Origin of the sequence: Marilutibacter chinensis, assembly GCF_021725675.1 — a bacterium.
GTDB classification, from domain to species: domain Bacteria; phylum Pseudomonadota; class Gammaproteobacteria; order Xanthomonadales; family Xanthomonadaceae; genus Marilutibacter; species Marilutibacter chinensis.
In genome coordinates this window covers 111,360-162,644 of record NZ_JAKJPO010000010.1, presented here as the reverse complement: position 1 = coordinate 162,644, position 51,285 = coordinate 111,360, and the positions used below count along the sequence as shown (strand labels likewise).

The following is a 51,285-nucleotide window of genomic DNA, read 5'->3' as shown; positions in this document are numbered from 1 at the left end:
CTGCGGCCCATTGGGCCGCGCGCCGGCGAGCGCCCGGTGCGCTTGCACCGGGCCGGGGATCCGCTCCCGGACGGAGCCCGATGGCGTTCAGCGTCTCGGCAGGTATTGAAGCGGATCGACCGGCTTGCCGTTGTAGCGGATCTCGAAGTGCAGCATGTCGCGGGCGGCGCCGCTGCGACCCATCTCGGCGATCTGCTGGCCGGACTTGACCACCGCTCCCTCGGCGACCAGCCGGTTGCGATTGTGACCGTAGGCCGACAGCCACTGGTCGTTGTGCTTGATGATGATCAGCTCACCATAGCCGACCAGCCCGGCGCCCGAGTAGACCACCACGCCGTCGCCGGCAGCGCGCACCGGCGCGCCGCTGCGTCCGGCGATGTCGACGCCCTGCCGGGTCGGGTCGCCATTGGCGAACCGGCTGACCAGTTCGCCGTCGGCCGGCCAGCGCCAGGACAACCCGCTGTCGACCGGCGCCGCGGCCGGAGCCGCCGGAGGGGCGGCGGCAGCCGTGCGGCCGCCGCTGCCGGACGAAGCCTGCTCGGGCCGGCGGGTCGACTGTCCAGATGCGGCGACCGATGCGCTGCCGGTGCCCGACGGGTACAGTCGCAGCCGCTGTCCGGGATGGATGGTGTACGGGGGCGAGATGCCGTTCCACGCCGCAAGGTCGTGCAGGGTGATGCCGTTGTCGGTGGCGATGCGGTAGAGATTGTCGCCACGGCGGACCACGACGGTCGCACCCGGTCTGGGCTTGGACACCGCAACGGGGCCGGAGCGGCCGGAGCCGCTCTCGCGGACAACGGTGCTGGAACAGGCCACCGCGCCGATCGCGAACAATGCGCACAGCACCGCCTGACGGAAAATGGAGTTTGGGGTCATGGTCATGCGTCGGATCCTTGGCCTCCGGTTGCTTGTCATCGTCTTCGCGGCAACCGGACGCTGGCCCCGGTCCCGCTTGGACACGCGCTCAGCCGCGCAGTTCCAGCCAGACCACCGCGCCGATCACCAGCACGGCCACGGCCCAGCCCAGTACCTCGATATAGCGGCGCAGGCCTTCCTCCAGCCGCTTGCCGCCGAATGCGACCAGTCCGGCAACGAGAAAGAAACGCGTGCCACGCCCGATGGCAGAGCCCAGCAGGAAAGGTATCAGCCCGATGCCGGTCGCACCCGACGCGATCGTGAACACCTTGTAGGGAATCGGCGTGAATGCCGCGACGAACACGATCCAGAAGCCGTATCGCTCGAACAGCGCCTGCACCTTGAGGAACGGCGTGTCCCAGCCGAGCTTGAGCATCCATGGCCAGATCGCTTCCAGCGCGAAGTGTCCAAGCATATAGCCGAGCACGCCGCCGACGACCGAGGCGATCGTGCAGATCGCGGCCAGGCGCATCCAGCGCTGCGGAGTCGACAGCGCCATGGGCGCCAGCATCACGTCGGGCGGCACCGGGAAGAACACCGATTCGGCGACGCTCAGCGCAGCGAGGTAGCGCGGCGCGCGATGGTGCGCCGCCCATACCAGGCAGCGGTCGTAGATCGGACCGAAGAGCTTCATGCGACCGGCCTCATGCGATCTGTTCCCCAGGGCGGGCTCCACGCAACAGGCGGCGGGCATCCTCGTGCGGACCCGCGAACCGGCGGCCGCGGAGCGCGCCACATGCGGGCGGCATCAGTCGATCATTCCGGACAGCAGCGGCACGAACACGACCGGCGCCAGCGCCTGCTGGCTGAGCGTGCCGTCGGCCTGCTTGCGCAGCATCACCAGCGACTGCGAGGCCGCGGCTCCGACCGGCGCGACCAGCGTGCCGCCTGGCGCGAGCTGGGCGCTCAGCGCATCGACCAGGGCCGGAGCGGCCGCGGTCACCATGATCGCGTCGAACGGCCCGTTTTCCGGCCAGCCGATGCGGCCGTCGTCGTGCTTGCTGCGGATGTTCATGCCGAGCGAACGGAACCGCTTGCGCGCGACCCGCAGCAGCTCGCCGATACGCTCGACCGTATGCACTTCCAGTCCGAGCGCGGCCAGCACGGCCGCCTGGTAGCCGGAGCCGGTACCGATCTCGAGCACCTTCTCCGGTGCGACCGACAGCACCGCCTCGGTCATCCGGGCCACCACCCACGGCTGCGAGATGGTCTGGCCGTGGCCGATCGGCAGCGCGGTGTCCTCGTAGGCGCGGGTCGCCAGCGCCTCGTCGACGAACAGGTGGCGCGGCACCGTGCGGATCGCGTTGAGCACGCGCTCGTCGCGGATGCCCTCCTCGCGCAGGCGTTCGACCAGGCGGTCGCGGACGCGCTGAGAGGTCATGCCGGTGCCCAGCGCCTCCGGCTGCAGGCGCATGCGCAGGCTCATGGCTGCACCTCGGCCGCCGGATGCAGCGCGACGGACAGGCCATCGACCCAACTGGCGACCTGGTCGAGCGCCTGGTAGCGGGTCAGGTCGACCAGGATCGGCGTGATCGCGATATGGCCGGTGCGCAGCGCATGGAAGTCGGTGCCCGGGCCGGCGTCCTGTTCGGGACCGGCCGCACCGATCCACCACCAGGAACGGCCGCGCGGGTCCTGCTGCGGGATGCAGTCCTCGGCACGATGGCGGTTGCCCAGGCGGGTGACCTCGAAACCGCGCACCTGCTCCCACGGCACGTCCGGGACATTCACGTTCAGGATTGTGTCGGCCGGCAGCGGATCGACGCTGAGCCGGGCGATGATCTCGACGGCGGCACGGGCGGCGGTTTCGTAGTGCCTGCCAACGTGATCGGCGGTGTTCAGCGAGACGGCGATCGCCGGCAGGCCGAGGAAGCGGCCTTCCATCGCCGCGGCGACGGTGCCGGAGTAGATCACATCGTCGCCCATGTTGGCGGTGTTGTTGATGCCGGACACGACGATGTCGGGCTCGGCTTCCAGCATCCCGGTGATCGCCACATGGACGCAGTCGGTGGGCGTGCCGTGGACGCGCCAGGTGCTGTCGTCGAGCTGGACGACCCGCACCGGCGCGTCGAGGGTCAGTGAATTGCTGGCGCCGGAGCGGTCGCGATCCGGGGCGACCATCAGGACCTCGTGGCCGGCGGCGCGCAGGCCTTCGGCAAGGAAACGGATGCCCGGGGCGTCGACACCGTCGTCGTTGCTGACCAGAACTCGCATGGACTCCCTATGGACGTGAAGCGCTACGGCGTTGCTGCGGACGGAACGATCGGGGGCGCCTGTCCGCGCTCCCGTCGGCCAAGCCCACATGATAGCCGATGGACCGCCGGCCTTCGTTCCCTGGACGATGCCATCGCGCCTTGCGAACGCGCCCGGCCACGCTACGCTGGCCGCATGACGAAACGCCGCATGCCTTCGACACCGCCCGGCGCCGACGATGCGGCGCTGTTCCGCCAGGCGATCGGTCCAGTCCGCGAACTCAAGGCCTCGCCTCCTGCCCCGGCGGCGCCGAAGCCGAAACCGCGGGCCCGGATGGCGGAACTGGACGAAAGCGACGCCCGCCAGGCATTCCGGCGCGGCCACGACACTCCGCCGCTGGAATCCGGCGACCTGCTGGCGTACCGGCGCGACAGCGTTTCCGTGCGCAGCTGGCAACGGCTGCGGCGGGGCGAGATCTCGGCTCAGGAAGAATTGGACCTGCACGGCGCGGACGCGCGCACCGCCGAGGCGCTGCTACGTGCATTCATCAGCGATGCGCACCGCCATGGACTGGGCTGCGTGCGCGTGATTCACGGAAAAGGGCTGCACGGCGACGGTGCGCCGGTGCTGAAGAATCTGGTCGACCGCCTGCTCCGCCACCGCGCGGACGTGATCGCTTTCCACTCGGCGCCACCCGCGCAGGGGGGCGCCGGGGCGGTCCTGGTGCTGTTGGCACCAACCAGGCGGCGCTAGTCCTGCCGCGGTCGGTCGCGAGGACTCCGGTCGACGGATCAGTTGTCCCGGTCCTCGGTGGGTACCTTGGCGCGCGGGACGTTAACCCACACCACCTCGATGCCGCGCCGACGGGCAACGCGTTCAACGTAGGCGACATAGGCTTCGTCGGCGTCCATGATCGTGGGTGCGCGCTCGGCCTGCGCGGACTTCTCCGGCATGCTGGCGCAGGCGGCGAGGCCGACGGCGGCGAGGGACAACACGAGTGCACGGAGACTGGCGTTCATGACGATACCTCCGGATAGTCGGCGCGGCGGGCCATTGCCGTTGCACGGTGCCGTCGCGCCAGGGCCCGACCCCTTGCCGGGCCTGCCCCTTCTGCATATACCTGCCTCCGGTCAGGGGCCAGTGCCAATTGCCACGCTTCCGACGGACGGTCGCCGCGCCGGTGCGCGTGCTCAGACAGGGTCGAACGAGGCGTCGCGGAGATCGCCGAGCTCGGCCAGCACCGTCGTCGCGTAGGTGCCCGGCGGCAGGTCGAAACGCAGTTGCAACACGTCGCTGGCCTGCCACGACCACTCGAATCCACCCGGCCGCAGCCGCAATGCACGCCGTTCCTGCTTCAGCCCGGCCCGCTCCAGTCCCGCACGCAGCGCATCGCCGGGCGGCTCGGAAAGGGCCTTGAGCTCGATCGTGGCTGCGTCGCCGCGGCTGCGCAGCTCGCCGCGGCCCCACAACGGGCCGCTGGGGTGGATGTCGAACAGCGCCAGGCGCCGGGCCAGCTCATCCGAATGCGGCTCCGGACCGAACACGCTGCGACTGCCGTCGAGCATCCAGACCTCGCCGTCCAGCGGCGTGTCCCAGCAGTGGGTGGCGACCCGCGCGGCCAGCACCCGGTTGAACAGCGCCGAACGGGCCGCCGACAGCAGATGGGTGCGCTGCTCGCGGCCGACCCGCCGGCCCGCGAACATCGAAAGCGCCGCGTGCAGGTTGTCGCCACCGCGACCGAAACGCTGTTCGCCGAAGTAGTTGGGCACGCCGCGCGCGGCGATCGCCTGCAGGCGCGCGTCGAGGACGCCACGCTCGCCGGTGACTCCACGCAGCACCAGCACGAAACGGTTGCCGGCGAGAGCACCGCGCGGCAGCTTCTTCGCGTGCCAGTCGTGCGCGAGCACGCGCAATGCCTCGCCGCCCTCGCCCCGGTACTCGAGGGACTCCACCGCGGGCGCGTTGCGTCTGGGCAGGTGCACGCTGAAGCGCTGACGGGTCACCGCATGACGATCCTTCAAGCCGGCGTAACCGATCGCGGCCACCTCCACGCCGGCCCATTGCGCGATCCGCTGTGCGGTCCAGGCCGTGTTCATTCCGCGTTTCTCGACCGTCAGCAGCAGGTGCTCGCCGCTGCCGGTGGGCTCGAAGCCGGCCAGTTCCTCGACGAAGAAATCCTCCGGCGTGCTGCGCAGGCGGGCGGCCAGCACGGGCTTGCCATGCGCGCGCGGCAACGCAGCGGGACGTGGATCGGACATCCTGGCGGCTCCGCGATGGCGCTCAGACGGACTGCAGCAACACCGCGGCCTGGGCGGCGATGCCTTCGCCGCGGCCGGTGAAGCCGAGCCTTTCCGAGGTGGTCGCCTTGACGCTGACCGCGTCGATGTCGACCCCGAGCGTCGCGGCAAGGGTCTCGCGCATCGCCTGCGCGTGCGGGCCGATCTTCGGCCGTTCACAGATCACGGTGAGATCGGCGTTGCCGAGCGTCCAGCCGCGCTCGCGCGCCAGCGCGTTGCAGTGCCGGAGAAAGGCGCTGCTGTCGACGCCCTTCCAGCGCGGATCGCTGGGCGGGAAGTGCTGGCCGATGTCGCCGAGCGCGAGCGCACCGAGGATCGCGTCGCACAGCGCATGAATGACCACGTCGCCGTCCGAATGCGCGACCACGCCCTGCGCATGCGGCACCCGTACACCGCCGAGCATCACGTGGTCACCCTCGCCGAACGCGTGGACGTCGAAGCCCTGGCCGATGCGGATGTTCAGATTGCCTTGCATGGTCTTTTCCTCGTTGCGGATCCTTCGCAGGAGCGGTGCAAGCCGCGATCGGGCCTTCCCGCGGAAGCCTCATTGCGGCTTGCGCCGTGCCTACGGGTTCTGCGCGAAGCCCGCGTGCCGCTGCGAAAGTATGAAGCGAAAGCGCTCGAGATCGGCCGGCGTGGTGACCTTGAAGTTGTCTTCCCTGCCTTCGACCAGCCGCGGGTGTCGTCCTTGCCGCTCCATCGCCATCGCCTCGTCGGTCACGGACACGCCGTCGTCGCGGGCGCGCTGCAGCGCGTCGATCAGCGGCTTGCGGCGGAACGCCTGCGGAGTCAGCGCGCGCCACAGCCGCTCGCGCGGTTCGGTGGAAACGATGCGACCGGCATCGTCGGCCCGCTTGAGGGTGTCGCGCACCGGTGCGGCCAGGATCGCGCCGTCGGATCCCGCCTCGGCCACGCTGATCAGGCGGTCGAGATCGTCGTGGGCGAGGTTCGGCCGCGCCGCGTCGTGTACCAGCACCAGCGAATCCGCGCCTGCCACCTGTGGCAGCACGCGCAACGCGGCCAGCACCGAATCGGCCCGCTCGCCCCCGCCCGTGCAGCACAGGACCGGCTTGCCCTGCCGTTCGCTCCAGCCCGGCCAGCTGGCGTCCACCGCGGCGAGCGCGACCGTTGCACCGGCGACGCGCGGATGCGCGAGCAGCGCATCGAGTGCATACGCCAGCAGCGGCTGGCCGTCGACCTGCAGATATTGCTTGGGGGTATCCCCGCCGAAGCGCGTGCCCCGCCCGGCTGCCGGCACCACTGCCCAGATGTCGGCACCGCTCATTGCACTGGTTCGTCCCGTTGCGGCGTCGCGGGGTCGGCCATCCGCGCCGGCACACCGTCCGGCTCGACGACCCGATAGAACACTTCGCCAGGCTTGATCATGCCCAGTTCGCTGCGGGCCCGCTCCTCGACCGCGGCGCCGCCGGAGGACAGGTTCTTGAGGTCGGCCACCTCCGCCACCAGCGCATCGTTGCGCTGCTGGCGCGAGGCGTTGTCCTGGACCTGCTGTTCGACCTGCGCCTCCAGTTCGGCGACCGCATGACGGCCGCCCTCGCCGATCCACAACCGGAACTGCAGATAGATCATCATGGCGAGCAGGAACAGCAGCACGGCGGGCAATACCCACCATCTCCCGTTCCTGTCCGCCGGCTGGCCCATCGCTTACCGGTTCAGCGACACGAACGCGTCGCGGCCGGCGTACTTCGCCGATGCGCCCAGCTGCTCCTCGATCCGCAGCAGCTGGTTGTACTTGGCGACGCGGTCGCTGCGGCACAGCGAACCGGTCTTGATCTGGGTCGCGGTGGTCGCCACCGCGATGTCGGCGATCGTCGTGTCCTCGGTCTCACCGGAGCGGTGCGAGACGATCGCGGCGTAGCGGTTGGCGTCGGCCATCGCAATCGCCTCCAGCGTCTCGGTCAGGGTGCCGATCTGGTTGACCTTGATCAGGATCGCGTTGCCGACGCCCTGCTCGATGCCTTCCCTGAAGATCTTCGGATTGGTCACGAACAGGTCGTCGCCGACCAGCTGGACCTTGTTGCCGAGCGCGGCGGTCAGCTGCTTCCAGCCGTCCCAGTCGTCCTCGGCCATGCCGTCCTCGATGGTGACGATCGGGTACTGCGCGCACCAGTTGCCGAGGAAGTCGACGAACTGGTCCGGGGTCAGGCGCTTGCCCTCGCCGGTGAGGTTGTACTTGCCGTTGTCGAAGAACTCGCTGGAAGCGACGTCCAGGCCGAGCAGGATGTCCTCACCCGCCCTGTAGCCGGCCTTGCCGATCGCCTCGAGGATGGTCTCCAGCGCTTCCTCGTTGCTGCGCAGGTCGGGAGCGAAGCCGCCCTCGTCGCCGACCGCGGTGCTCAGGCCATGGCCCTTGAGCACCGACTTCAGCGCGTGGAACACCTCGGTGCCGGCGCGCAGCGCCTCGGAGAAGCTGTCCGCTCCGACCGGCAGGATCATGAACTCCTGGAGGTCGACGTTGTTGTCGGCGTGCGCACCGCCGTTGATGATGTTCATCATCGGCACCGGCAACACCGGTGCACGGCCCGCATTCGACGAGATGCCGGCCAGGTACTGCCACAGCGGCAGCTTCTTCGACGCGGCGACCGCGTGCGCGTTGGCCAGCGAGACGCCGAGCAGGGCGTTGGCGCCGAGGCGCCCCTTGTTCTCGGTGCCATCGAGATCGATCAGGCGGCGGTCGAGCCCGGCCTGGTCGGCGGCGGCGAAGCCCTCCAGTGCCTTGGCGATAGCGCCGTTGACGTTCTCCACCGCCTGGCGGACGCCTTTGCCGAGGTAGCGGGTCTTGTCGCCATCGCGCAGCTCGACCGCCTCCTTGGTGCCGGTCGAGGCGCCGGACGGGACCATCGCGCGGCCGAAGCTGCCGTCGGCGAGGGTCACTTCGGCTTCAAGGGTCGGGTTGCCCCGGCTGTCGAGGATTTCGCGGGCGTGGACTTTGGCGATCTGGGTCATGGTCGAGTCGAGTCAGGAAGGAGAGGTTGTTGGCCACGGAGTTACGCGGATGAACGCGGATAGAACCTACTTCCCTGATGCTTCATCCGTGTCGATCCGCGCGAACCCGTGGCGGAAAATCACAGCCCGGCTTCGAGAAAGCCGTTCTTCTTGGTGACGCGGTCGATCTCAAGCAGCGTCTCCAGCAGCGCACGCATCTTCGGCAGCGGCCAGGCGTTCGGGCCGTCGGACAGGGCCTTGTCCGGATCCGGGTGGGTTTCCATGAAGATGCCGCTGATGCCCACCGCCATCGCCGCACGCGACAGCACCGGCACGAACTCGCGCTGGCCGCCGCTCTTGCCGCCGGCGCCGCCGGGCAGCTGCACCGAATGGGTGGCGTCGAACACGACCGGGCAGCCGGTGTCGCGCATCACGCTCAGCGAGCGCATGTCGCTGACCAGGTTGTTGTAGCCGAAGCTGGCGCCACGCTCGCAGACCATGATGTCGGTGTTGCCGGTGGCCAGCGCCTTCTCGGCGACATGCTTCATCTCCCACGGCGACAGGAACTGGCCTTTCTTGATGTTCACCGGCTTGCCGGCGCGGGCGACGTTCTGGATGAAGTCGGTCTGCCGGCACAGGAACGCGGGGGTCTGCAGCACGTCGACGACCGAGGCGACCTCGTCGAGCGGAGTGTACTCGTGGACGTCGGTCAGTACCGGCACGCCGAGCTGCTTCTTCACCTCGGCCAGCACTTTCAGGCCCTCTTCCATGCCAGGACCGCGGAAGCCCGAAACCGAGGTGCGGTTGGCCTTGTCGAAGCTGGACTTGAAGATGAAGGGGATGCCGAGTTCGGCGGTGATCTCCTTCAGCGTGCCGGCGGTGTCGAGCTGCAGTTGCATCGACTCGATCACGCACGGACCGGCGATCAGGAAGAAGGGTCGGTCCAGGCCGATCTCAAAACCGCAGAGTTTCACTTGGCACTCCTCGAGACATTCGTTTTTGCCGCGGATTTACACGGATAGACACGGATAAAGCGCTTTATTCCTGCCTTATCCGCGTGCATCCGCGCCAATCCGTGGCCTATCCCGGCTTTCAAGCCCGCGCTTCCTTCAGCAACTGGCCGCCCGCCTTGTTCTCGCGCGCGGCGCGGATGAAGCCGACGAACAGCGGATGACCGTCGCGCGGCGTCGACAGGAATTCCGGATGCGCCTGGCAGGCCAGGAACCAGGGGTGGCGGTCCTGCGGCAGCTCGACCATTTCGACCAGGGTCTCGTCCAGCGACTTGGCGCTGAACACCAGGCCGGCGTTCTCCAGCTGGTTGAGATAGCGGTTGTTGAACTCGTAGCGGTGGCGATGGCGCTCGCCGACGACGTCCTTGCCGTACATCCTGTGCGCCAGCGTACCGGGCTTGATCCGCTGCTCCTGCAGGCCCAGGCGCATGGTGCCGCCGAGGTCGCTGTCCTCGCTGCGCTTCTCGACCTCGCCGCTGGCGGTACGCCATTCGGTGATCAGGCCGATCACCGGATGCGGACAGGTCTTGTCGTTCTCGGTGCTGTTGGCGCCCTCCAGCCCGACCACGTGGCGGGCGTAGTCGACCACCGCCGCCTGCATGCCGTAGCAGATGCCGAAATACGGGATCCCGTGCTCGCGCGCATGGCGGGCGGTCATCACCTTGCCCTCGAAGCCGCGGTCACCGAACCCGCCGGGCACCAGGATGCCGTGCACGCCTTCCAGCGCCCTGGCGCCTTCGCGCTCGACGTCGGTGGACTCGATCCACTTGAGGTTGACCCGGGTGCGCTGGCGCAGGCCGCCGTGCTTGAGCGCCTCGCCGACCGATTTGTAGGCGTCCTGGTGGTCGACATACTTGCCGACCACGCCGATGGTGACCTCGTCGACCGGGTGTTCGCTGGCGTCGAGCACCGCCTCCCACTCGGACAGATCGGGCTCGCCGCAGTTCAGGCGCAGGCGTTCGACGATCAGCCCGTCCAGGCCCTGCTCGTGGAAGCGCGACGGCATCCGGTAGATGTTGTCGAGGTCGACCGCGGAGATCACGGCGCGCTCGGAGACGTTGGTGAACAGCGCGATCTTGCGGCGCTCGCTGTCCGGCAGCGGCTGCTCGGAGCGGCACAGCAGGATGTCGGGCTGGATGCCGATCGAGCGCAGTTCCTTGACCGAGTGCTGGGTCGGCTTGGTCTTGAGTTCGCCGGCGGCGGCGATCCAAGGCACCAGGGTCAGGTGCATGAACAAGGCCTTGTCCGGGCCGCGCTCGGTGCGGATCTGGCGGATCGCCTCAAGGAAGGGCAGCGATTCGATGTCGCCCACGGTGCCGCCGATCTCGACCAGGCCGACGTCGTAGCCCTCGGTCGCCTCGCCTATGCAGCGCTTGATCTCGTCGGTGATGTGCGGGATCACCTGCACGGTGCCGCCGAGGTAGTCGCCACGGCGCTCCTTGCGGATCACGTTCTCGTAGATGCGGCCGGTGGTGACCGAGTTCTTCCGGCTCAGACGGGTACGGACGTAGCGCTCGTAGTGGCCCAGGTCCAGGTCGGTCTCGGCGCCGTCGTCGGTGACGTAGACCTCGCCGTGCTGGAACGGGCTCATCGTGCCCGGGTCGACGTTGATGTAGGGGTCGAGCTTCATCATCGTCACGCGCAGGCCGCGCGCTTCGAGGATGGCCGCCAGCGAGGCCGCCGCGATGCCCTTGCCGAGGGAGGACACCACGCCGCCGGTGACGAAGATCAGGGGAGTCATGCGTTTTGCTGTCGCCGGAAAGCCATAGTCTACAGGGTGGGCGTGACGACCGCGACCGCTTGACGGCCGCGCCCCGGGCGTGCCGCCCCCGGCCGGAGCACGACGGGACCGACGCCCCGGACCACCGGGGCGCCGCGCGGGCCGAGCCGAGGGCGATCAGGCGCGATAGTCGTCCTCTTCCTCGGGCTCGACCGGCTGTTCCTCCTCGTCCGAGGCGCTGTCGGCCGCGGATTCGGCCCGGTCGGCACCGGCCTCGTCCCGCTCGTCGTCCTCCTTCCCGGCCCGGGCCTGTTCGGCGGCCTTCTGGCGGGCGTCCTCCGAGCGATCGGTCTGGGCCTTCTGCGCGAACGCCGGAGACGCGGCCGCCAACGCGAAGGTCACCAGGGGAATGGTGAGGATCCGGATCTTCATCGTGGGCTCTCCTGTCGGGTGGAAATGCTTCTCGGTGGCCGGCGCCACCGGCCGTCTTCCCCAAGGCCGGCCCCATCACGCTAGTCCCCGGCGCCCTGCCCCTGCGTGAACGCCGGCGATGGGCACTCAATAGTGGTGCGTGAAGAACTCGCATACGCGTTGCATCGCCGCCCGCCACCGCGCCAGCAGCGTCTCGTCGGCGTCCTCGTCGAATTCCGCCACCGCCACGAGCAGGCTGTCGATCCAGTACGGGTACAGCGCCGGCGGCACCGGCGCCCGGCCCTGCCGGCCATGGACCTCGGCCATCTGCGCGCAGGTCCGGGTGACGATCGCGCTGCCGCCAGCATGCAGGATCGCGACGCTGATCCCGCGTCGCAGCGCCAGCCGCTGCTTCTGGAAGTCGGTGCGGGCGAACATCGGCTCGATGTCCGGATGGCTGGCCATGAATATCTGGTAGAAGCGCTCGATGAACCCGCGCCGGGCGAGACAGCGGCCATAGCTCTGCTGGAGGTCGTTGAAGGTATCGGTCATGACAGGCTCCGTGTCGGTCGCCGCACAGGGTGCCCGCGACGGCCGGCACCGCGTTTGACCCCGGTCAAGTCCGCCCGCGCCCCGCGCCGGCGCCCTAGCACAGCCGGAACGGTTTGGCGCGGTTGAATTTCCTGCCGAGCCCCCCGACCATCGCTGCACGCATCACCGCAGTCCGACGCCTTCCCCGATGAGTTCGCCCCGATGAGTTCCCGCTACAACGCCGCCGATATCGAAGTCCTGTCCGGCCTGGACCCCGTCAAGCGCCGTCCGGGCATGTACACCGACACAACGCGGCCGAACCATCTGGCCCAGGAGGTGATCGACAACGCGGTCGACGAGGCCCTGGCCGGACATGCCAGATCGATCGAGGTCACCCTGCATGCCGACGGCAGCTGCGAGGTCGCCGACGATGGCCGCGGCATGCCGGTCGACATCCACCCCGAGGAAGGCATTCCCGGCGTCGAGCTGATCCTCACCCGCCTGCACGCGGGCGGCAAGTTCAGCAACAAGAACTACACCTTCTCCGGCGGCCTGCACGGCGTCGGCGTCAGCGTGGTCAACGCGCTGTCGAAGCACGTCGACGTGTTCATCAAGCGCGACGGCAACGAGTACCGGATGTCGTTCAAGGACGGCGACCGCCACAGCCCGCTGGAAGTGGTCGGCAGCGTCGGCAGGAAGAACACCGGCACCCGCGTGCAGTTCTGGCCCGACCCGAAGTACTTCGATACCGCGAAGTTCAATCTGCGCTCGCTGAAGCACCTGCTGCGCGCCAAGGCCGTGCTGTGTCCGGGCCTGACGGTGAAACTGCACGACGTCGCCAGCGGCGAGAAGCTGGAATGGCATTACGAGGACGGCCTGCGCGACTATCTCCGCGGCGAACTGGTCGAACGCGAGCTGCTGCCGCCGGAGCTGTTCGTCGGCAATCTCAGCAAGGACACGGAGACCGTCGACTGGGCGGTCGCCTGGGTGATCGAAGGCGAACTCGTGCAGGAGAGCTACGTCAACCTGATCCCGACCGCCCAGCACGGCACCCACGTCAATGGCCTGCGCACAGGCTTCACCGATGCACTGAGGGAGTTCTGCGACTTCCGCAACCTGTTGCCGCGCGGGGTCAAGCTGGCGCCGGAAGACGTCTGGGACAGGGTTTCGTTCGTGCTGTCGGTGAAGATGACCGACCCGCAGTTCAGCGGCCAGACCAAGGAACGCCTGTCGTCCCGCCAGGCTGCCGGGTTCGTCGAGGGCGCCGCGCACGACGCCTTCAGCCTCTGGTTGAACCAGCATGTCGAACTCGGCGAGAAGATCGCCCAACTGGCGATCGAGCGCGCATCGGCGCGCCTGAAGACCGAAAAGCAGGTGACCCGCAAGAAAGTCACCCAGGGCCCCGCCCTGCCCGGCAAGCTGGCCGACTGCACCAGCCAGGACCTGTCGCGCACCGAGCTGTTCCTGGTCGAGGGTGACTCCGCCGGCGGCAGCGCCAAGCAGGCGCGCGACAAGGAGTTCCAGGCGATCATGCCGCTGCGCGGCAAGATCCTGAACACCTGGGAGGTCGCTTCCGGCAGCGTGCTGGCCTCGCAGGAAGTGCACGATCTCGCCGTGGCGATCGGCTGCGACCCGGGCAAGGATGACATCAGCGGCCTGCGCTACGGCAAGGTGATCATCCTCGCCGACGCCGACTCCGACGGCCTGCACATCGCGACCCTGCTGTCGGCGCTGTTCCTGAAGCACTTCCCCGCGCTGGTCGCGACCGGCCACGTGTTCGTGGCGATGCCGCCGCTGTTCCGCGTCGATCTGGGCAAGCAGGTGTTCTACGCCCTCGACGAGGAGGAGAAGCGGATCCTGCTGGAGAAGATCGAGCGCGAGAAGGCCGAGAAGAAGAAGGGCTCCGCGGGTGCGGTCAGCGTGACCCGCTTCAAGGGCCTGGGCGAGATGAACCCCTCGCAGCTTCGCGAGTCGACCATCCATCCCGACACCCGCCGGCTGGTCCAGCTGACCGTGGAGGACGCCGAGGGCACCCGCTCGCTGATGGACATGCTGCTGGGCAAGAAACGCGCTTCGGACCGGAAGGCGTGGCTGGAGACCAAGGGCGACCTGGCGACCCTGGAGGTCTGAACATCCGCCTCCCCGTGCAAGCTACGGTCGCAGCGGCATGAGCCGCGATGAAGCTTTCCCGTGAAAACCCGATCGCAGCCTACGACGCTTCTACGTGCCGCTTGCGTGCGCAGCCGGTCAGGTCCCGGGGCGCAGGCAGGTCTCCAGCAGCGTGCGCAACAGTGGCTGCAGGCGCGCGGCACGGTCGGGAAGGTATTCGAAGCTGTCCTCGTCCATGTAGTTGAGCTGGGCGAGTTCAAGCTGCACGGCGTCGATGCCGTCGTCGGGGCGGCCGTAGTGGCGGGTGATGTAGCCGCCCTTGAAGCGGCCGTTGACCACGTGGCTGTAGCCGGTCTGCGATGCCAGCACCGCCTCCAGCATCGCGATCAGTGAAGGCCGGCAGCTCGCGCCGCCGGCGGTGCCGAGGTTGAGGTCGGGCAACCGGCCGTCGAACAGGAACGGTACCACGCTGCGGATCGAATGCCCTTCCCACAGCACCGCGCGGCCGTGTTCGGCACGCAGACGGTCGAGCTCGCCGAGCAGGGCGTCGTGGTAGGGGCGCCAGAAGGTTTCGACGCGTGCGCCGATCTCGGCCTCGTCCGGGGCCTCGCCGTCGAGATAGACGGGCTCGCCACTGAACCGCACGGCCGGGCACAACCCGGTGGTGTTCTGGCCCGGATACAGCGACACGTCGTCCGGAGGCCGATTGAGGTCGACTACGTAGCGCGAATAGACCGGCACGATGATCGACGCGCCCAGTTCGCGCGCGAACGCATACAGCCGCGCGACGTGCCAGTCGGTGTCGGGCGCGCGTCGCGCCTGCGGCACCATGCGAGCGGCGATGTCGTCGGGAATCAGGCTGCCGTCGTGCGGCAGGCTGACCAGCAGCGGAGCGTGGCCGCGGTGAAGGGTGAAGACGCTGTCGGAATGCATGGAAGCATTCTAGCCGGGCCCTCCGGAACGGGACGCATTGCAGATGGCGCCCGCGCCGCTCCCCCGGTTGCGGTGCGCTCATGGTGCGGACACGCCTGCTCCGGAGGACGGGCCCCTGCACGCCCTCGCCGAGCGAACGGGGAGCGCGGCGGGACGTCATCTCAGCAGCACGATCTCCTCGGCACTGGTCGGATGGATCGCGATCGTGTCGTGCAGGTCCTGCAGGGTAATGCCCTTCTTCAGCGCGACCGCGAAACCCTGCAGGATCTCGTCGGCTGCCTCGCCGAGCAGGTGCAGCCCGACCACGCGGCGCTCCTCTCCGATGCAGACCAGCTTGAACAGGCTTCGCTGCGGGGTGTCTGTCAATGCTTCCAGCATCGGCCGGAACCCGGTCGTGTAGACCCGTACCGCGGCATCGCCATGCCGTTCGCGGGCCTGCGCCTCGGTCAGCCCGACGGCGCCAACGGGCGGGTGGGAGAACACCACCGTCGGCACGTTGGTCTGGTCCAGCGCCGGGTCCGCGGCGCCGCCGAACACGTGGCTCATCAACCTGCGCGCGGCGGCGATCGCGACCGGAGTCAATGCCATGTCCGCGGTCACGTCGCCGACTGCATGGATGCCCGGCGCCGAGGTCGCGTGGCCGGCGTCGACCCGGACATGGCCGTCCGCATCGGTTTCGACGCCGACCTCCGGCAGCCCGAGGCCATGGGTATTGGGGCCGCGCCCGGTCGCGAACAGCACCTGGTCGTAGGGGCCATGCCAGGTGCCGGCGCCGTCGCGTACCCGCAGCTGGCCGTCGTCGTCGCGCTGGAGCTCCGCAACCGGGCACCCCAGGCTCAGGCGGATGCCGGCCTGGCAGTAGTCGTCCGCCAGTTGCTCTGCGATTGCGGCATCGAAACCATGCAGCAGGCGTTCGCCGCGCACCAGCATCTCGACGCGGCTGCCGAGCTGCTGCAGCACGCCGGCCAGTTCGACCGCGATGTAGCCGCCACCGACGACCGCGATCCGCTCCGGGGCGGCGGTCCACCGGAAGAAATCGTCCGAAACCGCGCCGAGCCCGGCACCGGGAATGTCGGGCCGCAGCGCGTGCCCGCCGGTGGCGATCAGGATCCGCTGCGCCTGCAGGCGCAGGCCGTCGTCGCATTCGACCACGCCGCCACCGGACCGCATCCGTTCGACCAGTCGTCCGTGTCGCGGCAGATGCACGATGCCGGCGGCGTCGATGCGTCGCCGATAGCTCTGGTGGATGTTGTGGATGTAGCGCTCGCGATGGGCGATGAAGGTCGGCCAGTCCAGTGCCCGGGCCTGCACCGGGAAGCCGAGCGGCCCGGCCATCGCCAGCCGGCGGCCGACCTCGGCCGCCAGCCACATCGCCTTCTTCGGCACGCAGCCGACGTTGACGCAGGTGCCACCCAGCGCCGAGGGCTCCATCAGGGCGACCCGGGCCCCGTGTTCGGCGGCACGGAACGCGCCGGCCAGACCGCCGGATCCGCCACCGATCACGATCAGGTCGAACTCGCCGGCGGCGCGGGCTCCGTTTGCATCGGACTCGGACACGAGGACCTCGCGGTTGCGCGGAAGGGACGACATTTCTACCAGCCGCGTGCAGCCGCGTGCACCCCTGCTCAGCGGACGAAGCGTTCCATCCGGAACGGTGCCGGATCGACCGCCGGTGTCCGCTGCATCATCAGGTCGGCGAGCAGCTGACCGGTGCCGGCGCTCATGCTCACGCCCATCATGCCGTGACCGGTGGCCAGCCAGAGTCCGTCCCGCCCGGGCACCGCCCCGATCACCGGCACGTCGTCGCGGCTCATCGGACGCCATCCGTACCAGCGCTCGATCACCTCGGGGCCGACCGGCTCGTGCAGGTACTCCGCCGCGCCTCGCTCCAGCGCGGCCAGGCGGCGCGGGTTGAGCGCGGTGTCATAGCCGGAGAACTCCATCGTGCTGCCGAGGCGGAAGCCGCCGCTCCAGACCGTCACGCAGACCGAGCGCTCGTGCAGCACCAGCGGGCGGCGTGGCACCAGGTCCGGGCGACTGTAGGTGATCGAGTAACCCTTGCCCGGCTGCAGCACGCGCTTGAGCACCGGCACGCCGAACGCATCGGCGAGCCGCGGCGACCAGGCGCCGGTCGCCAGCACCACGTCGCGGGCCTGCAGCCGGCCCTGGGCTGTATCCACGTGCGGAGGTCCCGACGCGGTCCCGACCGCCTTCACTTGGCAATGCTCGAGGATCGTGCCGCCACGCTCGCGCACCGCCCTTGCCAGCTCGGCCACGTAGCGGTCCGGCCGCAGCGATGCGTCGCCGTCGAAGCGGATCGCACCGGCAATCCCGGGCTTGAGTGCCGGCTCCATCGCCTCGTAGGCGGCGCCGTCGACCACCTCGACCGGCACGCCCAGCTCGCGCAGCAGCGCGACTTCCTTCAGGCCGTGCTCGAGTTCGCGCGGATCGCGGAACACGTAATCCTCGCCCGAGGCCCTGAACTCGCACTGCAGCCCGAAGCGCGACACCCATTGCTCCAGGCGCTCGCGCGAGTCGTTCAGCAACGCCCCTTTCGCCACCGCGCTCGCGCGCCAGTCGCGCTCGTTGCAACGTGCGGCGAAATGCAGCAACCAGCGCCACAGCGCCGGGTCGAAACCGGGCTTGATGTACAGCGGCGCATCCGGGGTGAACATCCACTTCAACGCGGTCGCGACCATTCCCGGTGCGGCCAGCGGCGGCGCATGGCTGGGGGTGATCGTGCCGCAGTTGCCGTGCGAGGTGCCGCCGCCGATGCGGCCGGCATCGACCACCTTCACCTCGCGTCCGGACTCGAGCAATGCCAGTGCGGTCGCCAGGCCGATCACGCCCGCGCCCACGATCACGACGTCTTCGTGTTGTGTCATCGACAGATTCAGGAAGCTGCTTCAGGGGAGGAGCCGGACGACCGCCGCAGCGGCGGCAGCGCCCGATAGGTCAGGCCCCGCCACAGCCATTCGACGGGTCCGAAGCGGAAGCGTGCCATCCATGCATGGGCGATGACCAGTTGCAGGACGAACACCACCAGCACGCCGGCGACCTGGGCGCTGCGGCCGACCTGCCCCCACAGCCCGAAACCGTAGCCGTAGAACACCAGCGTGCCGACCGCCGACTGCATCAGGTACAGGGTCAGCGCCATCCGCCCGGCCGGGGCGAGCAGACGCAGCCAGCGCCCGCCGCGCTGCAGCGCGAGCACGACCCAGCCCAGGTAGCCCAGGCTCAGCAGCGGCGCTCCGGCCAGCTGGAACGCCGCGGCGGCCATCGGCCGCGCACCGGCCCCGCTGACGAGATCCGGTGCCGGATCGATCGCCACGCCCACCAGCGTCAGCGCCAGGCCGAGCGGCGCGGCGCCCCATGAGAAGCTCCGGAACAGGCGGCGATGACCATCGGCGTCGGCCACCGCACCACTGCGCACCAGCCAGGCGCCGAACACGAACACACCCAGCGCCATCGGCAGGAAGAACAGCGTGTCGCCGAGACTGACGAGCAGGAAGCGGATCCGGAATGCGGTCGCCGCCAGGTAGCTGTCACCGGTGTAGGCCACGACCTCGTCGCGCTGCAGCGCCAGCTGGCGGGCGACTTCGGCCTGATCGCCGGCCCCGTCGACCGTACCGCCGAACAGCGCCAGCAACAGCGCGAACAGCGCCACCACGCCTGCGATCGCGTAATACAGCGCGCCCCCCCAGGCCCAGAGGCCGCGCACCGGCGCACGGCTGAAGCAGGCCAGCATCAACAATGCCGCCAGCGCATAGGCGACCAGGATATCGCCGGACCAGATCAGGCAGGCGTGAACCACGCCGATCGCCAGCAGGGCGAACGTGCGCCGCAGATAGAACGGCGCGAACGCGCGGCCGGCCTCCTGCGCACGCGCCTGCATCACCGCGAAGCCCATTCCGAACAGCAGCGCGAACAGCACCCAGAACTTGCCGCTGACCAGGACGTAGCTCGCCGCGTCCAGCCACAGGTCGAGGCCGCTGGCGGCGGGATCGATGCCGTCCACGCGCGCGACCAGCGGTGCGCTGAACCATTCCACGTTCATCAGGGCGATGCCGAGCAAGGCCAGCCCCCGCAGCACGTCCAGCGCCGCGATCCGCTCCCGTCCCGCCAACGGCACCCAGTCCTGCCGTGTCCTAGGGCCTGCGCCCATCTGTCCTGCTCTGTCTCGCCCCGGAGCCGGCGAGTGTAGACGCCGCGGCGCCATGGCGGCGATACCGGTCGTGCCGGAAACGCGAACGGCCCGCGCAAGGCGGGCCGTCGGTAGCTGGCGATCGCGCCGGCGACGATGTCCGGCGAACGTCCGGAACCTTCGCGATGCGGCTCAGTGCTCCACGCCGCCGTCGCCGTGCACGTGACCGTGCTCGATCTCCTCGGCGCTGGCCTCGCGGACCTCGACGATATCGATCGCGAAATGCAGGTCCTTGCCCGCCATCGGGTGGTTGAGGTCGACATCGACCACGCTCATGCCGATCTTGGAAATGGTCACAGCGCGCGGGCCGAAGTTGGTCTGCAGGACCGCCTGCATGCCCGGGGCGATCTTCTGGCCCTTGAAGTACTTCTTCGGCACCCGCTGGGTCAGGCCTTCCTTGATCTCGCCGTACGCATCGGCCGCCTTCACGTCGACCTCGAACTTCTCGCCGGCCTCGCGTCCGTCCATCGCCTGTTCCAGGCCCGGGATGATGTTGTTGTGGCCGATCAGGATCGCCAGCGGATCGCGTCCCTCGGAGCTTTCCAGCGGCTCCTGGCCCTCGGACACGGGGCTTTCGGAAACTGTGTAATGAAAACGGACGACGCGATCTTTCTCGATCTTCATGGACTTGGCGACTCGGCTGCTGTGCCGCGACACGGGCGGCAGGATGGAGGACGGAGCCGGCCGGGGCCACTTGGCGATGCCCGGCCGGAAATGGGCGGTTCGACGGCGGAACTTGTCGCCATCGCGTCCAACGGACAAGCTACGGCCCATGGACAGGACCGCGCATTATCCCGGCAAGCCCGCGTCCGCGCCAGAGACGCGGCACATGACCCTCCTGCTCGGCGTATTGCTTGCGGCCACGGTCGCCGGCTGCGGTGGCGGCGGCGATCGCGTTCGCGGTGCGCCGCGGCCGGACGGCCGCGACTGGGCGGTGGTGGCGCCCGACGACCCGGCCGCGGCCAACGCGGTGCTGATGCGCGCGATCAGCCTCGTGGGCACGCCCTATCGCTACGGCGGCAACACGCCGGAGGGCGGCTTCGACTGCAGCGGGCTGGTCAACTATGTCTATCGCGACATGCTCGACCTGCGCCTGCCGCGCACCTCGGGGCAGTTGGCCGCTTACCAAGGCCCGAAGATCGCTCCGTCGCGGCTGGCCGCTGCCGACCTGGTGTTCTTCGGCAGCCGCGGCAAGGTCACGCACGTCGGCATCTACGTCGGCGAAGGACGCTTCGTGCATGCGCCGAGCACCGGTGGCACGGTGCGGCTGGACCATCTCGATGGGCCTTACTGGCGCGACCACTACACCGGCGCCCGGCGCGTACTGCTGAAGTGACCGCGGCGCGGCAGATGGGCCCGGTCACAACCACAACGAGCGAAAATGCGGGATGCGTCACAAAATTTAACTAATTTTTAACAAAATATGAACTTCCACGTCCCGATTCGCGGGCAATATCGCTCCGATTCAATTCAGTGATCGCCGCGTGAAGCCCGACGTTTCCGGACCCGACCCCGACACCGACACCGACTGTCCCGGTCTGACCCACTACCGCCGCACGCGGCTCCTGTCCCGCCTTCTCCTGAGTGCCCTGCTGGCCGCGGCTTCGCTGCCCGCGCTCGCGCAGCAGCTGCCGGCCCCTTCGCTGGCCGCCGACTCCGCCGATCTGCCGTCCGCGGTCACCCGGCCGGTCCTGCCCGAGACGATGGGCATGTCGGACCGCACGCTGCTGCTGGCCACCGACATCAACCGCCTGCTCGCGGCCGCAGCGCCGACCCGCACCGATGCCGTGAACGCGCAGCCGGTCGAGGACAAGGACGGCCGCATCCGTACCGTGCTGCAAAAAGCGCTGGCCCTGCTCGGCACGCCCTATCGCTGGGGCGGCACCAGCCCCGACAACGGCTTCGACTGCAGCGGCCTGGTTGGCTACGTGTTCCGCAACGCGCTGGGCATCGAACTGCCCCGCGTCTCGCGCGACATGGCCCGCAATGGCCAGGTCGTCGAGGACCGCGAAGAGATGACCGCGGGCGATCTGGTGTTCTTCGGCCGCCGCGGCCGTGTCGACCACGTCGGCATCTATCTCGGCGAGGGCCGCTTCGTGCACGCCCCCAGCCGCGGCAAGACGGTCAGCGTCTCACGGCTGGACAGCGGCTACTGGAGCCACAAGTTCATGCAGGCCCGTCGCGTCGAAGGCATCTGAACCGCAGCGACCGGTCCCGATCGAAAAGGCCGCCTCCGGGCGGCCTTTCGTTTGCGGCGGCCGTTCAGCCTACCGTGCCGCGCCGCGGTAGCGCTCGACGGTCTGTTCGATGCCCTTGCTCAGCTCCATCACCTTCAGCGCGTACTCGGCCAGCCGCCTGTCGTCGTCGCTGACCGGGACCCACGGCGGGACCGGCGTGGGCTGGCCCTCGACGCCGTCGAGGGCGACGAACACGATCACGCAATGCGTGCACAGCCTCGCGCGCCCTGCCTCGGCCGCGTTCACCCCGGGGTCCCGCGCCATCACGTCGACCGCGAAGTGCATGCTGGTGGTACCGGTATGCACCAGCTTGGTCCGCACCGTGACCAGATCGCTGGTCCGGATCGGCGACACGAACCGGATGCCGCCAACCGCCACCGTGACGCTGTAGCGGCCGCTCCAGCCGACCGCCGCGGCGTAGCCGGCCTGGTCGATCCACTTCATCACCACGCCTCCGTGGACCTTGCCGCCGTAATTGACATCGGTCGGCTCGGCCAGGAAGCGCAGGGTCAGTTCGCGCTGCTCACCGCTCATCGCGTGCTCCTTTCAAGCGGAAGGCCAGATCGGCGACCGACGCACCGACCCCGTGCACGCCTTCGCGCATGCGCTCGTCGACAAGCACGCCGGTTTCCGGCAGGCGTTCGGCGGCAAGACCGACCGCGACCTGCTGCGGCACGACCACCAGCCCCAGCTTGGCCAGCGCATCGCGCAGCACCAGCAGCGAACGCAGTCCGCCCAAGGGGCCGGGCGAGGCCGACACGATGCCGGCGGCCTTGCCGCGGAACAGCGTCGTGCCCGACGGCCCGGCAGCGGTCGGACGCGAGATCCAGTCCAGCGTGTTCTTGACCAGAGCCGGCATCGAACCGTTGTATTCGGGCGTGCTGATCAGCAGGCCGTCGTGTTCGGCCATCAGGTCCTGCAGCCGGAACACCTCGTCCGGCATGCCGTCAGCCTCGATGTCGCCGTCGTAGACCGGCAGCGGGTAGTCGCGCAGATCGATCAGGCTGACCTCGGCGCCCGCATCGCGCGCGCCCTCGACGAGCACCGGCACCAGGCGACGATTGAAGGATTCGCGACGCAGACTGCCTGCGAACGCGAGCAGGCGGGGCGGATCGACGGCCATCGTCATGGATTCCTTGAGGGACCTGCGACGAGTATGCACAGCTTGCAACGCGCAACGCGAGTGTCGCGACGCGGCGCCCCCGATCGAGACCGCGAGACGCACGCGTTCCGCACTGGTGGCAACGCCCGCGATCGCCGACACTGTTGCGCCCGCCCACCGGACACGATCGATGCTCCTTCGTCATGGACGCCTGCCGGCTCTGGCCGCCACGCTCGCCCTCTCCTGCCTCGCTCCCGTCGACACTTCGGCATCCGGGCCTGCGCCGCTGCCGCAGCTGGAGGCCTACACCGTTCACGAGAGCTGGCGCCAGCCGATCGAGCCGTTCCGGATCGCCGACAACACCTGGTACATCGGCACCGCCGGACTCAGCGCGCTGCTGGTGAAGACCGGCGCCGGCGCGGTGCTGATCGACGGCGGGATGCCGCAGGCGGCCGACATGCTGCTGGCGAACATGACGAAGGTCGGCGTCGCGCCGTCGGACCTGAAGTACATCCTCCACAGCCACGCCCATGCCGACCACGCCGGGCCGCTGGCCGCGGTGCAGCGCGCGACCGGCGCGATCCTGGTCAGCAACGCCGAATCCGCGGTCCTGCTCGCGCGCGGCGGCAGCGACGACATCCATTTCGGCGACGACCTGCTGTATCCGCCTGCGCAGACCGGCCGCATCGTGATGGACGGCGAGGCGGTCGAGCTTGGCGGCGTGCGCTTCACCGTGCATTTCACCCCCGCGCACACACCGGGGTCGATGAGCTGGACCTGGACCGACCAACGCGATGGCCAGCCACTGCGCATCGCCTATGCCGACAGCGTCAGCGCGCCCGGCTACGAACTGCTGGACAACCCGCGCTACCCGCGCATCGTCGACGATTACCGTCGCGGTTACGCGGTGATGCGCGACCTGCCCTGCGACCTGCTGATCACGCCGCACCCGGGCGGCAGCGGCTGGACCCCGCAGGACGCCGGCAACCGCCTGCCGGAACCGATGAGCTGCGCCGGCTACGCGGATGCCGCCGAACGCGCGCTCGACCAGGCGATCGCAAAGCAGCGCGACGCGGGAGGGCCTTGATGCCGTACACGCCGATCGTCGCGACCCTCGGCTACGTGCTGTCCGCGAACGGCCGCGAGGTGCTGATGGTCCATCGCAACGCGCGCCCGGAAGATCACCAGTTGGGCAAGTACAACGGCCTGGGCGGGAAACTTGAGCCGCACGAGGACGTAGTGGCCGGCATGCGTCGCGAGATCCACGAGGAGGCCGGCATCGACTGCACGGCGATGCAGTTGCGCGGCACGATCAGCTGGCCCGGGTTCGGCAAGCATGGCGAGGACTGGCTGGGTTTCGTGTTCCGGATCACCGCATTCACCGGCACTCCGTTCGAGCACAATCCGGAAGGCACGCTGGAATGGGTCGCGCTCGACCGCCTGCACGAACTGCCGATGTGGGAGGGCGACCGCCACTTCCTGCCGATGGTGTTCGACGCCGACGATCGCCCGTTCCACGGGGTGATGCCGTATCGCGACGGCCGCATGCAGTCGTGGCGCTATTCGCGGATCTGAGTCGCGGTCGCGGTCGTGGGAGTGGGCGCAAGCCACGACAGGTTTTCAAGAGAAGGCCCACTCGCGGCTTGTGCCACCCCTACAGCCACTCCCGCAACGGGCTCGGCCTATCTGAGCTGGCTGTCCTTGCTGCCACGGCGGTTGAAGCCGACCGCCTGCCGGGAGCGGTCCTCGGCGTCCTGGCAGGCGATGCACAGGCGGACCCCCGGCACCGCACGGCGCCGTGCCTCCGGGATCGGGGCGTCGCACTCCTCGCAATGGGGCAGTCCGGGCCCGCTGGCCAGGCGGCTGCGCGCACGCCTGATCGCATCCTCGACGGTCGCGTCGATCTGCTCCTGCACCGATGTGTCGCTGGTCCAGCCGCCGGCCATGTCGTCCTCGGATTGCGCTCGCTATCTGGCCGATATAGGGCCAGCGAAGCCCTGGATCAACCGGTCTCCGGCCGCTGCGGGGCCGGCGTCGCGATTTCCGCGGTCCGGATCCGCCGGTACCGTCGCTCCCCGCTGCCGCGCGGCGGACGCTGAAACATCGAGATGGGCATAATCGGCAGCCCTGTCAGTCCAGTCCGTAAGCCGATGAACCCGAGCCGCACCGCGATCGCCGCCCTCACCCTCACCCTGCTGTGCAGCGCATGCGCGAGCGTGCCGCCGGCCAGCGGGCAGGACGCCGGGGCGACGCGATTCGAGGTGGACGTACCGGCAATCGCGCACCCGGACGGCGAATCGCCACGATGGTGGTACCGCGACGGTGCTGCGCAGGCGGCCGCGCGTGGCGCGATGGCCGGCAACGCGCGCAACGTGATCCTGTTCGTCGGCGACGGCATGAGCCTGCCGACGGTCGCCGCCGCGCGCATCCTCGACGGTCAGCGCAATGGTGGTCCGGGCGAGGAGAACCGGCTCGGCTGGGAGCGTTTCCCGGCCACCGCGCTGAGCAAGACCTACAACACCAACGCCCAGACCCCGGACTCGGCCGGAACGATGACCGCGATGGCGACCGGGGTGAAGACCCGTGCCGGCGTACTCAACATCGGCCAGATGCCGCAGCGCGGCGACTGCGCCGGCGCGCTGCGCACCCCGCTGCTGAGCCTGTGGCAGCTGGCCGAGACCAGCGGCATGGCGACCGGCGTGGTAACCACCGCGCGGCTGACCCATGCGACGCCCGGCGCGACCTTCAGCCACTCGGCCGATCGCGACTGGGAGCACGACGCGGCGATGCCGCAGGCCGCCATCGATGCCGGTTGCGTCGACATCGCCCGGCAGATCGTCGAAACGCCGTACGGCGACGGCCCCGAGGTGCTGATGGGCGGCGGCCGGGCGATGTTCATGCGCCAGGACCAGGCCGACCCCGAGTATCCGGACAAGCACGGCAAGCGCCGCGACGGCCGCGACCTGGTCGCCGACTGGCAACAGCGCCACCCGCAGGGCCGCTACGTATGGAATGCCGCCCAGCTCGCCGATGCCCCCGTCGACACCCCCCTGCTGGCCCTGTTCCAGCCCGGCCACATGCAGTTCGAGCACGACCGCGGCAACGATCCTGCTGGCGAGCCGAGCCTGGCCGAGATGACCCGCGCCGCGATCACGCGCCTGCGGAACGCGGATGGCGGATACGTGCTGCTGGTCGAGGCCGGCCGCATCGATCACGCCCATCACTACGGCAACGCCTACCGCGCGCTGACCGACACCATCGCGTTGAGCGAGGCGGTGCAGGCCGCCGCCGCGATGACCTCGGCCGACGACACGCTGATCCTGGTCACCGCCGACCACGCGCACACGATGAGCTTCGTCGGCTACCCGGCGCGCGGCAACCCGATCCTCGGCAAGGTGACCGGCACACTCGGCGAAGGCGAACTGGAAGGCGGCCGGCTCGCCCGCGACGCCACCGGCCTGCCATACACGACGCTGAGCTATGCCAATGGTCCCGGCTACGTCGGCGCCAGCGAGCTGCAGGGCGAAGGCCCGAAGCGCTTCCAGCACTCGCCCGACCGCTTCGAGCCCGCCAAGGGCGGCCGCCCCGACCTGACCCACGTCGACACCCTCGATCCGGACTACATGCAGGAGGCGCTGGTGCCGTCGAAGGACGAATCGCACGGCGGCGACGACGTCGGCATCTGGGCGCGCGGTCCCGGCAGCGACGCGGTGCGCGGCTCGGTCGAACAGAACGCGATCTACCACTTCATGCTGCAGGCGACGCCGCGCCTGCGCGAGACGGTCTGCGCGCGCGGCGGTTGCGACGCCGACGGAGTGCCGGTCGAGCTGCCGGACCCGGCCGCATTCCGCTGATCCGGCTCCAACACAAGACGCGGGCCGTCGACCGGCCCGCTCCACGCAACCCAAGGAAGGACCGCAATGACGAACACCCCCCTGCACGGCCTGGTCATCCGCGATGCAATCGTGCGCATACCCGGGACCGGCTACATCTACGCCGCCGATCCGGCCCGCGAGGCCGACGGCGTTCCGCATGCGATAACTTTCAAGTACCAGCAGGGCCGCTTCATTCGCGGCGATGCGAACTACGACGCGTTTGCGCTCGCCTTGGTGTCCCATCCCGAGCCCGGCCTGGTTTCGGTCGCCGGTGCCGGCTACTACTCGGCGATCAGCGCCTCCGGTTCGGTTTCCGGCGACCTTTTCGACAACAGCAACCCACTCCCACCCGTCCCCCGGACTGGCGGCATCCGCGCGGTCGCCAGCATCGGCGGACGCGCGTTCGCGGTCGGTCTGCGCGGCATGGCCTACCGTCTGGACCAGCCGCGCCAGTGGACGCGCATCGACGACGGCCTGCCGGCGGACTTCGACGTGCTGGCCATCGACGGCGGCTCGGATGCCGATCTGCACGCGGTCGGACGCGGGGGCGGCATCTGGCACTTCGACGACCGCGGCTGGCAGGTCTGCGAGTCACCGACTTCGGCCGCGTTGCGGACGATCCACTGCACGGATGCCGGCGATGCGTACGCCGCCGGCGATGGCGGCGTGCTGCTGCAGCGACGCAACGGCGTGTGGGAGACCATCGAGCACGGATGCACCCGTGACACGATATGGAGCCTGGCGGGGTTCCAGGGCCAGCTCTACGCAGCGACCCTGTCCACTCTGTATCGCATCGAAGGAAACGGCCTGGTGGAGGTCGATTTCGGCAACGATCGGCCGGCGAGCTGCCGCCGCATCAGCGTCTGCGACGGCCAGATGTGGTCGGCCGGCGACTTCGACCTGATGGCCTTCGACGGCGAACGCTGGTCGCGGATCGTGTAGCCATCGCGGCCTCCTCCGCGACGGCTACATCCGGAGCGGACCGTCCTCAGAACGGCTTGGCCAGCACCAGCCAGACAACGGCCGCCAGCAGCAGCACCGGCAGCTCGTTGAACCAGCGCAGCGCGCGGCCCGAGGGCAGCGTGCGACCGGCTTCGACGCCCTTCAGCCAGCGCCCGGCAACCACGAAATGCGCGAGGATCAGCACGACCAGCCCCAGCTTCGCGTGCAGCCAGCCGCCGGCGATGCCGAAATGCAGCCACAGCACCAGCCCGAGCACGAACGCGAAGCCGAACATCATGTGGCCGAAGCGGTACAGGCGCCGCCCCATCAACACCAGCCGCGCCCGGACCTCGGCCGAATCACCGGCCTCGGCGATGTTCACCAGGATCCGCGGCAGGTAGAACACCGACGCCATCCAGGCGATCACGAACACGAGGTGGGCGGTCTTGGTGATGAGATAGGCGGCCATGTGCAATAGGATGCCGTCCAGTCGACGCAGTGTCATCCCAGCCCATGTCCAAGCAATACGACCGCAGCTACTTCGATCGCTGGTATCGCGATCCGGCCCTGAAGGACGCCGCGATCGGCGGCCGTGCCCGCCTCGCCCGCAAGGTGGCGATGGCCGTGGCCACCGCCGAATACCATCTGGAACGCCCGCTGCGCACGGTGCTCGACGTCGGCTGCGGCGAAGGCCCGTGGCGCGCGCCGCTGCTGAAGCTGCGCCCGAACGTGGACTATCTGGGCTTCGACAGCAGCGAGTACGCGATCGCACGGCATGGCCGCCGGCGCAACCTGCACCTCGCCCGCTTCGCCGACTTCGGACAGCTGCGTCCCTGCGCACCGGTCGACCTGCTGGTCTGCAGCGACGTGATGCATTACCTCAACGTGCGCGAACTCGACCGCGGCCTGCCCGGCCTGGTCGAACTCTGCGGCGGGGTCGCCTTCCTGGAGACCTTCGCCCGCGAGGACCCCATCGACGGCGACACCCACGGTTTCCGGCGGCGCCCGGCGAGGTTCTATCGCGAACGCTTCATCGCGGCGGGATTCGTGCCCCTGGGTTCGCATCTGTGGCTGTCGCCCGGCCTGCGTGACGGGCTGGCCGCGCTCGAGCATCCGCGGGAATGAGCTGCTTTCCGGACGCGGATTTTCCCGCACGGGAGACCCGGGTTAACTCTTCCGGAATCCCGTTCGGGTATGCTGCATCGCAACAACGGCACCCTGTCCGCGCATTGCGCCGCCTGGAGACTGCAACCCGATGATGCTTTACCAGATGCACGAACTCGGTCGCGCCTGGATGGCTCCGATCACCTACTGGGCCGATGCCAACGCGAAGATGTTCGGTGCTCCCGGCAGCTGGCTGTCCAGCCTGCCCGGTGCCACCCGCGTCGCCGCCGGCTACGAGCTGCTGTACCGGATCGGCAAGGACTACGAGAAGCCCGAGTTCGGCATCCACTCGATCGACATCGATGGCAACGTCTATCCGGTGATCGAGCGCGAGATGGCGCGCAAGCCGTTCTGCCGGCTGCTGCGCTTCAAACGCTACACCGACGACGCCGGCAACCTGAAGGAGCTCAAGGACGATCCGCCGGTGCTGGTGGTCGCACCGCTGTCCGGCCACCATGCGACCCTGCTGCGCGACACCGTGCGCACCCTGCTGCGCGACCACAAGGTCTACATCACCGACTGGATCGATGCCCGCATGGTGCCGACCTCTGAGGGCGAGTTCACCCTCGACGACTACGTCGGCTACGTGCAGGAGTTCATCCGCCGGATCGGCGCCGACGACCTGCACGTGATCAGCGTCTGCCAGCCGACAGTGCCGGTGCTGGCGGCGATCTCGTTGATGGCCGCGCGCGGCGAGAAGACCCCGCGCTCGATGGTGATGATGGGCGGCCCGATCGACACCCGCCAGAGCCCGACCGCGGTCAACAACCTGGCCACCGAGAAGCCGCTGTGGTGGTTCGAAAGCACGGTGATCCACCCGGTGCCGGCCAACTACCCGGGCCACGGCCGCCGCGTGTATCCGGGCTTCCTGCAGCACATGGGCTTCATGGCGATGAATCCGGAGCGCCATGCGCAGTCGCACTGGGACTTCTACCAGGACCTGGTCAAGGGCGACCTCGACGACGCCGAGTCGCACCGCCGCTTCTACGACGAATACAACGCGGTGCTCGACATGCCGGCCGAGTACTACCTCGACACCGTGCGGATCGTATTCCAGGAGCACCTGCTGCCGCGCGGCCTGTGGGACGTGGCCGGCGAGCGCGTCGATCCGGCCGCGATCACCGGCACCGCGCTGCTGACGATCGAGGGCGAACTCGACGACATCTCCGGCGAGGGCCAGACCCGTGCCGCGCACGCGCTGTGCAGCGGCATCGCGAAGAAGGACAGGCAGCATCTCGAAGTGAAGGGCGCCGGCCACTACGGCATCTTCAGCGGCCGCCGCTGGCGCACCCAGGTCTACCCGAAGGTCCGCGAGTTCATCGCCAGGTACGCCGCCGGCTGAGGTCCCGCGCGGGCATGCTGCCCGCATCGGCCTGCAAACCTGCGCCACCGCGGTCCGGCGGTTGACCGCATCCGCATCCCCGCCGCGTTGTTTCCGATGTCATGGGGGACATCGGGCCACAGGAACGCGCTGCAGCAGCGGCGGAACGGACGCGTGCCGGGACGGGCGATGCGGCGCCGCCGGCGATCGTGGTCGCCCGCGGCTTCACCGGCCTGGGCACGCTGCGGGCACTGGCGATGGCCGGCGTCCGGACCCATGTGGCCTGCCCGGCCGACGACCTGGTCACCCGCTCGCGCTGGTACGCACCGCCGCCGGGACCGGCCTGGAACGGTGAGATCGACGGCAGCCAGGACAGTGCGCTGGATGCGGTCGGACTCGCGCGCGCGGTACTGGTCCCGGGTGCCGACGACGCCGCGCTGTGGGTCGCCGGGCTCGCCGGCAGCGCGCTGGCCCGACGCTTTCCCGCCTCGACCAGTCCGCTGGCGACGTTGCGGATGCTGCAGGACAAGCGCCGGCTGGCCGAGTGCCTGCGCGACAACGGCGTGGCCCACCCGGCCACGTTCGCGATCGACCGCGTCGGGGATATCGACCGTATTCCATTCGAGCGGCTCGACCGGGTGTTCCTGAAGCCGATCGACTCGCAGCGGTTCTCCAAGGCGACCGGCCACAAGGCGCTATGGCCCGGCGACCGTGCGGCCTGCAGGGCGCTGTGGACGCGGCTGCATGCGCAGGGATTCGAGATGATCGCGCAGGAGTACATCCCCGGCGGGGCCGACCAGCACTACTTCATCGACGGCTTCCGCGACCGCCATGGCCGCCTGACCGGGTTGTTCGCACGGCGCCGGTACCGGATCCACCCGCCGGACTTCGGCAACAGCTCGTACTGCGAGAGTACGCCGCTGGCCGGCATGGGCGCCGCCGCGGAGGAACTGGAGCGCCTGCTCGACGCGACGCACTACCGCGGCATCTTCAGCGCCGAGTTCAAGCGCGATCCTCGCGACGGCCGTTACCGCCTGCTGGAAATCAACACGCGCGCCTGGTGGTACGTCGAGTTCGCCGCCCGCTGCGGGGTCAACGTCTGCGAAATGGCCTGGCGGGACGCGCTCGGGCTACCGGTGGTCGTGGCCGGTCGCGACTACCGCAGCGGAGTCGGCTGCATCAGCCTTGCCGGCGACATCCAGGCGGTGCTGCATGCACCGGCCGGCACGCGGATTCCGTTGTCGCGGGCGCTGCGGCAGTGGTGCACCGGGCATCTGCATGCCTTCCGTTTCGACGATCCGGGCCCCGGCCTGCTGCAGGCCCGCCGGCTGGCGGCCCAGTGGTGGCGTGCACGACGGCAACGCCTGTCCGGGCTCCGGGGTTCGCCGGACGAGCGCGCACAGAAAAGCCCCGCGTCGGCGGGGCCCCCGGACAGCGGAAACCCGCCGCCTCACATATCGACGTAGCAGCCCTGGGTGAAGCTCCGGTTCTCGGTCTTCACGCCCCAGCTGCCGTCGAGCTCGCCACAGCCGGCGGTCCACTGCCCGACCAGCACGCCTTCCTCGTCGTAGTAGTTCCAGGTGCCCTGCCAGCTCGCGGTGGCGCTGAACGAATAGGCGGCCAGCAGCCCCACAGCCAATGCAACGGCAACGATCCTGATGCGACGCATGATCTGTTCTCCTTGGATGTTCTGGAAACGCGGAGTCGTATCCGCCGCGTCACCCTAGAGGGGTTCGCGCGTCACTTCTGTTAACCCCGCCACAGTGCGGAAACGTCGAATCCGCCTCCTGCCACGCATGGACGCCGACGCCACTCAGGCGTGCTGCGAGCCCTTCACCAGCAGGTGCTTGGCCAGCTGCCCGTGCAGGTAACCGATGCCGCGTGCGACGTGCAGGGTGACGAACAGCAGCAGTATGCCGAGCACGCTCAGCAACGGCAGCAGCCACGGCGCGTCCGTCGCTACGTCGATCCCGGCCAGCCAGACGTCCAGCTCGATCCCGGGCAGCAGCGCCAGCGGCGTGATCAGCAAGGTCAGAGACACGCTCAGCAACGTCACCGCGAGCGTGAAGTAGGCGATGCCCAGCGGCAGCATCAGCAGCATGTACAGCAGCGTGCTCCAGGTGCGCGGGTCGGTGAACATGTCGCCGATCCGCTGCCAGACCGTACGTCCACGCACGCTGTACAGCGGCCGGCGCGGCATCCGTTCGCCCAGCATCACCTCGACGATCCGGCCTTCGACCAGCGACAGCACCCGCACCGAGCCGAAGAACAGGATCAGCAGAGGAATGCCGACGATCGTGATCGACAGGCCCAGCGATACCGAGAAACCGGTCACCACCCAGGTGAAATAGAAGATGCCGGTCGCGACCGCCAGCAGCATGTAGAACAGCGCGCCGTAGGTCCGCGCATCGGCGGCGACACCGAAGAACCGCCCCAGCGCGGAACGGCGCTGCGGTGGCGTCGGCGGCCGCAGCGCGGTCTGCACCTTGACCTCGGTGTCGCGATAGATCTCGGCAACCTCCTCCGGCGCACCGTAGCTGCCGGCGACCGCGGCGATCACCTCGGCCTCGGGCCTGCCCGGCTGTTCGGCCATCTCCGAACGCAGGTATTCCTCGGCGTCGTACAGCGCGTCCTGGATCATCGCGGGGTCGGCGCCCTTCAGCGCCGCACGCAGCTGCGCCAGGTATTCCGGGATCGTGGTCGGCAGACCGGAGACGGGTACGGTGTTGGCGTTCATTCGGACAGCTCCCCCAGGACGGAATCGACGGAATCGCGGGTCGCGCGCCAGGCGGCGGCCCAGTCGCGCAGGGCTTCGCGCCCGGCGCCGGTGATGCGGTAGTAGCGCCGCGGCGGCCCGGCCACGGACGGCTCGACGAAGCTGTCGAGCAGGCCGGCGGCACCGAGGTTGCGCAGCACCGGATACAACGCGCTCTGCTTGCCGCTGAGCACGCCCTCGCCTTCGCGTTCGAGCCGCTTGGCGATCTGGTAGCCGTACATCGGCTCCCCGGCCGCGGCCAGCACCGCGAGCAGGGTCAGCGAGACCGTGCCGGTGCTGAGCTCCTTGTGGAACTTGCGCAACTGGAGTTCGAGATCGGTCATCGGTGGGCTCCAGGGCCGGATCGGGGCACGGATGCATTCACTAGCTTGAAGTGGATACTAGTATTCAGTTCTCTATAGCAAATGTGCTTCTAGTCATGCCCCGCCGGTTCGCGGCCGGGCCGAGCGCCGGATCCGGCACCGGCGTCGGCGGATCAGGCAGAATCGGGACCGTCGATCCGCCGCCGTCCCACCACCCAGAAGGGAGCCACCCGTGCCAGACCCGATCCGTGCCGCGCTCGTCCTGCCCCTCGCCGCCCTGCTTGGCGCCGTCACGCCGCCGGCCCCGGCCGCCGAACCGGACGCGGGCAAGCCGCGCACGATGCAGGAGATCATCGATGCCGCGAAACCATCGGACTGGCGCACGCCGGATCCGGCCAACACCCTGTACATGGAGCTGGAAAGCGGTCGGGTGATCATCGAGCTGGCCCCCGCGTTCGCGCCCGAACACGTCGGCAACATCCGTACCTTCGCGCGCGAGGGCTACTGGAACGGCATGGCGATCAAGCGCTCCCAGGACAACTTCGTCGTGCAGTGGGGCGATCCGCGCGGCGAGGACGAGGACGGCAAGCCGCTGGGCTCGGCCAGGGCGAAGCTGCCGGCCGAGTTCAGCCGCGGCAGCCGGGGGCTGGATTTCCATCCGCTGCCCGACGCCGACGGCTGGGCGGCCGAAGTCGGCTTCGCCGACGGCTTCCCCGCCGGCCGCGACACCGGCGAAGACCAGGCATGGATGGCCCACTGCTACGGTGCGGTCGGCGCGGGCCGCAATCTCGAGCCCGACTCCAGCGACGGCAGCGAGCTGTACGTGGTGATCGGCCAGTCGCCGCGCCAGCTCGACCGCAACATCACCGTGGTCGGCCGGGTGATCGACGGCATGGAACGGCTGTCGGTGCTGCCGCGCGGCAGCGGTCCGCTGGGCTTCTACGAGGACCCTGCGCAGTACGTGCCGATCCGCTCGATCACGCTGGCCTCCGAGCTGCCCGTGGCGGAGCGCTCGCCGCTGCAGGTGCTGCGCACCGACACGCCGCTGTTCGACGAACTGGTCGAGGCCCGCCGCAACCGCCGCGACGACTTCTACAAGCGCCCGGCCGGGCACATCGACCTGTGCAATGTGCCGATCCCGACGCGGATGCCCGACCCGGCATAGCCGGCTCAGGCGTCGCGGCGGACTTCGTCGCGGCCCAGCGCCTGGTGCTGGAACAGGGCCATGCGGATCACGCTGTGATAGCGGCCGTCGCTGAAGTACTCGTCGACCAGCACGCCCTCGCGCCGGAAGCCGACGCTTTCGTAGACGTGGATCGCCTTGGCGTTGTCGACGTCGACCAGCAGGTAGAGCTTGTACAGGTTCAGCACGCGGAACGCGTAGTTGATCGCGCGCAGGGTCGCCGCGCGCGCGTAGCCGCGTCCCTGCGATTCGGGCGAGACCATGATCAGGAATTCGGCGCGACGGTGCAGGTGGTCGATCTCGACCAGCTCGACCAGGCCGACCCTCTGGCGCTGGTCGTTCTCGATGATGAAGCGCCGCTCCGACTGGTCGTGGATGTGCTTGCGGTACAGCTCCTCGAGTTCGACGAAGGACTCGTAGGGTTCCTCGAACCAGTACGCCATCACGCTGCGGTTGTTGTTCAGCGTATGGACGAAATGCAGGTCGTCCCGCTCCAGCGGACGGAGAGTGACCGAAGCCGGCGGCGGCTTGTCGTGTTCGGCGTTCATGCGCGACAACTTAGCCCAGGCGCCTTAGCGCGGCGTGACAGTCGCCACGTCACGACCGGCGACGGCACTGCCATCACGCGACCTTAGCTGCCGCCCGCCTAGCCTGAGCCCAGGCCAACCGGAGTCCCGAACATGCCCCTGCTGCGGCTGCGCGTGACCGGCAACGACGACCGCGCCCGCGCGATCGCCAATCTCCTGTCCAGCCTGGAGGGCGTCGACCATATCGAGGAAATCGCCGATCTCATGCCGCACATGGACGACCCCGATTCGAGCTCGGCCGGCCTGCCCGACGACCAGGGACCCGGGGTGCACGAGCTGGAGGTGGAGGTGTCCAACGCCTATTCGGCCAATCGCGTCCGCCGCGCGGTCGATGCGCTGGCGTCCGAGCTCGACGTGCTGGTCGAGTTCGAGGTCGAAGAGGAGCGCTAGGAAACAGGCCCGCGGGATTCGCCCCCCTTCGCAGCGGCTCCGTTGTCACGGGAACTCGTCGACGATCCCGTGCACAGGCGGGCACATTGCAGGCTCAGGCGCTTCTTCGCAGCCGCGCGCGGCGGCGCCAGCGTCGCACCAGAGCCACCGCGATCGCCAACAGCACTCCCAGCGGAATCAGGAACGCCAACGCGCGGATGGTCCACGCGGTCCCCATCGACAGGGTCGCGCCGAAATCGCGCACCGCCTGCACGATCTCGTTGCGCCCGGCCTGCCCGCCGGTCGGGCTGAAGGCCAGGGTCAACAGCTGGGTATCGATGCGGCGGCGATGCTGCGCGCCCTCGCGTTCGGCGGCGTCCAGCCGCGCCCGTGTCGCCGCCATCCGCTCGGCCAGCGCGATCATGTCGGCGACGGCAAGGTCTCGCCGCTGCTGGAATTCCTGCAGGCGCTGCAGTTCGGTACGCAGCCGGTCCTGCTCCAGCGCATTGTCGCGAACCACCACCGCCAGGTCCTCTGCATGGGTGCTGCGGCTGCCGAATTCGGCGCCCTCGCCGGCCATCGCGATCATCGGCTCGACCCCGGACGGCACGATACGCACGGTGACACTGGCGGACGGATGATCGCCGCCCTGCTGGCTGATGTTGAGCAGCACGCATTCGCCAAACCGGCGCTCCCGGCATGCCGCCTGCACGGCCGCGTGCCGCGGCGCGATCTCCTCGACCGGCAGGCGGACCGCGATATGGTGCTCGTAGGCGAGCATCGCCCCGGTCGCACCGCCACCGGCATCGGTGGGCGCGGCCTTCATTTCCATCGCCGGGCCCGACGCAGCGGCGGATTGATGCTGGGCATACGGGTCGGAACAGGCGGCCAGCAGCGATACGGCCAACGCCGCAACGAACAGCAACCCGCCGGTCGCGCGAACCGGCATGACGGGCATTCGACGACGGTCTCGAGAGAAGTGCATCCGTTGCGTTTCCTGATGAAGGGACCGCGCCAAGACTATCCCAGCCGGTCCCTCATCCGGTCATCCGGATGCCGCGCCGCCAGCGCTCCAGCCCCCACAACGCGGCGATCGAGGCAACCCAGGCCAGGAACCAGGGCCAGGACGCGCCGCGACGCGCCGCAGTGGCGCCGGTGTCCCGCGTCGCTGCTGGCGGAAGCACCACGTCCCCGACCCGTTGCAGGGTGCGGTCGCGCCGTTCGGCGGCACGCAGGCCAGGGGCGGCCCCGGCCGCACGGACGAAGAACGGCCAGCTGTCGGCACCCTGCCGCAGCCGGTGCCAGCCCGGGGTCCGCGGCCAGTATCCGGCGCAACGGCCGGGACCGGCGAGCGGGTCGATCAGCAGCGGCGTCGCGGTGCCGTCGGGCGCGACTGCCATGGCGTCGTCGGCGACCGCGCAGATGCGGGTGCGGACGCCCTCGCGCGGGTCGGCCTCGAAGCGCGGCGGCATGCCGGCGGCGCGTGCGACCGTTGCGAAGGCCGTGCTCCACAGCTCGCCATGCAGGTCGCCGCGGCCGGACAGCGGCAACCGGTAGCTGTCGACCAGCGTGGTGATGCCGATGCGGCCGCGCCCTTCGGCGCGCCAGTACAGCCAGGGCGAACCAGCGATGCCGCTCACCGGGACCGCGGCGTCCGTGCCAATGCGGAGGTCCCGGCGCAGCAGCCGTGGCGGCGGTGCGGCGGCGAGCTCCACGTCCAGCGGCGCATCCTCGCTGCCGTTGCCGAGACGGGCGCGCAAAGTGGCTTCGTCCAGGCCTTCGGAGTGCGGCAACGCCAGCGCGACGGTGCCAGTGCCGGCCGATACCGGGAGGCCCAGCGCAGCCAACTGTTCCCGGGTCTGCCGCGACAACGGCCCGGTCGCGCGCAACAGCACGCCCAGCCCTTCGCGCACCGCGGCAAGCAGGGACGTCCGCCTGGTTTCACCCAGCGACGCCCAGGCACGCTCGTCGAGCACGACCAGATCGAAGCCGCGCAGGGTTTCCGCGTCCATCGGCGACGGCGGATCGCCCAACTGCACGCCGCCGCCGACCGCCAACTGGGCATGCAGCGCCATGCCGGCATCCTCGGCCCAGCGGCGCAGCGCGCGCAGTTCGGGATTCGGGGCGCCCGCCATGAGCAGCACGCGCGGTGCCGGCGCGTCGGCGATCGACAACGGCACGTCGAGTGTCTCGACGGGCTCTCCGGCAGCGTCGCGCACGCGCAGGGCGAACGTTGCGATGCCCGGGGCGCGGACCGTCGCATCCAGCGTGAAGGCACCATCCTCCTCCAACCCGGTGTCATCCACCCGCTGTCCGGCCGGATCGATCAGTTCGACGCTGCCTCCCTCGACCCCATTCACGCGTCCGGACACCGTGAAGACGTCGCCGGCGGCGACTTCATCCGGCAACCACAGCCCGGTCACGCCGGTCGGCAGCGGCGCCGGATCGAACACCAGGGGAAAGCCTTCCACGGCGGTCAGGTCGCGCGCGTCGAGTCCTGCGCCGACCACGTGGATGCGTGCGGTTCCGGGATGACGCCGCAGCGCGGTAGCGAGATCGGGTACCGCTTCGGCATCGCCGAACACCGGCACCTCCGGCAGTGCCACCAGCACCTCGCCCTGTTCGGACGTGGCCAGCTGCACGCGGCTGGCTCCCGCGGTGAGCACGGTCAGCGTACCGCTGCGGACGGCGACGGGCGGCGGCACGAGGGTGCGATACAACAGCAACGCACACAGCGGCTGCAGCGCCAGCAGCAACGCGAGCCGCCAGCCGTGCGACCGCGCGGGTCCGCGCCATTGCCGCGACAGCAGTCGCGCCCACGCGATGACGACCGCAAGCGCCAGCAACGCGACGAGCCCCCCCTGGGCCAGGCCTTCATTGGTCAAATCGATGTTCATCGCGACGGCTCTCCCAGCGCATCGAGATAACGTTCGCCTTCGCCGTCGATGCCATCGCGCCGGGACACTGCGGCGGGCGGACGCGACATCGCGCTCCACAACAGGCGGCGTAGATCGTCGCGGCAGTCGCCACATTGCGGATCGTTGCGCAGCACGTCGATGGCCGCGACCAGGGCCAGCGGATCGTCCAGGCGCCCGCCATGGCGTGCCAGCCAGGCCTCGAGCGCGTCGAGATCGGGCTGACCCGACGTCCGTGCACCGGGATCGGTCGCGTCGGCATCGTCGCGTGGCACGTCGGCCAACACACGCCAGACCTGTGCCGGCACGTCGTCCGGCACCCGTGCGCCCGCGGCCGGCAACGCGCGACGGGCGATGCCGGCGCGGTCGCCGCTGAGCCGGCGGCCCTCGTCGATCGGCGGCAGCTCCGACCCTACCCGCGCCAGATAGATGCGGTCGGCCTGCTGCACCTGCTTGATCAGCTCCAATGCACGGTAGGCGTACGGCAGCGCCTGCTTCGGCTGTCCCTGTCTCAGGCCCAGTTCCGACTGCCACATCTCGCGCAGCGCACTGCGCAGGATCTCGCGGGTCTTCGGGTCCAGCAGGGTCGCGGCTTCCGGCAGGTCGTGGGTATGCCCGAACTCGGCCAGGACATCGCCGGCGCTGCCGAACACCGCGTCACCGGTGCGTCCGCCGTGGCCATGCCCGTCGTGGTCATGTCCGGCTTCGTCATGGTCGCGGTCGTCGTCCCTGCTATCCGCATGCCCATCGGCGTCCCTGTCCTCGGCCGCGGCACGCGGGGCCTGGCCGAAATCGTCGATCGGCAGCAGCGGCGCGGACGGCGGGGCATCCTCCGCGTCATGGGTCGGCGGCGGATGCCCTGCGCCTTCGCTCTCCTCGCCGAGAAATCGGCCATAGCGCAGCCGCAGCAGGCGCTGATCGACGCCGAGCGCATCGGAACGATCGAGGAAGCGCTCGGCTGACAGCGATGGTTTCTCCTTCAACAGCGCCTCGGCATCGATGATGATCTGCCGCTGGCTGCGGAAGTACGCCGGCAGCACCTGCCGCGCCAATCCTTCCAGGCCGCCGACATCCGGCACGGGTTGCGGCGGCCTGCGCAGGATCAGGCTGGCGCTGCGCGCGGACTGCGGCCCGGGCCGGCGGTTGTCGCGCACCTCCAGCTGCACGACCAGATCCTCGCCCCAGGCCAGCGCCAATCCGGCCAAGTCGATGCTCGCCTGGTAGCGCTTGCGGCTGCGCTCGCCGCTTCCGCGCAGGCTCCGCGTGCTTTCCTCGAACGTGATCTGCTCCCCGCTGCCGCGGGCGACGGTGACGTGCAGGCGGGCATCGGCGTCGATGCCATGGTCGTCGCTGGCCTCGAAGACGACCGACCAGCCGCGCTGGCCCGGCTTCATCATGCTCAGGCCGGTCTCCGGTTCCAGCACCCGCACCTGCGGCGGCCGGTCCGGGATCGCGTCGAGCCGGTTCAGCGGCGGCAGCGGCTGCGTCGGCGCGCCGGCCGGCAGGACCCGGTACAGGGCCGAGCGTTCCAGCAGATGATCGGCGATCCATTCGTCGCGTTCGCGCCGCATCTCGATGCGGCTGCCATCGTGGAATTCCAGCGCGACCGACGCCGGCTGCGGTTCGAAGCGCAGCGCCCAGCGCAGTCTCGACCCCTGCTGGGCCCGGGCATCGAGAGCGTCGATCTCCCGTTCCGGCAACCCGGTGTAGGCAGGCGGAGAGATCGCCAGGCGTTGCGCGACCCGATGTGGGACGCCATCGCCGCGCGCCTCCGCCACCGGCGGGACGTCGCCTTGCCTCATGGTTCCGCCACCCGGCCACAGCCACACGCCCACGACGCACAGCGCCGCGGTCCCCCACGCCAACCCCGTCGCCCGCCGCGACCATGCCGGCCGCAGATCCGGCGCGGCACCGACACGCTCCCGCAACCGGGCGCGTTGCAGGCGCTGCAGCGGGCCGAGCGCGGCGGGGTCGGCGAACAGCAGCCCGGCGCTGTCCTCCATCGCGGGTTCCTGCGCATCCAGCCGCCGCTGCAGCCACCGCGCATCGAAGCGGCGCATCCGCGATACCGCGGCAAGCAGCGCAAGCGCACTCGCCGTCGCCCCGGCCAGAAGCGCGAAGCGTATCCCGCCCACACGCCAGCCGACGACCGCGACCGCGCACACGATCGGCAGCGCGACCGCCAGGGCATCGACGAACACCCGGCGTCTGACCGCGCGCCAACGCTGCCGAAGCACGCCGTCCATGCCGATGGCGCCGCTCATTGCCGCGCTTCACGGCGACGCGAGGTCGCCAGCCAGCGCTCGACCAGCAGGACCAGCGCGATCAGCACCGCCCACCATGGCCGCAGTTCCCGCGGCGGTTGCGGATAGGCCGTCGCTCCCGTAAGCGGAGCGTACGCCCGCGCCTCGACGCGGGCAGGCGGAGCCGGCGGCCACAGCGACTCGCGCAGGCGTGCGGGAAAGCCGGGATCGAGCAGTTGCGGCATCGCCGCCGGCGACATCGTGCGGGTCAGGCGCAGCAACCGGCCGCGCCCCAGCGCCGCACTTTCCAGCAACGGCGCGCCTTGTCCGTCGTGCCAGACGATCGTTGCCGCCCGCACCGGGGCCGGCGCATCGCCGGCCAGGGTCTGCACATCGAGCAAGGCGGTACCGCCATCGACGACCCAGTCCCGCACCGGCGCCGGCAGCTCGCCCGGCACCAGCCAGACCAGCACACCCTCTTCGGGCAGACGCAACTGCGCGGGCGCGACGACGTCCATCGCCACGGACGCATCCGTCGACCCGGATCGCCAGGCGTGTGCGGCCGCGCGCAGGTAGCGCAACGCGGGCATCCCGGGGTCGGCTGCGACCATGTGCAGTGCGGGCGGTGCGACCGCGACGGCGGGCGGCGCCGGCATCGCGCCCGGCACCACCTGCCATTCGACCTCGCGCGACAGCACCGGCAACTGCGCGTCGGCATGCTCCAACCGCTGTGGCACGAGCACGGTAAGCGCCGCGTCGGCCGGCAACTCGGCATCGAGCTGTCGCAGCAGGCTCGCGAACGCAGGCGACCGTTCCGGTGCAGGCTGTCCGATCCCGGGGAATCCCGGAGCCAGCCAGCGGATCCGCTCGCGTTCGTCGCCGGTCGCCGGCAGCCGTGCCGGATCGACGCCCGGAATCACCACCGTCCACGGAGTGCGCGCCTGCTCGCCGTGCAGCACCGGCCGCGCCAGCCACAGCGCGATCAGCGTCAGCAGCAACAGACGCACCAGCAGCAGCGGCCATTCCTCGAAGCGGATGCGCTGGCGTGGCCGGGGCCGTCGCCGTAGCCAGCGCAGCGCCGCGAACTCGACCGGACGCTGCTCGTTGCGCCGCGCCAGATGGATCAGCAGCGGCATCAGCAACGCCGCCAATGCGGCCAGCGCGGCAGGCAGCAGCAGACCGAACGGCATCAGCGGTGCCTGCCCTCGTGGGCACTGCGGCCGAACAGGCGTCGCAGCGGCAACTCCAGCGGCTGGTCCAGCGTGTGCTCGACATGGCGGATCCCGGCAGCGTCGAACCGCGCCTTCGTCTCACGGCGCGCCGCACCGAAACGCCGCAGGAACTCCTCGCGCAGCGCGGGGCCGTCGCCGAGCAGTTCCTCGCCGGTTTCCGGATCGCGGAACCGGCGACCGTCGCGGAACGGAAAATCGCGTTCGGCGACCGTCAACAGCCGGATCGCCAGCACCTCGCGACCGGCCGCCGCGAACCGTTCGGCCAGCGCGATGCCATCCCCGTCCAGGCAGTCGCCGATCAGCACGACCATGTCGTCCACGGCGATGCGCTCCCACACCGGCAGCAACCGCTCCGCATCCGGGAAGCGGCCGCCGGCGGCGGTTTCGTGCAGGACCCACTGCAGCCGGTCGCGATGACGCGGACCGGAGCCGGGCGGTACCAGCCGGATGCCGTCCTCGTGCAGCACGACCAGGCCGCTGCTGTCGTGCTGCTGCAGCGCGATCTCGGCGATGCAGGCGGCCAATCCACGGGCAGCATGCATGCGGGTGCGCTCCGGCGCGGTCTCGTCGGCCTGTCCCATCGACGCGCTGGCGTCCAGCAGCAGCCACACGGTGAGCGGGCTCTCGCGTTCGGCCTCGCGGACGAAGAAACGGTCGCTGCGCGCATACAGCTTCCAGTCGATCTGGCGCGGTTCGTCGCCCTGTTCGTAGGGCCGGTACTGCGAGAACTCCAGGCCGCTGCCGCGGCTGCGGCTGGCATGCATGCCCAGTCCGCGTGCGCCCGCGGCGCGGCGCGGCACGATCCGCAGCTCGCGCAGCCGGGCACGCAACTGCGGCGGAATCAGCTGTGGCACCGGCTGCTGCACCGCGATCACCGGTTCAGGCGGCGGGCAGCGGCAAGTCGCGCAGCAACGCGGCGACCACCTCGTCGGCGGTCACCTGCTCGGCCTCCGCCGCGAACGACAGCAGCAACCGGTGCCGCATCACCGGCGCGGCCAGCGCGGCGACGTCCTCGCGGGTCGCGGCCAGCCTGCCGTGCAGCAGCGCGCGCGCCTTCGACGCCAGTACCAGCGACTGGCCCGCGCGCGGGCCGGCACCCCATCGCACGAAGCGCCTGACCGTCTCCGGTGCATCCTCCGCCGGACGTGTCGCGCGGACCAGGCGGTTGATCCAGCGCATCAGGTCGTCGCCGACATGCACCTCGCGCACCATCGCCTGCAGTGCGAGCACCTGCTCGCCATCCATCACCTGCGGCACCTCGACGACATGGGATCCGGTGGTCTGCTCCAGGATCGCGCGCTCCTCGTCTTCGTCCGGATAGTCGACCCGTATCTGCAGCAGGAAGCGATCCAGCTGGGCTTCGGGCAACGGATAGGTACCGGCCTGTTCGATCGGGTTCTGCGTCGCCAGCACGAAGAACGGCGCCGGCAACTCGTGGGTCGTGCCGGCATAGCTGACCGTGTGCTCCTGCATCGCCTCCAGCAACGCGGCCTGGGTCTTGGGCGGAGTACGGTTGAGCTCGTCGGCCAGCAGCAGGTTGGTGAACACCGGTCCGCGCTGGAAACGGAAACGACGGTGGCCGGTGCCGTGGTCCTCTTCAAGCAGCTCGGTACCGAGCAGGTCGCTGGGCATCAGGTCCGGGGTGAACTGCACGCGTCGGAACTGCAGCCGCATCGCCCGGCCCAGCGTGCGTACCAGCAGGGTCTTGCCGAGACCCGGCACGCCCTCGAGCAGGCAATGGCCGCCGGCGAGCAGACCGACCAGCAGTTGCTCGACGACCTCGGCCTGGCCGACGATGGCACGGGCGATCGCGTCGCGCAGCTTGTCGAGCCCGGCGATACGGGTCTGGATGTCGGATTCGGTGATGTCGTTCATGGGGGGAGTTCAGTTCCTGCGGGGAAGCCGGCGCCATCCCTTTGCGCGATACGCCGTGAACACGGCCATGCTGGTTCTTCCGCAACATCCCTGTTGCGCAGCACCGCGCAACGGGATGGCCACCGGCTTCCGGATGATCGGCTGGCACTCATGGAAAAGCGGAAGACTGCCCTGTCATGCCGTCAACGCATACATGACGATGTTGACCGCGAACTTCGTGTTGTCCTCGGCCAGGAAGCGCTTGTTGCGCCAGTCGTAGTCCCATTCGCAGCCGTAGTCCTTGTTGCTGTAGAGCACGCCGAGCCGGCCGTCGATCTCGATGCCCTTCAGATAGTCGTGGACGAGGTCGTCGCCCCAGCCGTTGAGCTCGAAGCCGGTCGCCGGCGGACCGTCCGGGAACCGGAAAAAGCTGCGGTAGAGCGCATGATCGTTCGGCAGCCTGCGCAGGGCATCGGGACCGAAGATCGAATGCATCTGCCGCTCGAACGACTTCGCGAACAGGCCGTCGATGTCGTGGTTGCAGTCGTCGACGAAGACGAAGCCGCCGTTGCGCACGTAGCGCTCGAAATTGCGCCGCTCGGCGGGATTGAAATCGACCAGCTTGTGCCCGGCCAGGTAGCAGAACGGCGCGAGCAGCATCTTCGGATCGGCCAGGTCGACCACGTGCTCCTCCGGATCGACGCGCAGGCCCGTGTAGTCGATCAGCGAGGTGATCAGGTTGGACGGCATCCGCGCGTCCACGTCCCAGTCGCCGGAATCGTAGCGCAGACGGGTGAACCAGAAATCGTAGCCGACCGCCGCGGACGCCACGCGAAGCGGCGTCGCCAGCCACGCGCCGGCGATGCCGCCTGCCAGCAGCCGCAGGAACCCGGCGCGGTTCATGTCCCTGCGGGTGCCATCGTCACACCGCGTCGGAGAGCGAGGTGAAGGTGAAGTCGCGCAGCCTCATCGGCGGCAGCAGCATCACCAGGCTGGACTCGTCGCCCGCCACCCGCACCGGCCGACCGAGCTCGTCGATGTTGTTGAGCATGATCACCGGCGACTCGTTGAAGCGGAAGTTCTTCACCGGATGCCTGATCTCGCCATTCTCGATGTAGAAGGTGCCGTCGCGGGTCAGGCCTGTCAGCAGCACGGTCTGGGGATCGACCATGCGGATGTACCAGGTGCGGGTGACCAGGATGCCGCGGTCGGTACCGGCGATCAGTTCGGCGGTGGACTTGTCGCCGCCGGCCATCAGCAGGTTGCCGGGCTGGCCGACCGCGCGCTTGCCCTTCTCCTTCGCCCAGTAGCGCGAATAATTGAGGGCCACCACCTTGCCGTTCTCGATGATCGGCATGCGCTCGCGCGGCAGGCCTTCCTCGTCCCATGGCATCACCGGCGCCTCGTCGCTCCAGGGATCGGCGATGACGTTCACGCGCGGATCGTAGACCTGCTCGCCGAGCTTGTTGCCGCCGCCCTGCCTGGAAAGGAAGCTGCGCCCCTCGTCGGCGGCGCGGGCGTCGAAGAAATTCATCATGAAGGACACCAGACCGGCGACCGCCGCCGGCTCCAGGATCACCGTGTACTTGCCGGGCTCCAGCGCCTTGGCCTGCGCCGAAGCGCTGGCCTTGCGCATCGCCACCCGCACGTCGCGGTCGGCATCGAATTCACTGGCATCCCTTACGCTGCGGCCGACCCACCCCGACCCCTGGCCGTCCTCGGTGCGGACGGTGCAGGTGTAATTGAAACCGGTGCCCTTCTGGTACCCGAAATTGCCGTTGCTGTTGGCGAAGGCGACGAAGCGCCTGGAATCGACCAGGAAGCCGGCGGCGACCAGATCCTCCTCCCGGCAAGGGCCGATCGAATCCGCGGCCACCTGGGCACGGAATTCCGGCGTGATCGCCGCGGTGGATTCGCTCCAGGTCCGGCTGGGCCTGTACTGCTGCTTGCCGATCGCCGGCATGAACTCCGGATTCTCGGGCGCGAGCCGGGCCAGGTCCTCGGCGCGCCGCACCACACGCTCCAGCGCGGCATCGTCGAACTCGTTGATCGTGGCGACGCCGACGCGCTTGCCGAACGCGACCTGCACGGCCAGTTCGACGTCAGCCACGATCCCGCTGGTCGACACGCTGTTGAGAGCGAACCGGATGTTGCCTTCGGTCGCCCCGGCGAGCGTCGCGGTGCACTCGTCGGCCTTCGACAGGGCGATCACCTTGTCCAGGATGGCCTTGGCTTTCTCTTCGGTGAAGATGGTCATGGTCTGATGTTCTCCTGGAGCCGGTCAGCCGAGCGAGCGGGCGGTGTTGATCACGTTGATGCCGTTGAAGCGCGCGGTCGCCGAACCGTGCGAGACCGCCGACACCTGGCTGGGCTGGCCCTTGCCGTCGAAGAACGAACCACCGAGGCGGTAGTCGCTCTCGTCGCAGATCGCCACGCAGGCGTTCCAGAACTCCGGCGTGCGGATCTGATAGGCGACGTCCTCGATCATGCCGGCGATCTCGCCGTTCCTGATCTCGTAGAACAGCTGCCCGCCGAATTGCGCGTTGTAGCGCTGCTGGTCGATCGAGAAGGAGCCGTCGCCGATGATGTAGATGCCGTTCTCGACGTCGCCGATCATCTCCGCCACGCTCAGCTTTTCCTTGCCGGCGGCCAGCGACACGTTCGGCATGCGCTGGAACTGCACGCTCGACCACGAGTCCGCGTAACAGCAGCCGTCGGATTCGGTCTTGCCGAGGATGTGCGCCTGGTCGCGGATGGTCTGGTAGTCGACCAGCCTGCCTTCCCTGATCAGGTCCCAGCGCTTGCACTTGACGCCCTCGTCGTCGTACGCGACCGCGCCGAGACTGCCAGGCTGGGTCTTGTCGGCGAACACGTTGACCTTGTCGCTGCCGTACTGGAAGCGCTGCTCGCGCTTGTCGAGCGTGGCGAAGCTGGTGCCGGCGTAGTTGGCCTCGTAGCCGAGCACGCGGTCGAGCTCCAGCGGGTGGCCGATCGATTCGTGGATCGTCAGCCAGGTATGCGACGGGTCCAGCACCAGGTCGTAGCGGCCGGGCTTGACCGACGGCGCCTTCAGCTTCTCGCGCGCCTGCTTCGCTGCCGCGATCGCATCCTCGCGCATGTCGTACGACATGCCGTAATTGACCACGCCGTTGGGCGAGACCACCTTGCCGGAAGCATCGCCGTCCAGGTATTCGAAGCCCATGCCCATCGGCGAGGACAGGCCGTCGCGGGTGCGGAACTTGCCGCTGTCCTTGTCGATCGCGGTGACCGTCATCGGCGTCCAGATACGGTGCACGTCCTGGTCGATGTAGGAGCCGTCGGTGCTGGCGAAATACTTCTGCTCGTTGACCAGGAACAGCATCGAGTTGACGAAGCTGGCGCCGGCGGACATCGCGGCGGCGTTGACGTCCAGCAGCAGCTCGACCTTGTCCTTGACCGGCACCTCCATGGAGTTTCGGCGGATCGGCGTTCGCCAGGACACCTCGCCGACGCCCTTCACCGGCGCCAGCCGTACCGGCTCGCGCTGGACCTTCGCGTTGGCCTTGGCGATCGCCACCGCCTGCCGGGCCGCCTCGGCGGCGCCCTCCGCGGTCAGCGAGTTGGTCGCCGCGAAACCCCAGCTGCCGCCGGCAATCACGCGCACGCCGACGCCGGTCGACTCGGTGTTGACCACGTTCTGGACCTTGTCCTCGCGGGTGATCACGAACTGTCGCAGGTAGCGCCCGATGCGGACGTCGCAGTAGCTCGCGCCCGCGCCGGTGGCCGCATCCAGCGCGGCGTCGGCCAGTCCCTTCTTCAGCGCGGGATCGAAGACGGTGGTCAGTTCCTCGGCGGCGATCGCCTTGCCGAGCCAGGCCGGCAGTACCAGTCCGCCGAGTCCAAGGCCGCTCAGGGCCAGAAAGTCGCGTCGTTGCAAGGCAGCTCTCCCGAAAGGGTGCCGCCGGCGCGAGGGCCGGGCAGCGGGGATGGAGGCGGGCGTTCGCGTGGCCGGACCACGCACAACGTCCCGATTCTTGCCCCCGCCTGCAGGGGCGTCAAATGACTTTTGTCATGGACGCGCGAGCTTCCGGCACGAACGGTGCGACCGCAGCGGGTCAACCCAGGCTGCGCGCGGTGTTGATCACGCTGATGCCGTCGAAGCGCGCAGTGGCGGCGCCGTGCGAGACCGCCGACACCTGCGGCGGCTGGCCCTTGCCGTCGAAGAACGAACCGCCGAAGCGGAAGTCGCGTTCGTCGCAGATCGCCGAGCACGCGCCCCAGAACTCCGGAGTGCGTATCTGGTAGGCGACGTCCTCGATCATGCCGGCGATCTCGCCGTTCCTGATCTCGTAGAACAGCTGCCCGCCGAACTGCGCATTGTAGCGCTGCTGGTCGATCGAATAGGAGCCGCGCCCGTGGATGTAGATGCCGCGCTCCACGTCGCGGATCATCCCGGCCACGCTCAGTTCCTCCCGTCCCGGCGCCAGCGACACGTTCGGCATGCGCTGGAACTGCACGCTGGCCCATGAGTCCGCGTAGCTGCAGCCGTCGGACTCGCTCTTGCCGAGGATGTGGGCCTGATCGCGGGTGCACTGGTAATCGACCAGCACGCCGTCACGGACCAGGTCCCAGCGTTTCGTCTTCACGCCTTCGTCGTCGTAGCCGACCGCTCCGAGGCTTCCGGGCTGGACGCGATCGGCGAAGAAGTTCACCCGCCCGCTGCCGTAGCGGTAGCCGGACTCGCGCTTGTCGAGGGTCGCGAAGCTGGTGCCGGCGTAGTTGGCCTCGTAGCCGAGCACGCGGTCCAGCTCCAGTGGATGGCCGACGTTTTCGTGGATGGTCAGGAACAGATGGGACGGATCCAGCACCAGATCGTAGCGACCGGGCTTGACCGACGGCGCCTTCAGTTTCTCGCGTGCCTGCCTTGCCGCGGCGACCGCGTCCGCCCGCATGTCGTAGGAGCGGGCGTAGGCGACCAGGTCTCCCGGCAACTGCACCTGTCCGTCCGGATCGGCATCCATGAACTCGTAACCCATTCCCATCGGCGGCGACAGGCCGTCGCGGGTGCGGAACCTGCCGCTGGCCTTGTCGACCGCGGTGACGGTGAACGGCGCCCAGATGCGGTGCACGTCCTGATCGATGTAGGAACCGTCGGTGCTGGCGAAGTATTTCTGTTCGTTGACCAGGAACAGGCGCGAGGCGATGAAGTCCGCGCCGGCGTTCATCGCCGCCGCGTTCACGTCCAGCAGCAGTGCAGCCTTCTCGGCCACCGGCACGGTCATCGCGTTGCGACGGATCGGCGTGCGCCAGGACACCTCACCGACGCCCTTCACCGGCGCCAACCGCACCGGCTCGCGCTGGATCCCGGCGTTGGCCCGCGCGATCGCCAGCGCCTGCCGGACCGCCTGGACCACACCATCCCCGGACAACACGTGGGTCGCAGCGAAGCCCCAGGCGCCATCGACCAGCACCCGCACGCCGGCGCCGGTGGATTCGGTGTTGACGACATTCTCGACCTTGTCCTCGCGGGTCATCAGCGCCTGCCGCAGGTAGCGGCCAATGCGCACGTCGCAGTACTCGGCGCCCGCTTCGACGGCGGCCGACAGGGCCGCGTCGGCGATCCCCTTCTTGAAGGCCGGCTCCAGCGTCGCAGCGAAGGTCTCGGCCGCGACCGCCCTGCCGCCGAGCCCGGGCAGGGCGAGCCCGCATGCGCCCAGCCCACCGAGGATGAGGAAATCGCGGCGATGCAAGACGTTCTCCGCAGCAGCCGGGCGGGACGCCGACCGATACCGTCCGGATTCTTGCGGGTGCCGCCGGACCCGTCAAACCCACCAATGGCACGGTCGGCGCGGCATGCCGCCACCTCGCGCACGCGAACGGTATGCTTGACGCCTGCGCTCTGCACCACGTCCGGAGTCTCTCATGCGCCCGTCCCCGATCGCCGCCGCCCTGCTTGTTCCGAGCCTGCTCGCATTCGCGCTCGCCGCCTGCCAGCCCGGTCCCTCGCAGACGCCGGAAGGCGCGCCGATGGCGACCGATGCCGCCGCCACCGCCGTGGCCGATGCGGCGTTCCAGGAACTGGCCGGACAGTGGCTGGAGAAGTCGATGGAGCTGTCGCCGGTCGCCGCCACCCAGATCGGCGACCACCGCTACGACGACCGCATCGACGACCTCAGCCAGGGCGGCCGCACGCGTGCGCTGGAGTTCCAGCGCAGGATCCTGACCCAGCTCGACACCATCGACACCTCGGCACTGTCGCGCGAGAACCAGGTCGATGCGGCGATCCTGCGCAACCAGCTGCGCTACGACATCTGGAGCGGCGAAACGCTGCAGAGCTGGGCGTGGGATCCGCAGATCTACAGCCAGCTCGCCGGCAGTGCGCTGTACGGGCTGATGGCGCGCGACTTCGCACCGATGCCGCAGCGGCTGAAGTCTGCGACCGCCCGCATGCAGCAGATCCCGACCCTGTTCACGCAGATGCGCCAGAACCTCGATCCGGCGCGGGTGCCGCGGATCCATGCCGACAAGGTGGCCGCGCAGAATGCCGGCATCCTCAGCCTGGTCGATGGACTGATCCTGCCCCACGCCGGCCGGCTCAAGGGCGAGGATCGCAAGCAGCTCGATGCAGCCGTCGCAACGCTGCGCAAGGCAGTCGAAGAGCATCAGACCTGGCTGGACCAGACCCTGGTGCCGAACGCCAAGGGCGACTTCCGCATCGGCGAGACGCTGTACGACGAGAAGCTGGCGTTCGCGTTGAACTCGCCGCTGTCGCGCCAGGAGATCCGCACCCGGGTCGAGGCCGACATCGAAAGAACCCGCGCCGAGATGTACGGGATCGCCCGTGGCGTGCTGCGAGGGCGCGACGGCGCGCCGGTGGCGATGCCCGACGCTCCCACGCCCGAACAGCAGCAGCAGGTGATCGAGGCGGCACTCGAGCTTGCCTATGCCGACCGTCCGGCCCGCGACGAGGTGGTCGAGGTCGCGACCCGCAGCACCGAGCAGGCGACCGCCTTCGTCCGCGAGAAGGATCTCGTCACCCTGCCGGACACGCCGGTCAAGATCATCCTGATGCCCGAGTTCCAGCGCGGCGTCACCGTCGCCTACTGCGATTCGCCCGGTCCGCTCGACAAGGAACTGGACACTTTCTACGCGGTCTCGCCGATTCCCGACGACTGGACCCAGGCGCAGGTCGATTCGTTCCTGCGCGAGTACAACACCCGTTCCATCCACGAGCTGAGCATCCACGAGGCGATGCCGGGCCACTTCCTGCAACTCGCGCACTCCAACAAGTATCCGTCGACCCTGCGCGCGGTGCTTGGCTCCGGTCCGTTCATCGAGGGCTGGGCGATGTACGCGGAAAAGGTCATGGCCGACGCCGGCTACATGGACGAGGATCCGCTGATGCAGCTGATCAACCGCAAGTGGAACCTGCGCGCGATGGCCAACGCGCTGCTGGACCAGGCCATCCACGTGGACGGGATGACCCGCGAGGAGGCGATGGAGCTGATGACGGTCACCACCTTCCAGCAGGAGCGCGAGGCGGCCGGCAAATGGGAACGCGCTCAGCTGACCTCCGCGCAGCTGTCCACCTACTATGTCGGCTACAGCGAGCACCTGGACCTCCGCCGCGAGGTCGAAGAGCGCGAGGGCGAGGCATTCGATCTGAAGGCCTACCACGACAAGCTGCTGTCGTTCGGCTCGCCGCCGGTGCGCTTCGCACGCCAGTTGTTGCTGGACGAGCCGATACGTTGAACCGCATCCGGCCGCGGCTTCTCGCCGCGTCCGGCGGACGGGCGAGCCCGTCGAGCGCAACCCTGGACCGCACACGCAGGAGACGCGATTGGACCTGTTCACGACCACCGACGGCGGCGGAACATCGGCGACGCCGGCGATCCACGGCATCCGCGTCGGCATCGGCGGCTGGACCTTCGCGCC

52 protein-coding genes (1 of these 52 cut by a window edge) are annotated in these 51,285 nt (G+C 69.3%); 15 read left to right on the top strand and 37 right to left on the bottom strand.

Annotation, left to right across the window (positions count from 1 at the left end; genetic code table 11):
• Window positions 1-87: 87 nt before the first annotated feature.
• The 4 genes from L3V18_RS15085 to surE all read right to left on the bottom strand — a co-directional run bounded on the left by L3V18_RS15085 (window position 88) and on the right by surE (window position 3,129).
• The gene (locus L3V18_RS15085) at window positions 88-882 is read right to left on the bottom strand and encodes a peptidoglycan DD-metalloendopeptidase family protein (protein WP_425493460.1); all 795 of its coding nucleotides are present in this window, start codon (window positions 880-882) and stop codon (window positions 88-90) included.
• 82 nt (window positions 883-964) lie between these two features.
• A complete protein-coding gene (locus L3V18_RS15080; protein WP_237053535.1) occupies window positions 965-1,549 on the bottom strand; it encodes a YqaA family protein in 585 nt (194 codons plus the stop codon).
• 114 nt (window positions 1,550-1,663) lie between these two features.
• The gene (locus L3V18_RS15075; protein ID WP_237053536.1) at window positions 1,664-2,341 is read right to left on the bottom strand and encodes a protein-L-isoaspartate(D-aspartate) O-methyltransferase; all 678 of its coding nucleotides are present in this window, start codon (window positions 2,339-2,341) and stop codon (window positions 1,664-1,666) included.
• Entirely contained in the window at window positions 2,338-3,129 is a 792-nt protein-coding gene (gene surE / locus L3V18_RS15070) for a 5'/3'-nucleotidase SurE (protein ID WP_237053538.1), read from the bottom strand. The genes L3V18_RS15075 and surE overlap by 4 nt, the downstream gene beginning before the upstream one ends.
• A 189-nt stretch (window positions 3,130-3,318) precedes the next feature.
• Between surE and L3V18_RS15065 the strand changes: the two genes are divergently transcribed.
• Entirely contained in the window at window positions 3,319-3,861 is a 543-nt protein-coding gene (locus tag L3V18_RS15065; RefSeq protein WP_237053540.1) for a Smr/MutS family protein, read from the top strand.
• A gap of 38 nt (window positions 3,862-3,899) precedes the next feature.
• Here the strand turns inward: L3V18_RS15065 and L3V18_RS15060 are convergent, their stop codons facing one another.
• The 10 genes from L3V18_RS15060 to L3V18_RS15015 form a co-directional block, all read right to left on the bottom strand.
• Window positions 3,900-4,127: a hypothetical protein gene (locus tag L3V18_RS15060; protein ID WP_237053541.1), complete on the bottom strand. Its 228-nt coding sequence runs from the start codon at window positions 4,125-4,127 to the stop codon at window positions 3,900-3,902.
• A gap of 171 nt (window positions 4,128-4,298) precedes the next feature.
• Window positions 4,299-5,366 (bottom strand): tRNA pseudouridine(13) synthase TruD, encoded by a 1,068-nt coding sequence (gene truD, locus L3V18_RS15055; RefSeq protein WP_237053542.1) that lies wholly within the window; start codon window positions 5,364-5,366, stop codon window positions 4,299-4,301.
• Window positions 5,367-5,388: 22 nt separating this feature from the next.
• Complete coding sequence (gene ispF, locus L3V18_RS15050; RefSeq protein ID WP_237053543.1) at window positions 5,389-5,880, bottom strand: 2-C-methyl-D-erythritol 2,4-cyclodiphosphate synthase; 492 nt, start codon at window positions 5,878-5,880, stop codon at window positions 5,389-5,391.
• A 90-nt stretch (window positions 5,881-5,970) separates the two neighbouring features.
• On the bottom strand, window positions 5,971-6,690 hold the full coding sequence (ispD, locus tag L3V18_RS15045) for a 2-C-methyl-D-erythritol 4-phosphate cytidylyltransferase (RefSeq protein WP_237053544.1): 720 nt from the start codon (window positions 6,688-6,690) through the stop codon (window positions 5,971-5,973).
• Window positions 6,687-7,067 carry a cell division protein FtsB gene (gene ftsB / locus L3V18_RS15040; protein ID WP_425493461.1) on the bottom strand — a complete coding sequence of 127 codons (381 nt, stop codon included), beginning with the start codon at window positions 7,065-7,067 and terminating at the stop codon, window positions 6,687-6,689. Before ftsB ends, ispD begins: the two co-directional genes overlap by 4 nt.
• A gap of 3 nt (window positions 7,068-7,070) precedes the next feature.
• Window positions 7,071-8,372, bottom strand: coding sequence for a phosphopyruvate hydratase (gene eno / locus L3V18_RS15035; protein ID WP_237053545.1), 1,302 nt, complete (start codon window positions 8,370-8,372; stop codon window positions 7,071-7,073).
• Window positions 8,373-8,491: 119 nt separating this feature from the next.
• Window positions 8,492-9,325, bottom strand: coding sequence for a 3-deoxy-8-phosphooctulonate synthase (kdsA, locus tag L3V18_RS15030; protein ID WP_237053547.1), 834 nt, complete (start codon window positions 9,323-9,325; stop codon window positions 8,492-8,494).
• Between the two features lie 118 nt (window positions 9,326-9,443).
• Window positions 9,444-11,102 carry a CTP synthase gene (pyrG, locus tag L3V18_RS15025; RefSeq protein ID WP_237053549.1) on the bottom strand — a complete coding sequence of 553 codons (1,659 nt, stop codon included), beginning with the start codon at window positions 11,100-11,102 and terminating at the stop codon, window positions 9,444-9,446.
• A gap of 156 nt (window positions 11,103-11,258) precedes the next feature.
• Window positions 11,259-11,513 carry a hypothetical protein gene (locus L3V18_RS15020; protein WP_237053551.1) on the bottom strand — a complete coding sequence of 85 codons (255 nt, stop codon included), beginning with the start codon at window positions 11,511-11,513 and terminating at the stop codon, window positions 11,259-11,261.
• 126 nt (window positions 11,514-11,639) lie between these two features.
• Complete coding sequence (locus tag L3V18_RS15015; protein ID WP_237053552.1) at window positions 11,640-12,044, bottom strand: globin; 405 nt, start codon at window positions 12,042-12,044, stop codon at window positions 11,640-11,642.
• Between the two features lie 201 nt (window positions 12,045-12,245).
• Here L3V18_RS15015 and parE point away from each other — a divergent pair, with 201 nt between their 5' ends.
• Window positions 12,246-14,153 carry a DNA topoisomerase IV subunit B gene (gene parE, locus L3V18_RS15010; RefSeq protein ID WP_237053553.1) on the top strand — a complete coding sequence of 636 codons (1,908 nt, stop codon included), beginning with the start codon at window positions 12,246-12,248 and terminating at the stop codon, window positions 14,151-14,153.
• Window positions 14,154-14,270: 117 nt separating this feature from the next.
• On the opposite strand, the gene hutG is transcribed toward parE, so the two are convergent.
• From hutG to L3V18_RS14985, 5 genes are all read right to left on the bottom strand, one after another.
• Entirely contained in the window at window positions 14,271-15,065 is a 795-nt protein-coding gene (gene hutG / locus L3V18_RS15005; protein WP_237053554.1) for an N-formylglutamate deformylase, read from the bottom strand.
• A 156-nt stretch (window positions 15,066-15,221) separates the two neighbouring features.
• Window positions 15,222-16,655 (bottom strand): glutathione-disulfide reductase, encoded by a 1,434-nt coding sequence (gene gorA, locus L3V18_RS15000; RefSeq protein WP_237053555.1) that lies wholly within the window; start codon window positions 16,653-16,655, stop codon window positions 15,222-15,224.
• A 35-nt stretch (window positions 16,656-16,690) separates the two neighbouring features.
• Window positions 16,691-17,950, bottom strand: coding sequence for an NAD(P)/FAD-dependent oxidoreductase (locus tag L3V18_RS14995; RefSeq protein WP_237053556.1), 1,260 nt, complete (start codon window positions 17,948-17,950; stop codon window positions 16,691-16,693).
• A gap of 8 nt (window positions 17,951-17,958) precedes the next feature.
• Window positions 17,959-19,230 carry a DUF418 domain-containing protein gene (locus tag L3V18_RS14990; protein WP_237053560.1) on the bottom strand — a complete coding sequence of 424 codons (1,272 nt, stop codon included), beginning with the start codon at window positions 19,228-19,230 and terminating at the stop codon, window positions 17,959-17,961.
• Between the two features lie 171 nt (window positions 19,231-19,401).
• Window positions 19,402-19,893 carry an FKBP-type peptidyl-prolyl cis-trans isomerase gene (locus L3V18_RS14985; protein WP_237053561.1) on the bottom strand — a complete coding sequence of 164 codons (492 nt, stop codon included), beginning with the start codon at window positions 19,891-19,893 and terminating at the stop codon, window positions 19,402-19,404.
• Window positions 19,894-20,098: 205 nt separating this feature from the next.
• Here L3V18_RS14985 and L3V18_RS14980 point away from each other — a divergent pair, with 205 nt between their 5' ends.
• Window positions 20,099-20,605 carry a C40 family peptidase gene (locus L3V18_RS14980; protein ID WP_425493462.1) on the top strand — a complete coding sequence of 169 codons (507 nt, stop codon included), beginning with the start codon at window positions 20,099-20,101 and terminating at the stop codon, window positions 20,603-20,605.
• A gap of 148 nt (window positions 20,606-20,753) precedes the next feature.
• On the top strand, window positions 20,754-21,467 hold the full coding sequence (locus L3V18_RS14975; protein ID WP_237053562.1) for a C40 family peptidase: 714 nt from the start codon (window positions 20,754-20,756) through the stop codon (window positions 21,465-21,467).
• Window positions 21,468-21,536: 69 nt separating this feature from the next.
• Here L3V18_RS14975 and L3V18_RS14970 read toward each other — a convergent pair whose 3' ends face one another.
• Window positions 21,537-22,040 carry an acyl-CoA thioesterase gene (locus L3V18_RS14970; protein ID WP_237053564.1) on the bottom strand — a complete coding sequence of 168 codons (504 nt, stop codon included), beginning with the start codon at window positions 22,038-22,040 and terminating at the stop codon, window positions 21,537-21,539.
• Window positions 22,030-22,635 (bottom strand): NADPH-dependent FMN reductase, encoded by a 606-nt coding sequence (locus L3V18_RS14965; protein ID WP_237053565.1) that lies wholly within the window; start codon window positions 22,633-22,635, stop codon window positions 22,030-22,032. Before L3V18_RS14965 ends, L3V18_RS14970 begins: the two co-directional genes overlap by 11 nt.
• 163 nt (window positions 22,636-22,798) lie before the next feature.
• Here L3V18_RS14965 and bla point away from each other — a divergent pair, with 163 nt between their 5' ends.
• Both bla and L3V18_RS14955 read left to right on the top strand, forming a co-directional pair.
• Entirely contained in the window at window positions 22,799-23,695 is an 897-nt protein-coding gene (gene bla / locus L3V18_RS14960; RefSeq protein WP_237053568.1) for a subclass B3 metallo-beta-lactamase, read from the top strand.
• Entirely contained in the window at window positions 23,695-24,183 is a 489-nt protein-coding gene (locus L3V18_RS14955; RefSeq protein WP_237053570.1) for an NUDIX hydrolase, read from the top strand. Before bla ends, L3V18_RS14955 begins: the two co-directional genes overlap by 1 nt.
• A 107-nt stretch (window positions 24,184-24,290) precedes the next feature.
• On the opposite strand, the gene L3V18_RS14950 is transcribed toward L3V18_RS14955, so the two are convergent.
• Window positions 24,291-24,554 carry a DksA/TraR family C4-type zinc finger protein gene (locus tag L3V18_RS14950; protein ID WP_237053571.1) on the bottom strand — a complete coding sequence of 88 codons (264 nt, stop codon included), beginning with the start codon at window positions 24,552-24,554 and terminating at the stop codon, window positions 24,291-24,293.
• 204 nt (window positions 24,555-24,758) lie between these two features.
• Here L3V18_RS14950 and L3V18_RS14945 point away from each other — a divergent pair, with 204 nt between their 5' ends.
• Both L3V18_RS14945 and L3V18_RS14940 read left to right on the top strand, forming a co-directional pair.
• Window positions 24,759-26,462: an alkaline phosphatase gene (locus L3V18_RS14945; protein ID WP_237053572.1), complete on the top strand. Its 1,704-nt coding sequence runs from the start codon at window positions 24,759-24,761 to the stop codon at window positions 26,460-26,462.
• Window positions 26,463-26,528: 66 nt separating this feature from the next.
• Window positions 26,529-27,425 (top strand): beta propeller repeat protein, encoded by an 897-nt coding sequence (locus L3V18_RS14940; protein WP_237053573.1) that lies wholly within the window; start codon window positions 26,529-26,531, stop codon window positions 27,423-27,425.
• A 46-nt stretch (window positions 27,426-27,471) separates the two neighbouring features.
• Here the strand turns inward: L3V18_RS14940 and L3V18_RS14935 are convergent, their stop codons facing one another.
• Entirely contained in the window at window positions 27,472-27,894 is a 423-nt protein-coding gene (locus L3V18_RS14935) for a CopD family protein (RefSeq protein ID WP_237053711.1), read from the bottom strand.
• Window positions 27,895-27,938: 44 nt separating this feature from the next.
• Between L3V18_RS14935 and L3V18_RS14930 the strand changes: the two genes are divergently transcribed.
• The 3 genes from L3V18_RS14930 (at window position 27,939) to L3V18_RS14920 (ending at window position 31,376) form a co-directional block, all read left to right on the top strand.
• Window positions 27,939-28,550 (top strand): class I SAM-dependent DNA methyltransferase, encoded by a 612-nt coding sequence (locus L3V18_RS14930; RefSeq protein ID WP_237053574.1) that lies wholly within the window; start codon window positions 27,939-27,941, stop codon window positions 28,548-28,550.
• 133 nt (window positions 28,551-28,683) lie between these two features.
• Entirely contained in the window at window positions 28,684-29,931 is a 1,248-nt protein-coding gene (locus L3V18_RS14925) for a polyhydroxyalkanoate depolymerase (protein ID WP_237053712.1), read from the top strand.
• Between the two features lie 101 nt (window positions 29,932-30,032).
• Entirely contained in the window at window positions 30,033-31,376 is a 1,344-nt protein-coding gene (locus L3V18_RS14920; RefSeq protein ID WP_237053576.1) for a carboxylate--amine ligase, read from the top strand.
• On the opposite strand, the gene L3V18_RS14915 is transcribed toward L3V18_RS14920, so the two are convergent.
• The 3 genes from L3V18_RS14915 to L3V18_RS14905 all read right to left on the bottom strand — a co-directional run bounded on the left by L3V18_RS14915 (window position 31,361) and on the right by L3V18_RS14905 (window position 33,009).
• Entirely contained in the window at window positions 31,361-31,579 is a 219-nt protein-coding gene (locus tag L3V18_RS14915) for a DUF6289 family protein (RefSeq protein WP_237053577.1), read from the bottom strand. The genes L3V18_RS14920 and L3V18_RS14915 overlap by 16 nt on opposite strands.
• A 144-nt stretch (window positions 31,580-31,723) precedes the next feature.
• Window positions 31,724-32,647, bottom strand: a complete 924-nt coding sequence (locus L3V18_RS14910; RefSeq protein ID WP_237053578.1) for a sensor domain-containing protein — start codon at window positions 32,645-32,647, stop codon at window positions 31,724-31,726.
• Entirely contained in the window at window positions 32,644-33,009 is a 366-nt protein-coding gene (locus L3V18_RS14905) for a PadR family transcriptional regulator (RefSeq protein WP_237053579.1), read from the bottom strand. Before L3V18_RS14905 ends, L3V18_RS14910 begins: the two co-directional genes overlap by 4 nt.
• Before the next feature lie 211 nt (window positions 33,010-33,220).
• On the opposite strand from L3V18_RS14905, the gene L3V18_RS14900 reads away from it, so the two are divergent.
• Window positions 33,221-34,153: a peptidylprolyl isomerase gene (locus tag L3V18_RS14900; protein WP_425493463.1), complete on the top strand. Its 933-nt coding sequence runs from the start codon at window positions 33,221-33,223 to the stop codon at window positions 34,151-34,153.
• Window positions 34,154-34,158: 5 nt separating this feature from the next.
• Here the strand turns inward: L3V18_RS14900 and speG are convergent, their stop codons facing one another.
• Window positions 34,159-34,719, bottom strand: coding sequence for a spermidine N1-acetyltransferase (speG, locus tag L3V18_RS14895; RefSeq protein WP_237053580.1), 561 nt, complete (start codon window positions 34,717-34,719; stop codon window positions 34,159-34,161).
• Window positions 34,720-34,851: 132 nt separating this feature from the next.
• On the opposite strand from speG, the gene L3V18_RS14890 reads away from it, so the two are divergent.
• Window positions 34,852-35,148: a hypothetical protein gene (locus L3V18_RS14890; protein ID WP_237053581.1), complete on the top strand. Its 297-nt coding sequence runs from the start codon at window positions 34,852-34,854 to the stop codon at window positions 35,146-35,148.
• A 94-nt stretch (window positions 35,149-35,242) separates the two neighbouring features.
• On the opposite strand, the gene L3V18_RS14885 is transcribed toward L3V18_RS14890, so the two are convergent.
• The 10 genes from L3V18_RS14885 to L3V18_RS14840 all read right to left on the bottom strand — a co-directional run bounded on the left by L3V18_RS14885 (window position 35,243) and on the right by L3V18_RS14840 (window position 49,100).
• A complete protein-coding gene (locus L3V18_RS14885) occupies window positions 35,243-36,076 on the bottom strand; it encodes a DUF4349 domain-containing protein (RefSeq protein ID WP_237053582.1) in 834 nt (277 codons plus the stop codon).
• 88 nt (window positions 36,077-36,164) lie between these two features.
• Window positions 36,165-38,024: a carboxypeptidase regulatory-like domain-containing protein gene (locus tag L3V18_RS14880; protein WP_237053583.1), complete on the bottom strand. Its 1,860-nt coding sequence runs from the start codon at window positions 38,022-38,024 to the stop codon at window positions 36,165-36,167.
• Window positions 38,021-40,306, bottom strand: coding sequence for a DUF4175 domain-containing protein (locus L3V18_RS14875; RefSeq protein WP_237053584.1), 2,286 nt, complete (start codon window positions 40,304-40,306; stop codon window positions 38,021-38,023). Before L3V18_RS14875 ends, L3V18_RS14880 begins: the two co-directional genes overlap by 4 nt.
• On the bottom strand, window positions 40,303-41,475 hold the full coding sequence (locus tag L3V18_RS14870) for a BatA domain-containing protein (RefSeq protein ID WP_237053585.1): 1,173 nt from the start codon (window positions 41,473-41,475) through the stop codon (window positions 40,303-40,305). The genes L3V18_RS14875 and L3V18_RS14870 overlap by 4 nt, the downstream gene beginning before the upstream one ends.
• Window positions 41,475-42,383 carry a DUF58 domain-containing protein gene (locus L3V18_RS14865; RefSeq protein WP_237053713.1) on the bottom strand — a complete coding sequence of 303 codons (909 nt, stop codon included), beginning with the start codon at window positions 42,381-42,383 and terminating at the stop codon, window positions 41,475-41,477. The genes L3V18_RS14870 and L3V18_RS14865 overlap by 1 nt, the downstream gene beginning before the upstream one ends.
• Window positions 42,384-42,396: 13 nt before the next feature.
• Window positions 42,397-43,392 (bottom strand): AAA family ATPase, encoded by a 996-nt coding sequence (locus L3V18_RS14860; RefSeq protein ID WP_237053586.1) that lies wholly within the window; start codon window positions 43,390-43,392, stop codon window positions 42,397-42,399.
• Window positions 43,393-43,566: 174 nt separating this feature from the next.
• Window positions 43,567-44,274: a DUF4159 domain-containing protein gene (locus L3V18_RS14855; RefSeq protein WP_237053587.1), complete on the bottom strand. Its 708-nt coding sequence runs from the start codon at window positions 44,272-44,274 to the stop codon at window positions 43,567-43,569.
• 19 nt (window positions 44,275-44,293) lie between these two features.
• Window positions 44,294-45,628, bottom strand: a complete 1,335-nt coding sequence (locus L3V18_RS14850; protein ID WP_237053588.1) for a TldD/PmbA family protein — start codon at window positions 45,626-45,628, stop codon at window positions 44,294-44,296.
• Between the two features lie 24 nt (window positions 45,629-45,652).
• Entirely contained in the window at window positions 45,653-47,287 is a 1,635-nt protein-coding gene (locus L3V18_RS14845) for a TldD/PmbA family protein (protein ID WP_237053589.1), read from the bottom strand.
• Between the two features lie 178 nt (window positions 47,288-47,465).
• Entirely contained in the window at window positions 47,466-49,100 is a 1,635-nt protein-coding gene (locus tag L3V18_RS14840; protein WP_237053590.1) for a TldD/PmbA family protein, read from the bottom strand.
• Window positions 49,101-49,287: 187 nt separating this feature from the next.
• Between L3V18_RS14840 and L3V18_RS14835 the strand changes: the two genes are divergently transcribed.
• Window positions 49,288-51,102, top strand: a complete 1,815-nt coding sequence (locus L3V18_RS14835; protein WP_237053714.1) for a DUF885 domain-containing protein — start codon at window positions 49,288-49,290, stop codon at window positions 51,100-51,102.
• 88 nt (window positions 51,103-51,190) lie between these two features.
• On the top strand, window positions 51,191-51,285 hold the start of the coding sequence (locus L3V18_RS14830; RefSeq protein ID WP_237053591.1) for a DUF72 domain-containing protein. The gene runs 760 nt beyond the window's last position; the window shows 95 of its 855 coding nt (coding positions 1-95); the start codon lies at window positions 51,191-51,193; its stop codon lies beyond the right edge, outside the window.

Bases quoted from the DNA above. Each gene is read 5' to 3' on its own strand.
- L3V18_RS15085 (WP_425493460.1), bottom strand. From the start codon at position 882: ATGACCATGACCCCAAACTCCATTTTCCGTCAGGCGGTGCTGTGCGCA.
- L3V18_RS15080 (WP_237053535.1), bottom strand. From the start codon at position 1,549: ATGAAGCTCTTCGGTCCGATCTACGACCGCTGCCTGGTATGGGCGGCG.
- L3V18_RS15075 (WP_237053536.1), bottom strand. From the start codon at position 2,341: ATGAGCCTGCGCATGCGCCTGCAGCCGGAGGCGCTGGGCACCGGCATG.
- surE (WP_237053538.1), bottom strand. From the start codon at position 3,129: ATGCGAGTTCTGGTCAGCAACGACGACGGTGTCGACGCCCCGGGCATC.
- L3V18_RS15065 (WP_237053540.1), top strand. From the start codon at position 3,319: ATGCCTTCGACACCGCCCGGCGCCGACGATGCGGCGCTGTTCCGCCAG.
- L3V18_RS15060 (WP_237053541.1), bottom strand. From the start codon at position 4,127: ATGAACGCCAGTCTCCGTGCACTCGTGTTGTCCCTCGCCGCCGTCGGC.
- truD (WP_237053542.1), bottom strand. From the start codon at position 5,366: ATGTCCGATCCACGTCCCGCTGCGTTGCCGCGCGCGCATGGCAAGCCC.
- ispF (WP_237053543.1), bottom strand. From the start codon at position 5,880: ATGCAAGGCAATCTGAACATCCGCATCGGCCAGGGCTTCGACGTCCAC.
- ispD (WP_237053544.1), bottom strand. From the start codon at position 6,690: ATGAGCGGTGCCGACATCTGGGCAGTGGTGCCGGCAGCCGGGCGGGGC.
- ftsB (WP_425493461.1), bottom strand. From the start codon at position 7,067: ATGGGCCAGCCGGCGGACAGGAACGGGAGATGGTGGGTATTGCCCGCC.
- eno (WP_237053545.1), bottom strand. From the start codon at position 8,372: ATGACCCAGATCGCCAAAGTCCACGCCCGCGAAATCCTCGACAGCCGG.
- pyrG (WP_237053549.1), bottom strand. From the start codon at position 11,102: ATGACTCCCCTGATCTTCGTCACCGGCGGCGTGGTGTCCTCCCTCGGC.
- L3V18_RS15020 (WP_237053551.1), bottom strand. From the start codon at position 11,513: ATGAAGATCCGGATCCTCACCATTCCCCTGGTGACCTTCGCGTTGGCG.
- L3V18_RS15015 (WP_237053552.1), bottom strand. From the start codon at position 12,044: ATGACCGATACCTTCAACGACCTCCAGCAGAGCTATGGCCGCTGTCTC.
- parE (WP_237053553.1), top strand. From the start codon at position 12,246: ATGAGTTCCCGCTACAACGCCGCCGATATCGAAGTCCTGTCCGGCCTG.
- hutG (WP_237053554.1), bottom strand. From the start codon at position 15,065: ATGCATTCCGACAGCGTCTTCACCCTTCACCGCGGCCACGCTCCGCTG.
- gorA (WP_237053555.1), bottom strand. From the start codon at position 16,655: ATGTCGTCCCTTCCGCGCAACCGCGAGGTCCTCGTGTCCGAGTCCGAT.
- L3V18_RS14995 (WP_237053556.1), bottom strand. From the start codon at position 17,950: ATGACACAACACGAAGACGTCGTGATCGTGGGCGCGGGCGTGATCGGC.
- L3V18_RS14990 (WP_237053560.1), bottom strand. From the start codon at position 19,230: ATGGGCGCAGGCCCTAGGACACGGCAGGACTGGGTGCCGTTGGCGGGA.
- L3V18_RS14985 (WP_237053561.1), bottom strand. From the start codon at position 19,893: ATGAAGATCGAGAAAGATCGCGTCGTCCGTTTTCATTACACAGTTTCC.
- L3V18_RS14980 (WP_425493462.1), top strand. From the start codon at position 20,099: ATGACCCTCCTGCTCGGCGTATTGCTTGCGGCCACGGTCGCCGGCTGC.
- L3V18_RS14970 (WP_237053564.1), bottom strand. From the start codon at position 22,040: ATGAGCGGTGAGCAGCGCGAACTGACCCTGCGCTTCCTGGCCGAGCCG.
- L3V18_RS14965 (WP_237053565.1), bottom strand. From the start codon at position 22,635: ATGACGATGGCCGTCGATCCGCCCCGCCTGCTCGCGTTCGCAGGCAGT.
- bla (WP_237053568.1), top strand. From the start codon at position 22,799: ATGCTCCTTCGTCATGGACGCCTGCCGGCTCTGGCCGCCACGCTCGCC.
- L3V18_RS14955 (WP_237053570.1), top strand. From the start codon at position 23,695: ATGCCGTACACGCCGATCGTCGCGACCCTCGGCTACGTGCTGTCCGCG.
- L3V18_RS14950 (WP_237053571.1), bottom strand. From the start codon at position 24,554: ATGGCCGGCGGCTGGACCAGCGACACATCGGTGCAGGAGCAGATCGAC.
- L3V18_RS14945 (WP_237053572.1), top strand. From the start codon at position 24,759: ATGAACCCGAGCCGCACCGCGATCGCCGCCCTCACCCTCACCCTGCTG.
- L3V18_RS14940 (WP_237053573.1), top strand. From the start codon at position 26,529: ATGACGAACACCCCCCTGCACGGCCTGGTCATCCGCGATGCAATCGTG.
- L3V18_RS14935 (WP_237053711.1), bottom strand. From the start codon at position 27,894: ATGGCCGCCTATCTCATCACCAAGACCGCCCACCTCGTGTTCGTGATC.
- L3V18_RS14930 (WP_237053574.1), top strand. From the start codon at position 27,939: ATGTCCAAGCAATACGACCGCAGCTACTTCGATCGCTGGTATCGCGAT.
- L3V18_RS14925 (WP_237053712.1), top strand. From the start codon at position 28,684: ATGCTTTACCAGATGCACGAACTCGGTCGCGCCTGGATGGCTCCGATC.
- L3V18_RS14920 (WP_237053576.1), top strand. From the start codon at position 30,033: ATGGGGGACATCGGGCCACAGGAACGCGCTGCAGCAGCGGCGGAACGG.
- L3V18_RS14915 (WP_237053577.1), bottom strand. From the start codon at position 31,579: ATGCGTCGCATCAGGATCGTTGCCGTTGCATTGGCTGTGGGGCTGCTG.
- L3V18_RS14910 (WP_237053578.1), bottom strand. From the start codon at position 32,647: ATGAACGCCAACACCGTACCCGTCTCCGGTCTGCCGACCACGATCCCG.
- L3V18_RS14905 (WP_237053579.1), bottom strand. From the start codon at position 33,009: ATGACCGATCTCGAACTCCAGTTGCGCAAGTTCCACAAGGAGCTCAGC.
- speG (WP_237053580.1), bottom strand. From the start codon at position 34,719: ATGAACGCCGAACACGACAAGCCGCCGCCGGCTTCGGTCACTCTCCGT.
- L3V18_RS14890 (WP_237053581.1), top strand. From the start codon at position 34,852: ATGCCCCTGCTGCGGCTGCGCGTGACCGGCAACGACGACCGCGCCCGC.
- L3V18_RS14885 (WP_237053582.1), bottom strand. From the start codon at position 36,076: ATGCCGGTTCGCGCGACCGGCGGGTTGCTGTTCGTTGCGGCGTTGGCC.
- L3V18_RS14880 (WP_237053583.1), bottom strand. From the start codon at position 38,024: ATGAACATCGATTTGACCAATGAAGGCCTGGCCCAGGGGGGGCTCGTC.
- L3V18_RS14875 (WP_237053584.1), bottom strand. From the start codon at position 40,306: ATGAGCGGCGCCATCGGCATGGACGGCGTGCTTCGGCAGCGTTGGCGC.
- L3V18_RS14870 (WP_237053585.1), bottom strand. From the start codon at position 41,475: ATGCCGTTCGGTCTGCTGCTGCCTGCCGCGCTGGCCGCATTGGCGGCG.
- L3V18_RS14860 (WP_237053586.1), bottom strand. From the start codon at position 43,392: ATGAACGACATCACCGAATCCGACATCCAGACCCGTATCGCCGGGCTC.
- L3V18_RS14855 (WP_237053587.1), bottom strand. From the start codon at position 44,274: ATGAACCGCGCCGGGTTCCTGCGGCTGCTGGCAGGCGGCATCGCCGGC.
- L3V18_RS14850 (WP_237053588.1), bottom strand. From the start codon at position 45,628: ATGACCATCTTCACCGAAGAGAAAGCCAAGGCCATCCTGGACAAGGTG.